Raw genomic sequence first — 57,671 nt, 5'->3', positions numbered from 1 at the left:
TGCGCCGGATCGAGGACGCTCCCGCGGACCGCGTCCGGCTGGATCTCGTCGGGTCGCTCCTATCCGTGCTCGGGCTCGGCACGGTCGTGTACGGCGTGCTGCGGTCGAGCGAATGGGGCTGGGTGCAGACAAAGCCCGGCGGCCCTGTCGTGCTCGGTCTGTCGCCTGTCATCTGGCTGGTGATCGGTGGCCTGCTGCTGCTGTATCTGTTCCTGCGGCGGCAGACATATTTGGTGGAGCGGGGCCGCGATGCGCTGGTCGATCCGGGCCTGCTGACGAACCGGCAGCTCGCCGGGGGTCTGAGCATGTTCTTCGCGCAGTTCGCGGTTCAGGCCGGGGTGTTCTTCTCCGTGCCGCTGTTTCTGTCGGTGGTGCTCGAACTCAGCGCGCTCGAGACCGGGGTGCGGATCCTTCCACTGTCCATCGCGCTGGTCCTGGCCGCGGCGGGCATCCCCCGTTTCCGGCCGCAGGCCGATCCGCGCCGCGTCGTTCGCCTTGGTCTGTGCTCGATGATCGCCGGCGTTCTGATTCTCACTGCGGGAATGGATCCGGGCGCCCACGCGGGCGTCGTGTCGATCCCGATGCTCCTGATGGGGCTGGGCCTGGGCGCCTTGGCTTCTCAACTGGGCGCCGTCACGGTATCCGCCGTGCCCGATTCGCAGAGCGCAGAGGTCGGGGGACTGCAGAACACCGCCACCACTCTCGGTGCGTCGCTGGGCACCGCACTGATCGGGTCGATCCTGATCGCTACGCTCACGTCGTCCGTGATCGCGGGCATCGAGGACAATCCGGCTATTCCGGTCTCCGTGCAGGAGCAGGCCCCCACGGAACTAGCTGTCGGAGTGCCGTTCCTGTCCAACAGTCAGTTGGCGGGCGCGCTCGACAACGCCGGCGTCGAGGAGAGCGCAGCCGACGCCATCCTCGAGGTCAACTCCGGCGCCCGTCTCGAGGCGCTGCAGGTGGCATTCGCCGTGACCGCTCTGGTCGCGATCGCCGCGCTGTTCGGCACCGGTCTGCTGCCTCGCCGACCGGTCGGCCCGCAGGACACGACTGCCCGGCGCACGCCGGGCCGGGATGAATAAGGGGGTGGCGGTCGAAGATCCGCAGCGTCATTCGCGGTCGCCGCTGCCCGGCCCCCGGAGGTAGCGACCGATGGTGGTCTCGTCCAAGGCGAGTGCCTTGACGACCGATGCCGCGCCCACGATCACCACTGACATGACGAAAAGCCAACTGACCGAGGTGAAGGCCAGCCCCAGCGGACCGAAATTCTCGTGGGCGTTCGCCGCGATCCGAGGCAGGATGACCCGGCCTGCCGCGTGCACCGCGGTCAAACCGACCGCGGTGAGCACGCCGGACACCCAGAGCAGACGTCCGGTCAGCGCTCCCTTCGTGAGCAGAAAAGGAGCGAGGATCCAGACCAGCGCCCAGATGGTCACCTCACTCAACAGGGCAAGCGGCCGGCCTGCGTATCGGATCTCGGCGAGTTCGCGTGTCTGCCCCACCAGCCCTGCCGCGAGGGCGACCGCGAGCAGCGTGGCCAGCCACCGCCAAGCGTCTCGCGGACCGATCACGGGCACCTGCCATACCGCCTCGTAGACGCGCGCGAGAGCCCGAGCGAACGAAGTGCCGCCGAGCAGAATCATCAGCAGGCCCACCACACCGAACGCGGCCATCGACGGATCGGTGGGCATAGGTCCACCATCGGCGGACAGCGATTCCGAATCGAAGCCGAACTGGTCGTTGATCGTGTTCGCCGCGGCCTGCCAGCCACTGAAAGCGGACGCGGCAATGATCACCGGCAACACCGACGTGAAGATCTGCGCGGCAAGCGCCAGTGACCGGTCCACGATCTGGATCTCCGCGAGACCCTCGATCAAGCGTCGCAGCGTGCGACCGTACGGCGTTCCCCGTAGCCAGCCGGTCGCGGCCTGGGTGCGCGCGAGCGACACTTCGCGGGCCAACGCCACAGACAACCTCACGGACCGCATCGCGCTTCACCTCCCTTCTGCCCTGCGGTCGAGAACGGCCCGATCCGTGCAATCCGTCTCGGTGCGAGACGAACCGACACGAGTCCGATCAGAACCAGATCGTCGAGCAGGTGGATCAGCACAACGCGCGGGGAACTCTGCGCGATCGCCACGATGTCATCCCGCCATCCGACCGCGCGGGGCGAACGGTACCGGTCTCCGGCCGATCCGCTCTGAGAACCATCCGCTGTCGGCATCGAAGGGTCCTATCCCGACGTCCGACCCGCCTGGAATCGGTCGTTCGACTGGATCACGAGTAGCACGTATCCTGCCGAATCGAGGCTACGCCGTCATCGAGGCACCCACGTCGGCATGGTCTCGAGCCGTTCGGTCGGCGGGCGGGCAAGTCCGGCATTGCCGGAACTTGCCATGCGGCGCGGTTTCGGGGATTCTGGATGGTCACGGGCGCTGGATAGCACACCCGGTCTCCGCTCGGGTCCCGTTCACCCAGCCGCTAAGTTCTGGGCGCTGTTTGTGCGATCCCGGTTCATCCTCGGTTACCTGGTGCCGCTACCGTTTGGGTACGCGGAAAAGGAGCCGGCGGCATGGACTTCCGACATCTGGTTTCATTCATCACAATCGCCGAAGAGCTGCATTTCGGCCGCGCAGCGCAGCGCTTGCACCTCACGCAGCCCAGTCTCAGTGCCCAGCTGCAGAAGCTGGAGAAATCGCTCGGCGTGCAACTGGTCGCACGCAACTCGCACGAGGTCAAGCTGACCCCGGCGGGCCGGGAGTTCGAGAGTCAGGCCCGGCTCATCGTGGCGCAGCTCGACCGCGCGGCCCAGGCCGCGAAGGCGACCGCCGAAGGGCGGGCGGGCACCCTCAATATCGGCTACAACCTTCCGGCCAGCAGGCATGTGCTGCCGGAGGCGCTCACCAGGATGACCGAACGACACCCCGACATCGTGGTGTCGCTGTGGGAGAAGCGCACCGGCCCGCAGCTGTCCGGGCTCTCCGACGGGTCATTGGATCTGGCTCTCGTATACGGACATCCGAGCACCACCGACTACCGGTATCGGCGGCTGTTGCACCGGGTGCCGCTGGTCGCCGTGGTCGGGCGCAGGCACCGGTGGGCCGATCGGCCCGGCGTCCCGTTCGCCGAACTGGAGGGCCAGGACTGCGTGCTGTTCGCCCGCGAGCAGTGCCCGGCCATGTACGACTCGATCTTCCGCGCCGCCGCGGAAACCAAGATCTCTCTCGCGATCACACACACCGCCGACGATCCCGGTGCCACCGCACACATGGTGTCGGTGCGCCCGCTGGTGGGGTTCGCCTCGCTGCCACGAGCGATTTCGATGGGCATGGGCGCACCGGGGAGCGCGTCGGTTGCGGTGAAACTGTTCGATCCGGTGCCGACGCTCGATTTGTACGCGGTGTGGCGTGCGGACGAGTCGAATCCGGCTGTCCCCTTTTTCCTGGAGTGCGTCGATTCCCCGGAACCGGCGCATATCGATATTGTCCGTGCGGTGTCGGCCTGACCACGTCGATAGGTGATGACATTCGCGCGGTAGGAACCGCGATATCGACAGACCTGTAATTCGATGTCGGCGACGAGAATTCGACATTGTGAATACAGTGTCTGTCACCGCGGTCTCGATCAGTGAGAATGGATTCGATCTTCCGGACACCGCGAGTTTGTACTCGGTGATTTCCGGCGCCGCCGCCGACCACCCGGATCGGCTTTCGCTGTGCGATGCCGATGGAACGCAACTCACCAGCGCCGAGGTCGATCGCCGAGCTCGGGCACTCGCCTCGGCGCTGGCCGCACGCGGCGTCGCGGCGGGCGACCGGGTCGCCGTGCTCGGCCGCACGAATCTGGCCTGGGTCCTGGTGGATTGCGCGCTGCTGGCGCTGGGCGCGGTGGTGGTGCCGGTGTACCCCACCTCCTCGCCCAGTCAGATCGAGCACATCCTGCGCGACAGCGGCAGCGCGTACTTCGCGGCCGAGAGCGCCGAAGACGCCGAACGGCTGCGCGCCGCGGGCGCAGCGGAGGTCTGGACCTTCGAGCAGATCGCGGAATGGGCTGCCGGAGCGGTCGATCCGGGCGTGGACGCTCGCATCGCCGCCGTTCGGGCGAACGACCTGGCGATGATCGTGTACACCAGCGGCACCACGGGTGTGTCCAAGGGGTGCCTGATCACCCACCGCAACATGTTCGTGTCCTCGGCCAACACGGTGCGCCAGACCGGCGATCTGTTCGACGGGACCACCGTGCTGGCGCTGCCGCTGTCGCACGTGTTCGGCCAGACCATCCTGTTCGCCTGCTTGTTCGGCGGCAGCCGCACCCACCTGCTGCCGGGCATACCTGACCTGGTGCCCGTCCTGCCGACGCTGAAGCCGACCTTCCTGGCGATGATTCCGTACGGGCTGGAGAAGATTCGCAAGTACTGCCGCACCCTGCTCACCGAGGCCGAGGAACAGGAAGCGGTCGAGCGTGGTCTCGATCTGATGCGCGCGCAGGAAACACCGAAACCCGTGGTGCATCCGGTGGCAGCCGCACTCGGCGGCGAGCTCAGGTACGTCATCTCCGGCGGCGCCTCGCTGGACGACTCGACCGTCGGTTTCTACGCGGCGTTCGGTGTGCTGCTGCTGAACTGCTACGGGCTGACCGAAGCCGCCACCGCCGTGACGGTCAGCGCCCCGGAGACCAACCGGCTCGGCACGGTCGGCAGGCCGATTCCGGGCACGTCGGTCGCCATCGCCGAGGAGGACGGCGAGGTGCTGGTCGGTGGCCCGCACGTGTCGCCGGGCTACTGGGGCGCGGCGTCCGACCAGTCGCCGGTGGACGCGGAGGGCTGGTTGCACACCGGCGACATCGGGGAGATCGACGACGACGGATTCCTGCGGATCACTGGACGCAAGAAGGAGATCCTGGTGACCTCCGGCGGCAAGAACGTCGCCCCGACGCCGCTGGAGGATCGAATCCGGCTGCATCCCTTGGTGTCCAACTGCATGGTGCTCGGCGACGGCCGCGATTTCGTCGCCGCCCTGGTGACCCTGGACCCGGTACAGCTGGAGCGCTGGCGTGCCGCCGAACCGGACGGCGATCTCACCGCAGCCATCCAATCCGCTGTCGACGACGCGAATTCTCTTGTCTCCCGCGCGGAATCGATTCGAAGTTTCCGGATCGTGGACGGTGATTTCACGGTCGAAGACGGATTGTCGACGTCGTCACGAAAACTGCGCCGCGCCGCGATCGCCGAGGCATATGCGGCGGATATCGAACTGCTGTATTCGGCGCCTCGACCCGCACGATAGCCGCGGCCGATCGGCCGATGAATCACGGCCCGCCGCGCTGGTTGTCCGCCCGCGGCGGCCACAGACTCGAAATCGGAATTCGACTACCGGAAAGTGATGCGAACTATGTACGACGTCATCGTTGTCGGAACCCGGGTGGCGGGCTCCCCACTGGCCATGCTGCTCGCGAGGAAGGGCTACCAGGTGCTGGCCGTGGACCGGGCGAGCTTCCCCAGCGACACCCCGTCGACCCACTACATCCACCAGGCCGGGCTCGGCTTCCTGAAGTCCTGGGGCCTGCTGGACGAGGTCGTCGCCACCGGGTGCCCGCCGATCCGGCACCTGAACTTCTCCTACACCGACATTGTCATCAACGGCATGGCCGACCCATCCTCCGAGGGCATCGACGCCGTGTACTGCCCGCGCCGCACGGTGCTGGACAAGATCCTGGTCGAGGCCGCGGGCAACTCCGGTGTCGAGGTCATCCAGGGATTCACCGTCTCCGAGCTGGTGTTCGACGGCGACAGCGTGGCCGGTATCCGCGGCCGGGTCGGCGACGGCGCCGAACAGGAGTTCCGCGCGAAGCTGGTGGTCGGGGCCGACGGCTCGAACTCGATGGTGGCCAAGGCGGTCGGCGCGCAGGAGTACGAGGGCTCGCCCGCGGCGTGCTTCGTCTACTACTCCTACTACGAGGGCGTGGACTGGGGCATGCACCACCGCACCGGTTTCGGGGAGCAGCAGTTCGCGTCCTGGCCGACCAACGACGGGCTCGCGCTGGTCGCGGTCATGCGCAAGCGGGATCGGTTCCGTGAGTTCCGCGCCGACCCGGACGCAGGCGTGCAGGAGATCGTCGAGCAGATCGACCCGGAAATCGGTGCGCGCCTGCGCGACACCGGCAAGCGGGTGGAGCAGTTCCGCCCGATGTTGTACCCGGACAACTACCGCCGCCAGTCCTACGGTCCGGGCTGGGCGCTGGTCGGCGACGCCGCCTACCACAAGGACCCGTTCACCGGCTGGGGTATCACCGACGCGTTCAAGTACGCCCAGTTGCTCGCCGACCTGGCGGACGAGGGTCTGTCCGGAGCCCGCCCGATGGAGGAGGCGCTGGCCGAGTACCAGCGCGAGCGCGACGCGCAGAGCGCGAGCACTTACGAACTGACCCAGAGCATTTCGGAGCTCTCGCTGACCCCGTACTACGACTCGGTGTTCCGCGCGACCTCGATGGACGCCGACTACATCAAGCACTTCTTCGGGCTGATCGCCGGAATCTACTCGCCGGACAAGTACTTCGGTGCGGAAGAGCTGGCGGCGTTGTACGAGAAGGTGAACTTTCCCACGGCGGCCCGGCACGTCAGCAAGGACGGAGTGACCGCATGATCAGCCCGGTCCTGACCGCGCTTGGCGACAGCTTCGTCGAAGGGCGCGGCGACGCCGCGCCCGGCGGCGGCTACCGCGGCTGGGTGCCGCGCCTCGGCGGCCAGCTCGGGCTGCGGCCCGCCGCCGTGCGCAACTTCGGTGAGCACGGCGCCACCACGACTGTGGTGCTGGAAGCTCAACTGCGCGCGGCTGTTTCGTCTCGGTCCAGCCTCTACGGCGTAGTGGTCGGGGTGAACGACCTGGTAAGCGATTTCGACGCGGATCGGTTCGCCCGGAACCTCGCAGAGCTTCTCGGCGCTCTCCGTGCGCGCGGGGCGACGGTGTTCACCGCCAGCTACCCGGACATCCCGGCCCGCCTGCCGGTGCCGGACGGTTTCCGCGCACTGCTGCGGGAACGGTTCGCTTTCGCCAACGCGGTACTCGCCGATGTCGTCGCCGACACCGGCACGCTGCTGCTGGATATCGCCGCCCAGCCCGAATGGGAACGGCCGGAGGTGTGGACCGCCGACGGTCTGCACCCGAGTTCTCTCGGCCACCGCCTGTTCGCGGCGGGTGCGGCCGAGCTGATCGCGTCGAGCACCGCGACCACCGTCGCCGCTTGATCTTCCACCCCGGTTCGAGAGGAAATTTCGTGACAGACGACAGACGCCTGGCGCGCAACCCGATCGCCATTGTCGGGATGTCCGGGCTGCTGCCCAACGCGCACAACCATCGAGAGTACTGGCAGAACATCGTCGACGGCGTGGACTGCACCACCGAGGTCCCCGCGTCGCGCTGGAGCCTCGACGACTATTTCGACCCGGACGCCGAGGCGCCGGATAAGACCTACTCGCGCCGGGGTGCGTTCCTGCCCGACATAGAGTTCGACCCGCTGGAATTCGGGCTGCCGCCCAACCAGCTCGAGGTCACCAGCACGATGCAGACGCTGAGTCTCGGCGTCGCACGTGACCTGCTGCGCGACGCGGGCGCGGTGGATTCGGCCTGGTACGACGCGAGCCGCACCGGCGTCGTGCTCGGCACCACCGGCCCGGTGCCGCTCATGCATCCCTTGGCGGCGCGGCTGTCCACGCCGGTGCTGAAAGAGGCGGCACGCTCGGTCGGCCTGTCCGACACCGACGCCGACGCCATCGCCGACCGGTTCGTCGCGGCGTTCGCGCCGTGGGAGGCGAACTCGTTCCCTGGGCTGCTGGCCAACATCACCGCGGGCCGGGTGGCCAACCGCCTCGGCCTCGGCGGCATCAACTGCACCGTCGACGCGGCCTGCGCGGCCTCGCTGGCCGCGCTGCGCACCGCCATCGCCGAACTCCAGGACGGCCGGGCGGACATGATGATCACCGGCGGCGTGGACACCGAGAACACGATCTTCATCTACATGTGCTTCAGCAAGGTCGGCGCGTTGTCGTCCAGCGGGCGGATCAGCCCGTTCTCCGCGGAGGCCAACGGCACGCTGCTCGGCGAGGGCATCACCATGCTCGCGCTGCGCAGGCTGGAGGACGCGCGCCGCGACGGCAACCGGATCTACGCCGTCATCCGCGGACTCGGTTCGTCCAGCGACGGTCGCGCCAAGAGCATCTACGCCCCGCGCGCGGGCGGCCAGCGCGTCGCGCTGGACCGGGCCTATGCCGACGCCGAGATCTCGCCCGCCGACGTCGCGCTCATCGAGGCGCACGCCACCGGCACGCCCGTCGGGGACAAGACCGAGCTCACCGCGCTGAAGGAACTGCTCACCGACGCGACTTCGGAGCCCGCGTTCGCCGCACTCGGCAGCGTGAAGTCGCAGATCGGGCACACCAAGGGCGCCGCGGGCACCGCGAGCATGATGAAGCTGGCGCTGGCGTTGCATCAGAAGGTGCTGCCCGGCACCATCAACGTGACCGCGCCCAACGCCGAGATCGCCGCGGCGGACGCCCCGTACTACGTGAACACGCGCACCAGGCCCTGGATCCGCGACCCGCAGCGCCCGGTGCGCCGGGCCGCGGCATCGGCATTCGGCTTCGGCGGCACCAACTTTCACGTCGTGCTGGAGGAGGCGGACACCGGTCGCGGCGCGCATCCGGTACTGCACCGGACGGCACGCGCACACCTGTGGCACGCCCCTGATGTCGCCGGTCTGATCGACGCGGTGCGCAGTGTGGCGTCCAGCGATGGCGGCGACATCCCGGAGCACCACGCGCGCATCGGATTCGTCTCGGTCGACGAGGAGAATGCCGCGCACCTGCGCTCGCTCGCCGTGGACGAGCTCGTCCGCAACCCCGACGCCGCGGCGTGGGATCACCCCGAGGGCGTGTACTTCCGCGCCGCCGCTCTGCCCGAACGCAAGGCCGGGGCGTTGTTCGCCGGGCAGGGCAGTCAGTACGTCGACATGGGCTCGGACGCGGCGCTGAACAATCCGGCTGTCGGCGCGGCATTCGACGCGGCCAACGACGCCTTCGCGGGCGCACCCGTGCGGCTGTCGTCGGTGGTCTTCCCGCCGCCCGCGTTCGACGACGCGGTGGCGGCGGAGCAGGAAGAGGCGCTGCGCCGCACCGAATTCGCCCAGCCCGCGATCGGCGCGCTGTCCGCGGGACAGTTCACCGCGTTGTCGGACTACGGGTTCCGCGCCGGCGGGTACCTCGGGCACAGCTTCGGTGAGTTGACCGCGCTGTGGGCCTCCGGTGCCCTGGCCACCGTCGACTTCTACGCACTCGCCCGGGCGCGTGGGGTGGCCATGACGCCCGAGCGGGGGGTCGAGGCCGGCACCATGGTGGCGCTCGGCGCGTCCAGGCAGACCGCCGAAGAACTGCTCGACGGCGTCGAGGACGTCTGGATCTGCAACCACAACGCGCCGGACCAGGTCGTCGTCGGCGGCGGGCCGGAGGGGATCGCCGCCGTCGTCGACCGCTGCGGCGAGCGCGGTGTGGCCACCCGCGCGCTGCCGGTCTCCGGAGCGTTCCACACGCCCTATGTCGCCCACGCCACCGCGGCGTTCGCGCCCGCGGTCGCCGAGATGCACATCGGCGCGCCGGACGCGCCGGTCTTCGCCAACACCCCCGGCGCGCGCTACAGCGGCGATGTCGCGGCCAACCGGGCCGTGCTGACCGAACAGCTCGGCAAGCCGGTCGAATTCGTCGCCGCGCTCACCGCGATGCGCGACGCGGGTTGCACCGTATTCGTGGAGTTCGGGCCGAAGCAGGTGCTGACCTCGCTGGTGCGCCGCACCCTCGGCGACGACGCCGTGGTCATCGCCACCGATTCCGGCCCGATCGGCAACAGCGATCTCGCCCTGACCCGTGCGGCGGTTCGCCTGGCCGTGCTCGGCTTCGGCCTGCACGACATCAACCGCCACGCCGCCCCCGCGCCGGAGGCCGAGTACTCCGGGGTCTCCGGCCGCGCGATGGCGGTGACGCTGTCCGCTCCCGAATACGTGCCCGAGTCCCGGCGCGCCGCCTACGCCGCCGCGCTCGACGACGACTACCGGCTCAGTGTCCTCGCGGCCCCCGAACGGGTCCTCGGCCCGGACGCCGCTCCGGTCGACAGCGCGGTCGATCACCAGCCCATCGCCGAAACCCCGGCTGTGCCCGCCGCTTTCACCGCAGCATCGGAGACCCTCACCGTGTATCCCACACCGCAGCCCGGCGACGCCGGCTCGGACGCGCTGGAGAGCGCGCTCGTACAGCATCTGCAGACCCACCGCCAATTCTTGGACGGCCAGCTGGACATGGCCCGCGGACTCGCCGGTGCGCTCGGCGACGGCAGGCTCGACGCCGCCACGGTCCGTGCCATCGAGGCGGTCAAGGAGCACGGCGTCGCGATCAGCCACAGCCATGCGCGTGCGAGCGCAGTGCTGGCCCAGCTGGTGGAGCTGGAAAGCGGATTCGCTCCCGTTTCGCGGCCTTCGACCCAGGTCACGCGCCCGGCCGCGCCCGCGCCACGTGCGGCGATCGAGCCCGCGCCCGTGCGGCGTCCCCTCGCCACGGCCACGGTCGTCGACGACCACCGTGCCGCGCCTGCCGCGGAAGCCGTTGCGGTGCCGGCCACTCCGGAGGTCGTGCCGAATGGGCGCGCGGCCGAGACCCCCACTGGGGACGATCGGGTGTCGAATGAGGCGTTGCGCCGTGTGTTGCGCGAGGTGGTCGCCGAGAAGACGGGTTATCCCGTGGAGATGGTGGATCCGTCGATGGATCTGGAGGCCGATCTCGGTGTGGATTCGATCAAGCGGGTCCAGGTGATCGGCGCGGTGCAGGAACGGTTCCCGCATCTGCCGAACCTCGGTCCCGAGCAGTTGGGCACGGTACGGACGCTGGATCAGGTCGCCGATCTGTTCGGCGGCGCGTCGGCCACTGGATCGGTCGAGACGCCCGCGGCTTCGAACGGATCCGCCGCCCCTGCGGCCGGCATCGCCGCGGCCGACGGCCAGGTGTCGAGTGACGTTCTGCGGCGTGCGTTGCGTGAGGTGGTCGCGGAGAAGACGGGTTACCCGGTGGAGATGGTGGATCCGTCGATGGATCTGGAGGCCGATCTCGGTGTGGATTCGATCAAGCGGGTCCAGGTGATCGGCGCGGTGCAGGAACGGTTCCCGACCCTACCGAGCCTCGGCCCGGAGCAGCTCGGTACCTTGCGCACGCTCGATCAGGTCGCCGACCTGCTCGGCGCGTCCGGCGGTGCGCCGACCAGCACCTCTGCCATGGCGACGAACGGCCACGGCGCGGATGACCAAGTGTCCGACGAGGCGTTGCGGCGTGCGTTGCTCGAGGTGGTCGCGGAGAAGACCGGTTACCCGGTGGAGATGGTGGATCCGTCGATGGATCTGGAGGCCGATCTCGGTGTGGATTCGATCAAGCGGGTCCAGGTGATCGGCGCGTTGCAGGAGCGATTTCCGGACCTACCCAGCCTTGGTCCGGAGCAGCTGGGCACGCTGCGCACACTGGATCAGATCGTGCTGGAACTCGCTGGGGTAGCGGGTGGTGGTGTCCACCCAAAAGCTGAGGCCGCGGCGGGAACGTCGCGGCATGCCGTCGAACTCGCCTCCCTGCCGTCGCCGGACCGGGCGGTCGCGCCCTACCGGGACGGGGCGCGGGCCGTGCTCGTCGACCTGACCGGCGAGCAAGACGCCGACTCGGCCGCGCTCGGCGCGGCGCTGGACGGGCTGGGTTGGACGGTCCGCTACGTGGATTCGGCCGACGCCATCGACACCGAACGCGAACCGATCGACCTGTGCCTCGTCCTGGTCGGTGGGTCCGCGGACTGGGAGTCGGCCCGCCGGTCTCTGACCGACTGCATCCTCCTGGCCGGCCGCGCGCTACCGCCGCTGCGGCGCGCGCCGGGCCGGGCGGCCTTCGTGACGGTGACGCGGCTCGACGGCGGGCTCGGCTTCCTCGGCGGCGCCGAGCCGGTGCACGCCCTGCTCGGCGGCGTCGGTGGCGTGGTGAAAACCCTTGCGGCCGAGCAACCCGAGCTGTTCTGCCGGGCGCTCGACATCGATCCTTTCTGCACGCCTGCGCGGTTGGTCGAATTCGTGACGGCCGAACTGTTCGACCCGGCTCGCGACACCCTCGAGGTCGGTATCGACGCGGCGGGCGAGCGCAGGACCCTGGTGCCGAGCGGGCATGCACCCGCACAATCGGTCACGGCCGTGCGTCCGGGCGTCGAGCAGGATCCCACGATGCTCACCGCCGACGACGTTCTGCTGGTCACCGGCGGCGCGCGCGGCGTCACCGCCACCTGCGTCCTGGCGCTCGCCGCGCGGAGCGAGGCGCGGTTCGTGCTCCTGGGCCGATCCGAACCCAGCGCCGAACCCGACTGGGCGACCGGTATTTCCGACGCGGAGCTCAAGCCCGCCGCGGTGCGCGCGCTGGCCGGCACCGGCGCGACACCACGCGACGTCGAGCGTGCCGTGTCCGGTGTCCGCGCCACGCGGGAGATCCAGGCGACGCTGGCGGCCCTCGGGTCGCGCGCCGACTACCTCGCTGTCGACGCCACCGACGAACAGGCGGTCGCCGCGGCCCTCGCGCCGTGGCGGGAGTCGATCACCGGCGTCGTGCACGGTGCCGGGGTACTGGCCGACTCCATGATCACGGACAAGACCGCCGAATCCATCGCCAGGGTGCTCGATCCCAAGATCGCCGGACTCGCCACCGTGCTGGGTTCCCTCGGTGAGCTACGGCATCTGGTGCTGTTCACCTCGGTGGCCGGACTGTTCGGCAACGCCGGTCAGGCCGACTACGCGGCCGCGAACGAAGCGCTCTCGCGATTCGCGGTGAGCTGGCGGCGCTGCCACCCGAATTGCCATGTCACCGCGATTGATTGGGGCGCATGGGACGGCGGCATGGTGACGCCCGCACTCCGGGAACACTTCCGCGCCCGCGGCGTCGAGTTACTCGACCCGCGGATCGGTGCGGCGGCGTTCACCGAGCAATTCACCGCAGCCCGCGCTGAGGACACGGTCGTGCTGATCGGCCCTGCGAAGTCGCTGTCGGAGGCGGCGGGCATCGGGGCGGCGACGGTACGGACCCGGCGGACGATCACCGGGATCACGGAGGATCCGATCATCGCGGCGCACCGGATCGGCGAGCACATCGTGCTGCCCGCCACCTTCGGTCTCGGCGCGATGGTCAACCTCGCCGAACGCGTCCTGCCGGGACGGACCGTGGTCGGCGTCCGAGACTTCCAGGTGCTCAAAGGGATCGTGTTCGACCGTCCGGTCGATGAGCTCGAGCTCGAACTGGCACCGGGGGCGAACCCTCAGGTCGGCGAACCCGAGCTGGGTGAGCCGACGACCACGGTGCACGCGACGGTACGCGGGGGCGACGCGATCCACTTCCGGGCGACGCTCCTGCTCGCCGATGCCGCGGATGGCGCGCCGCACCGGCCGATCCCCGGCGGCCCCGCCGACGACACGGACATCTACCGCGACGCCATCCAGTTCCACGCACCCGCCCTGCAAGGCCTGCGCCGGATTCGAGCGGTGACCGACGACGCGATCGTCTTCGACTGCGAACTGCCCGCCGCCACGGTGGCGCGCGGCGGGTACGCCGGGCGGCTGCACGACCCCGTCCTGGCGGACCTGATCCTGCAGGGACCGCCCGTACTCGGCTACCGGTTGCTCGGAAGCGCCTGCTTGCCGCTCGGTGTGGGGCGGATCGACTACTACCGGCCGCTGCCGGCGGGCGAGCCTTTCGTGCTCACCGTGGACAACCCGAGGCCCGGTCGTCTCGATGCCCGGATCGACGCCACTGTCACGGCAACGGACGGCACGGTCCTGCAACGATTCTCGGACGTCACCGTGGTGACGACACCCGATCTGACGGAGAAGTTCCAGACCTCGGTGAGGCGGTGGATGGCATGACAACGCTGGAGTTCGACGGTGTTCCGTTCGATCCGGTAACCGCGCCGGCCGCGCCGGCGGTGGTGCAAGGAAGCGGTCAGGTGCGGCCGCCACGCCGAGCGGATTCCGAGGGTGCGTTTCGGGGATCCGTTGACGACAATCGGTCGGACGCCGTAAGTGGCAATCCGACCACCGATCTCGCGCACAGTGAGACGAAGCGGGCGACCGTCGAAGGCCAGGCGCCGCGCCGAGCAGGTTCCGGCAGCGACGGTTCGCCACAGGGACACGTCGGCGACTACCGGGCGGATGCGCCCGGAATGCCCAGTGCGGCAATGCGTCTCGCATACAGCGAGGTCGAGAGCGCTTCGCTTGCGTCTCCGGCCACCGACCCGGTCGCGGTGGCCGATCGTCCGGCGGGTCCGCTCGCCGAGATCCGCTCCGGGGTCGTGGCGGCGCACCGGGCAGCACTGAGCGCGCAGCTGGCCATGCAACGGGCAGTGTGGCAGCGGGCCCTGCGCCGAACGACGACAGCCACCGAACCGAACGCGACCGACCCTGCACGCGGTGCCGGGCTCGATTCGTACGTCAGCGGTGCCGGTCACCAGGGCGTCCATGACGAACCAGCGCAGCACGATCGCGACCACGACGGCGCGTACCAGCGGCACGATGACCACTCACGGCGGGGCGCTGAAGATCCCCTCGCTTCGACGCCCGGCGAAGACTCGCGAACACCTGTCGGAGTGGCCGCCGCGGAGTCGGCGTTCAAGCCGCTGGCCCGCACCGATCGCACCCGTCTGGATCGAGCCGCGCTGACCCGCCTCGCCGAAGGCGACCTGACCGGTGTCTTCGGACTCGCGTACCGGCGTTCCGGCGTCGACGCGGTGGCCCGGCTCGCCGCGTCGGCGCCGCTCGCGCTCACCGAGGTCACCGAGATCGCGCTGTACGGCGGGGCGGGCAACGGCAGCGTCACGGCACGGTTCCAGGGTGATCCGCGCACGGCAACTGTGCAGGCCGCGGAGGTGTTCGCCCTGTATCTCGGCATGCCGCTGGTGCTGTCGGGCAGTTCGCTCGTCGCCGAGTGCACCGGTGCCGTCGTGGGGACGGGGTCCGGCACGATCACACTGACCGTGACCGCTCTCGACCTGGTGCCGCGACCGCACGTCGCGGGGACGGCGATCGTGGCGGGCGCGCAGGGCGAAATCGACGTCACGGTCTCGGTGGCCGAACGCCCTGGCAGCGGTGTCGGTCCCGGTCAGGTCTCGGAAGGCCTGCTGCTCAACGAGTTCCATATGACCCATCTCGCCCGCGGCGATCAGGCCATCGCTATGGGACCGGAATTCGCCCCCTACACCGGCGTGCGGGCAACCAGGCTGCCGACCGGGGGCCTGCTGCTGGTCGACCGGGTGCTCGACTTCGATGGCAGCCGCGGTCAGCTGGACGCGGCCTCCTACGCCACCGAATACGATTCGCCCGCCGACTCCTGGTACTACGCCGACACAGCCAACGAGTCCATGCCGCACTTCGTCTACATGGAGACCTCGCTCCAGGCGGCGCTGCTGATGGGCTACTACGCGGGACCCACGCTCACCCAGCCGGGCACCACGCTGAGCCTGCGCAACCTCGGCGGCACCGCCACCGTGCTGCGGCGGATCGATCTGCGGGACAAGACGATCCACCAGTCCTCCCGGCTGCTGTCGACCACCATCCTGCCCGGTTCGTCCCTGCAGACCTTCGACTACACGCTCAGCGCGGACGGCGAACCGTTCTACACGGGCGAGACGATGTTCGGCTACTTCAGCGACCAAGCCCTGGCCAACCAGACCGGCCTGGACGCAGGCCGCACCGTGCCGACCTGGCTGGCGGAGAATCCCGGCGCACGCCTGCGCACCATCGACGTCGCCGCCCGGCGCGCCGACCCGCATGCCAGGCTGTGCGCCCGGCGCACGCTGGCGCTGATCGACCAGGTGGACGTGGTCGACGACGGCGGAACATATGAAGCGGGATATCTGCATTCGCTGCGGGAGATCGACCCGTCGGACTGGTACTTCACTCGGCACTTCCACCTCGACCCGGTGATCCCGGGGTCGCTCGGAGTGGAATCGGTCATCCACGCGATCCAGGAGTGGATGATCGACGCCGGATTCGCCGACACGATCGGCGATCCGGTCTTCCGCATCCCTGCCGATATCCCGTTCCGCTGGCGCTACCGCGGGCAGTTCCTGCCCACCGACGGCACCGTCGAACTCGAAGCGCACATCAAGGAAGTTCGGCGCGGCCCGGAGGGCGTCACCGTGATCGCCGACGGCTCGTTGTGGAAGCCGGGACTGCGCATCTACGAATTGATCGACCTCGCGGTCGAACTCGGCGAACGGAGGCAGCGGCGATGACCATGTCCCGGAGCAGCGTGGTCGCTGAGACGGCCGACGACATCACCGCCGTGCTGCTGGACCTGACGCGCCCGTGCTGGATCGTGCGTCACGACGGCCGGGTCGGCGCGACATCCGACGACCGGATCGCGGCGCAGGCCGACGTCCTGGCCGCGGTCGCGCCGCTGCCGCCCGAGCAGTTGGGCGACCGGCGTTTCGCCGCGGCTCACGGTGTGCGGGCGGCATATGCCGCCGGTGCCATGGCCAACGGAATTGCCTCGCCCGCATTGGTTTCAGCGATGGCGCGGGCGGGATATCTCGCCTCTTACGGCGCTGCGGGCGTGCCGCCGACCGCGGTGGACGCGGCCTTGGCCGATCTGAGCCGCACGCTGGTGGGAAAGCCGTTCGCGTGCAACCTGATCCACAGTCCGTCCGAGCCCGCGTTGGAGCGCGCGATTGTGGACGCGTGCCTGCGTCATCAGGTTCGGTGCGTGGAAGCCTCGGCGTTCATGGGTCTCACCGGTGAGGTCGTGCGCTACCGGGCGGCGGGACTCGCTGTCGATCGACAGGGTCGCGTCGAAATACGGAACCGCGTGATCGCCAAGGTTTCCCGGGTCGAGGTGGCCGAGCCGTTCCTGCGTCCGGCCCCGGAGCGGCTGCTGCGCGAACTGGTCGAATCCGGTGATCTGACGCCGGAGCAGGCCCGTCTCGCCGAACAGGTTCCGATGGCCGACGACATCACCGCCGAAGCCGACTCCGGCGGACACACCGATCGCAGGCCGCTGCTGGTGCTGCTGCCGGAACTGATCGCGACGCGGGACCGTCTCGCCCACACCGTGCCCGCCGCGGCGGCGGTCCGCGTCGGCGCCGCGGGCGGCATCGGCACCCCCGCCGCCGCGGCCGCGGCCTTCGCGATGGGCGCCGCCTACGTGGTGACCGGTTCGGTCAACCAGGCCACCCGGGAAGCGGCTCAGTGCGACACCACCAAACAGCTGCTCTCCCAAGCGGATTTCGCGGATTGCGCGATGTCGCCGTCGTCGGACATGTTCGAGCTCGGCGTCCAAGTGCAGGTGCTGCGCAGAGGAACCATGTTCGCCACTCGCGCTCAGCGGCTCTATGACACCTATCGCGCTTATGACGGCATCGACGACATCCCGGCCGACCTGCGCCGCGATCTCGAGGCCACGCTGTTCCGGCGACCGCTCGATGCGGTGTGGGCGGACTGCGTCACATACTTCACCGAACGCGATCCGGCCCAGCTGGTCGGCGCGGAGGGAGACCCGAAACGCAAGATGGCGCTGGTGTTCCGGTGGTATCTGGGGCTGTCGTCGGGGTGGAGCATCCGCGGCGAGTCCGATCGCGTCGCCGACTATCAGATCTGGTGCGGGCCCGCGATGGGCGGATTCAACAGCTGGGTGTCCGGAACCTATCTGGCGGCCCTGCGCAACCGGCACGTCGCCGATATCGCCGACCAGATGATGCTGGGCGCGGCCTACCTGACCCGGGTCGGCCAACTGCGCACCGCGGGCGTGCGGCTGCCCGCCGCCAGCGCCCGGTTCGTGCCCCGACCGAGGGAGGAACGATGACCACACTCGAGACCGGCTCGGACACCCGGGCCGACTGGATGGTGTGCCCGTCCTGCGCCACCATGATCTACGCCAAACGCTACGAGCGCGTTGGCCGGGTCTGCCCGGACTGCGACGGGCACGGCATGCTGACGGCCGATCAGCGTGTCGAGGCGCTGCTCGACCCGGGCTCCGCGCGGCACATCGAACCGGCGGCCACGGTGGCCGACCCGCTCGGTTTCAGCGATTCGCGCCCCTACCCTGAGCGGCACGCCGAAGCGCGGCGCCGCACCGGGCTTGCCGACGCCATCCGGTGCGTGCGCGGCACGATCGGCGGCGCGCCGGTGGTGCTGGCGGTCATGGACTTCCGGTTCCTCGGCGGCAGTCTGGGCAGCGCGGTCGGCGAGGCGGTCACCGCCGCGGCCGAGACGGCGTTGGCGGCGCGGGTGCCGTTGGTGCTGGTCACCGCCTCCGGTGGCGCCCGCATGCAGGAGGGCATCCTCGCGCTGATGCAGATGGCCAAGACCAGCCAGGCGCTGCGCGAACTGGACGACGCGGGCGTGCTGACCATCTCGGTGGTCACCGATCCCACCTACGGTGGCGTCGCGGCCTCCTACGCCACCTCCACCGACATCATCATCGCCGAACCCGGGGCGCGGCTCGGCTTCGCCGGTCCCCGGGTGATCCAGCAGACCATCGGCGAGACGCTGCCTGCCCGATTCCAGACCGCGGAGTTCCTGCTCGAACACGGTGTGGTGGACATGATCTGCCACCGCTCGGCGCTGCGGGACCGGTTGGCGCGGTTGCTCGCGCTCGCCGCCGATACGCCGAGGCGCCTCGAACTCGGGGAGCTCGTCGACCCGGTCCACACCGATGCCGCGGATCTGCCACCGCGCGAGGCGTGGCACAGCGTCCGGGCCGCACGGGAATTGGGCCGCCCGACCACGCTGGACTATCTGGCCGCGTCCTTCGACGAGTTCGTCGAGTTGCACGGTGACCGGCTGTCCGCCGACTGCCCGGCGATGATCACCGCGCTGGCCCGTCTCGACGGCGCGCCGGTCGCGGTGATCGGCACGCAAAAAGGGCATACCGCCACCGAATTGGCGCAACGCAATTACGGCATGCCGACGCCCGCCGGATACCGGAAGTCGGCGCGCGTGCTGCGGCTGGCGGCCAAGCTGGGCTTGCCGGTGATCACCTTGGTCGACACCGCGGGCGCCTACCCGGGTGTAACCGCCGAGGAGCACGGACAGGCGGTCGCCATCGCCGAGTCACTGAAACTGCTCGCCGGACTGCCCGTTCCGATTGTCACCGTAATCACCGGCGAGGGCGGCAGCGGGGGAGCGCTGGCACTCGCGGTGGCCGATCGCGTGATCGTGTGCGAGAACGCGGTCTATTCCGTGATCAGCCCGGAGGGGTGCGCCTCGATTCTGTGGAAGGACGCGGCCGCCGCGCCGCGCGCCGCCGCGGCACTGCGGGTGGACTCGACCTCCCTGCTCGAACTCGGCGTCGCCGACGCCGTGCTGCCCGAGCCACCGGGCGGCGCGCATCGCGATCCCGCCGCTGCCGCCGCCGCGCTGCGGCATGCGCTGCGCTACGCGGTCGCCGACCTGGGCGCGCTGGCCCTCTCGGAACTACTCGACCGCCGCCACCACCGTTTCCGCGTTTTCGGACTGTCCACGAACAACCAGGTCTCTCGATGATCGTGTCACCCCCAGCGCTGATCGAGGCCGGTGTCTCGATAGTGCTGGCGCGGTTGGCCCGTCAGCGATCAGCCACCCCGCAGGGCGCCCAACCCGAACAACCAGATGGAGAAGTGATGACCGAGTCCGTGACCACCGAGCCGGTCGGCCGCGCGCTGAACCCGGTCGACGCCGACCACGCGCTGGCCGTGCTGTCGCGTCACGCGCTGGCCGTGCGAGCCGAGACCGCACCGACCTCCGTGACCGTCGCCAATGGTCCGCTGGTGTTGCGGATCAGCTGGGACGGCCAGGCCGGAACGAGCGCGCCCACCTCCGTTGCGCCCGTATCCGGTGCGCCTGCTGCGACCACCCCTGCCGAGCAGTTCGTCGAAAATCAGTCGAGCGCCGAGACTTTCACGGTGAACGCGGAGACCGTCGGTGTCTTCTATCGCGCGCCCGAGCCGGGTGCCGCGCCATTTGTCACCGAGGGTGACCCGGTGCGGGCCGGTCAGCAGGTCGGCATCGTCGAGGCGATGAAGCTGATGATCCCGGTGACCGCGACCAGAGAGGGACGGGTGGCGGAATTTCTCGTGGAGAACGGCGAGGCGGTCGAGCACGGCGCACCGCTGATGGTGCTCGAGGTGGTGCGGTGACCGTGCGCCCGATCCGCACGGTACTGGTCGCCAATCGTGGCGAGATCGCCGTGCGGGTCATCCGCACCTGCGCCGAACTCGGGATCGCCACCATCGCGGTGTATTCCGCGGCCGATGCCGACTCGGCCGCCGTCCGGCTCGCCGATCGATCGTTCCGGATCGGCCCCGGTCCCGCGAAGCGCAGCTACTCCTACATTCCCGCCGTCATCGAGGCCGCGCGGGCCACCGGAGCCGACGCGATCCACCCCGGATACGGATTCCTCTCCGAGAACCCGGATTTCGCCGAGGTCTGCGAGGCAGAGGGTTTCGTGTTCATCGGCACGCCCGCCGCGATCATGGCCGATCTGGGCGACAAGTCCACGGCGCGGTCGCTGATGGCCGCGGCGGGGCTGCCGTTGCTGCCGGGCAGCCGTGATCCGCTCGACACGGTGGACGAGGCGCACGCCCTCGCCGACGACATCGGCTATCCGGTGATCATCAAAGCGGTGGCGGGCGGCGGCGGTCGCGGCATGCGCGTCGTGCGTGACTCCGCCGAATTCGCCTCCGCCTGGCAGGAGACCCGTGCCAACGCCACCGCGGTGTTCGGCGACGGCAGGCTCTACGTCGAGCGCTACCTCGACTCGGCCCGGCACATCGAGGTGCAGATCCTGGCCGATCGGCACGGGACGGTGCGGCATCTCGGCGCACGGGACTGCTCCTTGCAGCGGCGGCACCAGAAACTCGTCGAGGAGTCGCCCGCACCCGGTCTGTCCGAGGAACTCGTCGCCCGGATCGGCGCCGCCGCCGTGTGTGGTGCGGAAGCCGTCGGCTACGTCGGGGCCGGAACCTTCGAATTCCTCTTGGACCAGCAGGGACGCTTTTACTTCATGGAGGTCAACTGCCGCCTGCAAGTGGAGCATCCGGTCACCGAGATGGTCACCGGCATCGATCTGGTCGCCGAGCAGCTGCGCATCGCCTCCGGCCTTCCGCTGTCGCTGCCCGCCGACGCCGCCGCTCCGCGCGGCGTGTCCATCGAGTGCCGGATCAACGCCGAGGATCCCGAACGCGAATTCGTCCCCGCGCCCGGCACGCTCACCGAATGCACGTTGCCGGGCGGCCCCTTCGTCCGGATCGACACCCATGTCTGCCCCGGCTATGCCATTCCACCGCACTACGATTCACTGCTCGCCAAAATCATCGTCTGGGCGCCGGACCGTCCCACCGCCATCGCGCGGATGCGACGTGCCTTGGCCGAGACCAGGATCCGCGGCAGGGGAGTGGCCACCACCACCGACTTCCTGCACGACATTCTCGACCACCCGCGCTTCCGCGCCGCGGACCACGACACCGCCCTCATCGGCACCCTCACCATGGTGTCCCGCGTCGCCTCATGAAGCCGCCGCCATCGGACGCGGTGACGGCCCGCGTCCGATGGCGGCGCAACCCAGGCCTGTTCAGGCCGGCACGCTGGACCGGAAGTCGGTGGCGTGGTCGAGCACCCACTGGTGGTAGGTGCGTGGATGTTCCCCGGTGAGCGGCACCGAGATCGGGGTGGGCTCGATCGGATGCTCTGCTGCGCGTTCGTAGTAGCGCAGCAGCGAGTCGGCGATCTGCGGTGGCACCTGCCGGGCAATCATGTTCTCGCGCGCGGCCTCGGGGGTGATCTCCTCGAATCGGACGGTTTTTCCGAGGGAGTCGCCGATCAGCGTCGCTTGTTCAGTCTGGGTCATCAACTCCGGCCCGGTGAGCACAGGGGCGGCCCCGATGAGATCGTCGGACAACATGGCCGCCGCGGCGGCGGCCGCGAGATCGCGTTCGTGGATGGGTGCGATCAAGGCGGAAGCGTGGGCGCCGCGGACTACGCCGTCGGCGTGGATCTGCGGCGACCACTGCAAGGTGTTGGCCGCGAACACACCCGATCGGAGAAAGGTCCATTCCAGCCCGGTGCGTTCGATGCGTCGTTCCAGGTCGCGGTGCGCGACGCCGGTGTGATTGGCGGGATGGTCGTCGAGCACCGACGACGAGGACAGCAGCACGACGCGCCGGACCCGGCACGAGACGGCTTGCGCCAGCAGCGCGTCGGCTGTTTCGTGCACCGCCGCGGGGTTGAGGAAGATGGTCGTGACGCCATCCAGGGGAAACGCTCCTTGCCGCATCGATACGATCTCGGCTCCGGGCGGCAGACCGGCAGCCGCAGGATTCCTGCTGAGGGCTCTGACCTCGACGCCCGCGTCGAGCAAGCGCTCGACGAGATGCGTGCCGACGTTTCCGCTCGCGGCGGTGACCAGAAACATGGGTGTTCTCCTGTCGATGGAAGCGATTCGGTAGTCAGTGCGCTGCGGCCAGGTCACGGCCGGCGATCCAGCCCCAGGTGAGGGCGCAGGCGATGGTCAGGCCGCCGGCGATGGTGCCGGGGCCGAAGACTGCGGCGGCGGCGTTGCCCGCTGCGTAGAGCCCGGGGATGGGGCGGCCGGTCCAGGCGAGGGCGCGGGCGCGCCGGTCGGTGCGCGGGCCGCCTTTGGTGCCGACTGCGCCCGGGTACACGGGAACAGCGAAGAACGGTGGTTCGCACACCGGTCCGAGATTGGGATGGGCGGCGGTGGGGTCGCCGAAGGCGTGCTCGTACCGGGTCTGCCCGCGGTGGAAGTCGTCGTCGCGCCCGGCCTCGGCCATGGTGTTGAAGCGGGTAACGGTCTGTTCCAGCGCCGCCGGGTCGATGTCGATGAGTTCGGCGAGTTCGGCGAGGCTGTCGGCGCGGACCAGCCAGTCCGGTGCGGGCGCGCCCGCGGCGATGCCCGCGACCGGGTATTTGGCGCGGAATCGGGCGTCGCCGATCGCCCAGGCGGGCAGATTGCGCGGCCGGTGGGTATTGGCGTCGAGTTCGGCGAAGGCGGTCGCACAGTTGTGGCTCGATTCGTTGACGAATCGGCGCCCGGAGGCGTTCACCCACAACACATGTGGCAACGACCGTTCCGGCAGCGCGAGCTGCGGCTGCGGCGTGGCAGCAGCATCGGGCCAGGTCCGGCCGGGGACCTGGCACGCGGGCCAGGACCAGTACTCGCCGGGGTAGGCCAGTGCCGCACCGACCTGCCCGGCCAGGCGCAGACCGTCACCGTGCTGAATCGGCGGCGTCACCGGGTGAGTGAGCGGCCCGGACAGCAGCTGCGCCCGCAGGGTCGGGTCGTGCTCGAATCCGCCACAGGCGAGCACGACACCGCGCCGCGCGCGAACGGTGCGGTGCGATCCACCGTGGTCGACTCGAACTCCGGCGACCCGCCCGTGCTCGTCGCGAGTCAGTTCGATCACCCGGGCGTTTCGGGTCAGGTGGACACCGGCTTTCCGGCAACCGTGCAGCAGCCCGACGATGAGCCCGGCCCCGAGCGTCACCGTGCCGTCGGACCTGCGCTGGGCGATCAGATCCAGCGGCGGCGGACCACCGGAGAACAAGCGGTGCTCGAGCACCTCCTGGTTGGTGAGCACCGGCGCGAACAGCGGCGCCGGCCACAGCAGCTCGTCCAGGTCGCCGAGCTCGCCGACCTCCTGTGGATTCACCTCGACGTGGCGGGCGGTCTTGCCGCCGGGCAGCTCGACGAATGTGTCCGGATAGGCCGTGACCGGGAAGAAACGGATCGGCGAGTGCTCCTCGAGGAACCGCACCAACGCCGGGACGGCTCGCACGAACGTCTCGACGAGTTCGTCGTCGCGCCCGGGGGCCGCAGCACGGCAGTAGGTCAGCGCCTCCTCGGCGGAATCGGCACAACCTGCCTCGATCATTCGATGGTTGGCGGGGGCCCACACCTGCCCGCCGGACACCGCGGTCGATCCGCCCCAGCGCGACGACGCCTCCAGAACCATTACCTCCGCACCGCTGGACGCAGCGGACAGCGCAGCCGCCAACCCGGCTGCGCCCGAACCGATCACCACCACATCGGTCTCGACCATGAGTTCCTCCTCACTAATTTGTATACAAGTACACAAATTAGTGAGCGGTCTGTCAAGAGCGTGCGATCAGCCCGTCGAGCACCGACTCGAGTCCGTATTCGTAGTTTTCCCAGGGATGCGGCCACTCGGCCGCGAACGAGGCGATGGTCGGGGTCTGCTCGGGATCGGCCGAAGCGATCATCAATGCCTGGAAACGAGGGTGTTCCGGTTCGGACCCGGCGCGCGTCATCGCTATCCGTATGGTCAGCACGCCCACGGTGTATTGCCACACCGTCCGGTAGGCGGCGGCGGCCTGCCCGCGGGTGAGGCCGCAGGCAAGAAATGCTTGCAGGATCTCCTCGACCGCCCACAGAATCGATCGGCTCGCCAGGTCGCCGCTCACCAACACGCTCACCACCCACGGATGTGCCGCCAGCGTGTCATGGATCATCCGCCACAGCACCACCAGCCGCTGTCGGGGATTCTCGGGCAGCTCGGGCCGGTCGAGCGCGGCCGCGATGCGGTCCAGCAACAGCAACAGCAGTTCGTCCTTGTCACGAACATGCCGGTAGATCGCCATCGGTGAGCTCGAGAGCCGCGTGGCGACTCCCCGCATGGTCAGCCCGGCGATCCCCTCCGACTCCACGATTTCCTCCGCGACCGTGAGGATCGTCTCCCGAGACAGCCTGGCCGGGCGCCCACGGCGCCGCACCGAGTCGTTCATCGCCACAGTCTGGCAGCTCACCCACGCTCAGCCCGGTCCAGCAGGGACGCTCCTCCCCGCACGCCGAGCAGCTGCGCAGCGCCTCCGGCCTGCCGCTTTCGCTGCCCGCCGACGCCGCCATCCCGTGCGGCGTGTCCATCGAGTGCCGCGCACGAGCCCCACTGGCCTGAGCTGCCCGACGGTGACACACGGGCGCAAGTGGGAATCCTGGCGCACCGGCCGCGGTCGGTGCAGTGCAATCGTCACTCGGATGTGTCGTCCATAGGTGTGTCGGTTAACCTGGCGGTGGTCTCATCGCGACATTCTGGTGGCGAGGCAGACGAGCTTCCATGCGCTGACTTCCGATAGCCCGCTGTGCTGGGCGCGGCGTGGAGGACGACAATTCGAGCCCGGAGACCGACAACAACAACAGGATGCGTAGGCAACCCGTGGTAATCGAAAGTAGTACCGGCCGGGTGGTGCCGAAATCCGCCGCCACGACGAGCGCGCTCGTAGCGTTGGAACACATCGATCCAGGCGCACCGGGAACGGGGCGAGTTCTCTCGTCGTCGAACGCCCAGACCGGGGAACACGGACCGCCGCGTGGCAGCGAGTACGCGGTCTTGATGCGTCGGGTGCGGCAGGCGGGGCTGCTGGATCGGCGGTTGCGGTATTACCTCTGGAAGAGCGCGGTCACCGCGATGGCGTTCGTTGCCGGGTGGGCGGCGTTCTTCTTCGTCGGCGACTCGTGGTGGCAACTGGGCGTCGCCGCGTTCTTGGCGGTTGTGTTCGCCCAGTTCGCCTTCCTCGGTCACGATGCCGGGCACAGACAGATCTTCGGCAGTCGACGGGCCAACTACCTGTTCGGTGTGATCGCGGGCAATCTCGGTATCGGGCTGAGCATCGGCTGGTGGGTCAGCAACCACAACCGGCACCACGCTCACCCCAACACCGAGGGCGCGGACCCCGACGTGATGGGAGTGCTGGCCCATTCCGGCGATCGAGCACGGGCGGGCAAAGGTTTCCGGCGGCTGATCTTCCGCTACCAAGCCTGGCTGTTCTTTCCCATGCTGTTCCTCGAGGCAGGCAGTCTGCACTACGCGAGTGTTCGGGCGGTGCTGCGCTGGGCGATACCGAACCGTATCTGGGAGGGCGTCCTGCTGGCCGCGCACGCTGCCGGGTACCTCGCCGCGGTATTCCTGGTCCTGTCGCCGGGCAAGGCGGTGGCCTTCATCATCGTGCAGCAGGGCCTGTTCGGGTTCTACATGGGCTGCACCTTCGCCCCCAACCACAAGGGGATGGAAGTACTGGCCGAAGGCGAATCGACAGACTTCTTGCGCCGTCAAGTGCTCACGTCTCGCAATGTCCGCGGCGGTTGGCTCGTCGACGCGGCCCTGGGCGGTCTGAATTACCAGATCGAGCACCACTTGTTCCCGTCCATGCCGCGGGCCAACCTGCGCCGAGCCCAGCCGATGGTCGAACAGTTCTGCCTCGAGCTCGAGGTGCCCTACTGCCAGACCAGCCTCTTCGACTCCTACCGCCAAGCACTGAGCCACCTCCACACCGTCGGCAAACTCGCCCGCCCACTACCGCCTGCGGTCGCCGCCAGTCGAGCCGACTGAGTTCCATCCGTCCGCCCACGCATGCCGGGTGCGTCTTGCCGTCCCGGCCGGAGGGATGTGGACGCAGGATTACCGCTGATCGGCCATCTGGGCCGGTGTGCGGTTGGCGCTGCTCGCCAGGACCGCGAGCACGAACATCGCCGCCAGGGCGATCCAGCCTGTTGTCACCACGCCCACGGCGGACAGCAGGTAACCGGCGCCGAGTGCGCCGATCGCGACCGCGCCGTCGCAGACGAATCCCATTGTCGCGAGGGCACGGCCGAGCGTGTGGTCGGGAACGACGGCGACCCGGTAGGAGGTCAGCGCGACGTTGCTGGCGATTCCGACGCCACCGATCCCACACCAGCACGCGGCCAGCACGAATGGGTTGGTGCTGAGCGCGATCGGAACGAGCAGCGCGGTCCATGCCCACAGCGCACCTCGATAGACGAGCCGGGGACCGCTGCGGGCGACGAGTCGTGCGGCCGCGGCGGCGCCGAACAACCCGCCGACTCCGGCCGAGGCCAGCACGACGCCGACCGTCCACGTGGGATATCCGCCGGTCGTCAGTGCCACCACGATCAGCAGCAGCACGACCTGGATGACGATATTCGATGCCCCGATCGCCGCCGTCGAAGCACGCAGGAACGGGTCGCCCAACACGATGCGCGGCCCGTCTCGGAGGCCGTGGCCTACGGAGCGGTCGGCGGGCTCGGCGGGTGGAGGGGAGGCGGGTCTGCGGAAGCGGATGAGTGAAAGTGCCGTGAGGCAGTACAGATACGACGCGGCGTTGACGACGAACGGTAGCCAGCGGGCCGCGCCGTAGATGGTGGCGCCCGCGGCTCGACCGGCGAGCGCGGCGATCGGCTGTTCGGCCTCGAGCAACGAGAACGCCGCCGGTCGTTGTGCGGGCGGCACCATGTCGCGTATCACGCCGACCTCGGTGACACCGACGAAGACACAGACGCTGCCTTCGATGAACGCCGTCACGACAAGTACCGGGACCAAGCCCGGCGTGTGCGTCGCGATCGCCACGGCGGCCAGAACGGTCGCCGTCATCCCGACGAACTGGCAGACCATCAGGATGCGCATTCTATCGATGCGGTCCGCGATCACCCCTGCGGGGATCTGGAGAAGCAGACTCGGCAAGCTGAGCGCGAATCCGGCCCACCCGGCCGCGGCGGGGGAGCCGGTCACCGCGAGCACCACCAGGGGATAGGCGATACGCACGCCGTGGAATCCCACCAGCGATCCGGCCTGTCCGGTCCACAGCAGCAGGAAGTCCCGGTTGCCGAGGATCCCTCGACTACCCATGGGCGGCGGGGTCGTTCGACAACCAGCGCAGCACTTCGGCGACCCCGTCGGCATCCGAGGACACCGCGCGCCACAGGTGGGCGGCCACCTCGGCCCGTTCGTTCAGGATGCCGAAGTCGCCATCCGGATAGAGCTTTTCATGACAGTACCTCCTTCTCCGTCCTCCACTGCGAATCGGCGAATTACCGATCGACGAGGTGAGGAATCGATCGGAATTCACCGCATGATCGGCGCAGGAGGGTGACTTCGTGTGGTCGGCGGCTTACCGACCGAGGTCAAGGTACGTCATTGCGCCGCACGGAATTACAGATCGCACTCCCAATCGCGGGAAGTCGAGAATGTGAGAAGTGGTTTTCCGGAACGGTTTACAAGCAGCACGGCATCGCGCATCGTTCAATACGCGACCTATCGGATTCAGCTGGTAATTCGTTGAACTGATGAGATGACAATGGCGCCCTGATCGAATCAATCGGGGCGGCACCCATCCGCACGGCCTACTTCAGCCCCGACCGCACGAACGCGTTGACGATGTGGCGTTGCAGCAGCAGGTACATCAGCAGGACCGGGAGGCAGGCGAGACTTGCTACCGCCATCATGGGTCCCCACTGGTCGCCCTCGGTGCCCATGAAGCTGCGCAGGCCGAGTTGGAGCACGCTGTTGGATTGACGCAGCACCACGGCGGGCCAGAAGTATTCGTTCCATGCGTTGATGAACAGCAGGATCGCCAGTGCCGCCAGTGCGGGTCGCAGGTTCGGCACGACCACGGTCCACAGGATCGACCATGAGGAGCGGCCGTCGATCTTCGCCGCCGCCACGAGTTCCTTCGGGAAGCTCGCCATGTGCTGGCGCAGCAGCAGGACCGCGAGTGCCGAGCACAGCGTCGGAAGCACCACGCCGATGAGCGAATTGAGCAGGCCGAGCTGTGTCAGCAGCACGTAGTTGGGCAGCATGGTCACCTGGAACGGCACCAGCCAGGTGCCGACGAACGCCAGGTACAGCACCCGCTGGAACGGGAATGTGTACATCGCGAAGGCGTAGGAGGCCAGCAGCGCGATCAGCAGCTGCCCCGCCGCCGACAGCGCCGCGACGAAGAAAGTGTTGCCGATGAGGCCCAGCACGTCGACCTTGTCGGCCGCGTCGCCGTAGTTGGCGAACGACATCGGCCAGGGGATCGGTGACAGCGAGGTCACGTCCTCGGGCCGCCGCAGCGAGGTGGCGAACAGCCAGTAGATCGGAAACGCGCACAACACCGCGGTCGCCGCGAGCAGAACGTGGCTGCCGGCGGTGCGCAGTCGGTCAATCATCATGGAAGGCAACCTTTTCCGAGATCCACACCAGTATTCCGGCGATCACCCCGAATCCGGCGAACAGCAGCACACCTGCCGCGGCGCTGAGTCCGGCGTCGAAGCTGTGGAACGCGTAGTCCCACAGCAGGTAGTAGATATTGGTGGTCGCCTGTGCCGGGCCGCCCTGCGTCATCGAGTCGATCAGCGGGAAAGTCAATGTCGGACTGAGCAATACCGTCGTGAGCACCAGGAACAACAGGGTGGGCGACAGCAGCGGTAGGGTGATCCATCGGCGGATCTGACTTGGGCTCGCGCCGTCCACCCTGGCGGCGTCGTCGTACTCGCCGCTGATGCCCGCCAGCCCCGCCCAGACCACGAGCACCGCGAATCCCAGCAGCTGCCACCCGGTGATCACGATGATCACCTCGTGCGCGGTGCTCGCGTCGTAGACCCAGTTGCGGTCCGAACCGAGGACCTGGTCGACGAAGCCGCTGCCAGGATGCAGCAGCCAGCGCCACACGGCCGCCGCGGCGACGGGCGCGACGAGGAACGGCGCGAACACGAACGCGTGGTAGACGGTGCGCGCCCGGCCGTGCACCCGCCTGCTGGCCAGCGCGATGAGCAGCGGAAGCACCACGGTGAACGGCAGCATGCCCGCGATCAGCACCCCGGTGCGGCCGATCGAGTCCCAGAAGGCCGGAAGATCCAGCAGCCGTTGGTAATTGCCGAGTCCGACCGGTTTCATCGGCGCGGTCGGCAGCAGATTCCACGAGTACGTGGACAGCTCGACGGCTTGGACCAGCGGCCGATAGATCCACACGACGAGCAGCACCAGTGCGGGCGTCAGATACAGGTACGGCACGGCGAACCGCCCCGCCCGGCGAAACCGGGCGGGGCGGTTCGACGACGCGACCGAATCGGACGCCCCCGTGATCACGGTGTCCACCGCACGGCCCCCGTCCACCGCACGGCCCCCGGCGGATTCGACGACGAACATCGAGTTACCCGGCCTCCGCGGCGAGCGCGGCGAGCTGGTCGAGCACGTCCTGCTCGGGCCGTTCGTAGAGGGTCTCGGCGGGTGTCGCCTCGATCGCGGTGGCCACCAGGGCCGAGCCGAGCAGATCGATGCGGCTGTAGCCGAATCCGAGCAATCCCCGATGCCGTCCCACGGGCGCGATCGGATCGAGCCGGTACGCGAGCGCGGGCCCGATCCAGACCGGTATCCCGGCCAGCGCCGCCGCAGCGGTGAGATGGTTGTGCCCGCAGATGATCAGCCGCACATCGGAATCCGCCAGGACTTCGGCGAGCAGCTCCGGCCGTTCCAGCCGCAGGTACTCGGTGGCCGCGACCGGCGAGGGGATCGGCGGGTGGTGCAGCACCAGCAGTGTGCCGTGCGGGGCCCGCTCGCACAGCTGGTCGGCGAGCCAGTCCAGCTGCCGCTCCTCCAGCCGTCCGTCGTGCCGCCGCGGCGTCGTGCTGTCCAGCGCGATCACCCGCAGTCCCGCCACCTCGACGACCTGATCGAGCGGGGCGTCGGGATCGACTGTGGCGGAATCCCTGCCGAGCAGTTCGGTGGCGAAGGAGGTGCGCTCGTCATGGTTGCCCATGACGTAGAGCGTCTTCGCGCCGAGCTCCTCGGCCACCGGCTCGACCGCTGAGCGCAGCCGCCGATAGGCCTCGGGCGACCCGGTGTCGGTCAGGTCACCCGAGAGCACCAGCGCGTCGATACGCTGCCGCGACGCCCGCAACTGCTGCAGCACATGCGTGAGGTTGGCGTAGGTGTCCACCATCCCGTGCACCCGTTCCCCGGCAGGGCGGATATGGGTGTCGGTGAGCTGGACGATCGTCGCCGCGCTCATGACGTCGGAAGGAGTTTGGCGCCCTGGTCCCTGGCGGCGGTGAGGGTGGACTGCGGATCCTTCCCCTGGAACACGATCGCCTCGACCGCCTCCATCATGCCGTCGCGGACCTGCAGGTAGTTGGTGCCGGGCATGGAGATCCACGGCTCCATGTTCGCCAGCTGGGCGACGTTCGGCGCCAGCAGCGGGTTCTGTTTCGACCACGCCTGCAAGCCGTCCGGATCGTCCATCAGGCCGGTGCGCAGCGGCAGATAGCCGATGCCCTGCGAGATCTTGGTGTAGGCCGGTTCGCTGGTGAGGAACTTGATCAGCTCCCACGCCGCGCGCTGCTTGTTCGGGTCGTTGGACAGGATGTGCAGCGAGGCACCGGAATTCGTCGGCACGGTGGGCTTGCCCGCGAAGCTCGGCATCGGCGCCGAGCGCAGATCCCACTTGTCCTTGGCGCCGGTGACGAAGGTGCCCTGGATCGCGCTGGTCTCCAGGATCATGCCGATCTCACCACGGCCGAACGCCTCGTAGCCCTGCTTCTGGTTGAGCTTGGGCATGCCGCCGGAGTTGACCAGCTGCTGGCCCATCGCCGTGACCTCGACCGCGGGCGCGTCGGCGAAGGCGAGTTCCGTGCGGTCCTCGGAGATCACCCGGCCGCCGTTGGAACGCACCAGCGACTGGAAGCACCAGTCCTTGGCGGTCTTGGTCAGGCAATCGATGTAGACGCCGCCCTTGCCGGTCTTCCCGGTGATCGCCGTGGCGGCTTCGGCGACCTGCTGCCAGGTGGCCGGGGGCTTCGCGGGGTCGAGACCCGCTTCGGTGAACAGCGAAGCATTGTAATACAGCACGGGAGTGGAGAACACGAACGGAACTCCGTAGGTGTGGCCGTCCCAGTCGGCCAGCGTGCGGGCCTTCGGCGCGAACGGATGCTCGGCGCCGTCGAAGTTGCGCTGCACCTCCTGCTTGCTGACCAAGGTGTCCAGCGGCTTGGCGCCGAGCTGGTGAATGGTGAAGTCCAGATCGCTGAAGCCGAGCTGGGCGACGTCCGGCGGATTGCCCGCGACCATCTGGTTCTGGATGCTGGAGATGGTGTCGGTGGCCGGGTTGGGGCTGTTGCCCTGCGGCTTCTGCGCGGTCACCGTGATGTTCGGGAACTTCGTGCGGAAGTCGGCGATCAGGGAGTTGAAGGTATCGGTCCAGGCGCCGGCGAGTCCGTAGTTGTAGGACTCGAACACGATCGACACCTGCTGATCCGGCTTCAGCTCCGGGATCAGCGCGGCGCCGGTGTTCGAGTCGGTGGTGGTGCTCCCGAGTCCGCCGCACGCGCTGAGCGCGACGGTGGTTGCGAACACCAGGCCCAGAATGGGCGCGGTGCGTTTCACGGTGTGTCTCCTCATCGAGTCGGGGTGTTGCGGGTTCAGGCGACGGCTACGGGTTCGCCCGCGCTGTCGATTCGGGTGTCCTGCCGCGCTTCCTGCCAGGTCAGGCGTAGCCCGGAGGCGGCATGGAACAGATGGATGTGCGCCGGGTCGACCCGCAGCGCGATGCTGTCGTCGACCGCGACGCCCGCGGGACGGGGCGCGCGGGCGCAGAGCGCGCGATCGCCGGTGGTGAAGTGGATCAGCTCCTCGCTGCCCAGGTTCTCCACCATCGTGACCCGGCCGCGAATATCGGCGCCGGTCGGATCCAGCCGCAGCTGTTCCGGGCGGATACCGGCGACCACTTGCAGGTCGTCACCGAAATCGGCGGTGCTGATGGCCAATTCGGTATCGATGCCGTCCGCCGCCACGCGCAGCATGCCGTCGCGCTCGGTGATGACGGCCGGGAACAGGTTCATCGGCGGCGCGCCGAGGAATCCGGCGACGAACGTCGAACGGGGACGGTCGTAGAGCTCGGTCGGCGTGCCCACCTGCTCCACCCGGCCCTCGTTGAGCAGCGCGATCCGGTCGGCCATGGTCATCGCCTCGACCTGGTCGTGGGTCACATACAGGAAGGTCGCCCCCAGGCGCTGGTGCAGCGCGATCAGTTCGGCGCGCGTCGCGCTGCGCAGCTTGGCATCGAGGTTGGACAGCGGCTCGTCCATCAGAAACGCGCCGGGATCGCGAACCATGGCGCGCGCCAACGCGACTCGCTGCCGCTGCCCGCCCGACAGCGCGGCGGGCCTGCGGCGCAGCAGCTCGGTGAGACCGAGTACCCCCGCCACCTCCGACACCCGCTCGGCGATCTTCGCTCGGGGTATGCGCCGGGCGCGGAGCGGGAATCCGATGTTCTTCGCGACGGTCAGGTGCGGGTAGAGGGCATAGCTCTGGAACACCATGGCCAAGTCGCGCCGCTGCGGAGCCTGGTGGGTGATGTCGTCGTCGTCCAGCAGGATCCGGCCGCCGGTCGGATCTTCCAGACCGGCGATCATACGCAGCAGCGTGGATTTGCCGCACCCGCTCGGGCCGAGCAGCACCAGGAACTCGCCGTCGGCGATGTCGAGGTTCACCTCGCGTACCGCGTAGGTGGCGCCGAAGTGCTTCGACACCGCTTCGATTCGCAGTCGTGCCACCAATACTCCTCAGCCCGGCAGCTCACCCGCGACGATCCAGGTCGCCACCCTGGCCGCGATCGCGGGCGAGTCCTTCACCCAGAGGAAGTGGTCGCGGTGCTCGACCGGCGAGTTCTCGTCGATGTGCCACTGGGTCACCCGCGCGTTGGGCATCCGGGAGACCAGGAAGTCGACGTTGGACTTCGGGCCGAGCACGTCGTCGGACAGCGAGAGGGCCAGCACCGGCGCGGACATGGCCCGCAGCAGCGTGTTGTACTGCCGCTTGCTGCCCTTCGGGCGGTAGTAGCTGGTCAGCGAGTGCATCGACCAGTCGCGCATGACGCCGCCCGGCATCGGGGCCGGGATGAGCACGCCGCCGGGCCAGTGGCCCTTCCAGCGGGCGACCAGGCCGATCCACTGGATCTGGCTCAGCGCCTCCCACCAGCGGCGGGCACCGAACGCCCACCAGAACACGGTGCCGGTGCCGATGACGGTCACGCCCGCGATCCGCTCGGGTTCGGCCGCGGTGAACAGCAGCGCCAGCTGACCGCCGAGGCTGTGCCCGAACAGGTGGATCGGCGCCTCGGGGAACCGTTCCCGCACCGCGGCGACCAGCGCGGGCAGGTCGGTTTCCAGCATCTCGCGGTAGCCGAAATCGCGGTGCAGCCCCAGTTCCGGCTGGGCCTCACCGTGCGCGCGCAGGTCGGTCATCGCGACCGAAAGCCCTTGGGCGTGCAGCTCTTTCGCGAGCGGCAGATAGTTCTTCGCCTTCATCGCCATGGCGGGCAGGATCAGTACGACCGGCGCGCCCGCCTTCTTCGCGGGCAGGAACCGGACGGTGAAGGTGACCCCGTCGGCGGTGCCGACCTTGGTCGACTCCAGCGTGGTGAACTCCGAGCGATTGTGTGGTGCCGCGGTGGTCATCGGTCGCCCTCCGGGATGGTGACGTCGCAGACGTAGTCGAAAGTGAACTTGGCGACGGCCACGTCACTGTCGTCGAGCAGCGTCGCCTTGCCGGACAGCTCGAACCGGTTCGACGCGGTCGCGGCGAGCACGTCGGCGAGTTCGCGCTGGTCCACGGTGGCCACCGCGCGGATGCGGCCGATCGCGGGCTTGCGATAGGACGCGCTTCCCCCGCGCAGCACCAACCGGTCGACGATGCGCAGACGAGCGGCCGCGGCGCCGACGAACGCGGCGGCACCGCCGATGTCGGCGGCGGTGAACAGCGCACCAGCGTGCACGGTGCCCATGTGGTTGCGCACGGCACCGACGGCGGGGATCTCGACGACGCCCCGTTCGGGGCCGATCTCGGTGATCACCGTGCCGACGTGGCGGCCGAACGGAACCATCTCCTGCGACACCGCGCGCAGGTATTCGTAGTCGACGGCGGCGCAATCCAGTTCGGGATAGGCCGCCGCGAAACCGGTGATCTCACGCGTGGTCATGGTGTGCTCCTTCAGCGTTTCGTGCGCAGGGCGCGGCGGGCGATGGACCAGCGCAGGACCTCCGACGGTCCCTCGTAGATGCGGAAAGCCCTGGCCTCCACCAGGAATCGGGCAACGAGGTGGTCTTCGCAGACGCCCAGTCCGCCGTGCAGCTGCACTGCCCGGTCGAGCACCCGCCAGACCGCCTCGGAGACGAACGTCTTGGCGATCGACGCGTCGTGCCGCGCCTGCGAGGAGGTCGGCCCCTGCGCGTCGATGGTGTCCGCGGCGGTGCGGATCACGCCGCGTGCCGCGGCGATGTCGATCTCGTTGTCGGCGATCAGCCCCTGCGCTATCCCGTGCTGGGCGATGGGCACGCCGAACGACGTGCGCGTGCCGATGTGCTCGATGGTCAGCCGGTGCGCGCGCACGGCCAGGCCGAGCCAATTCATGCAGAACACCAGGCGCGAGGGCGCGAGCCGGACCTGGGCGAGCGCCAGACCCTGGCCGACTTCGCCCAGCACGGCGGAATCGGGCACCGCGCAGTCGGCGAAGGTCACCTCGCAGTGGCCGCCCGGCGCGCTGGTGTGGTCGAGCGTCGGCATCCTGCGGCCCACCCGCAACCCGGGATTGTCCTGGTCGACCAGGAACATCGTCGGCCCGTCACCGGTGCGCGCCACGCAGATGGTGAAGGCCGCGCCCTGTGCGCCGGTGGTGAAATGCTTGGCGCCGTTGATGACCCAGCCGGACTCGGTCTCCTCGGCGACCGTTTGCAGCATGCCCGGATCGGATCCGGCGCCGGGTGCCGGTTCGGTCATCGCGATCGCGGACCGGACGTCGCCCGCCGCCAGTGGCGCGAGATAGCGCTCTTTCTGCTCGTCGTTCGCCACGTGCGCGAGCAGGTGGATGTTGCCGTCGTCGGGCGCCCACGCGTTGACCGCGATGGGGCCGAGCAGGCTGGCGCCCGCGGCCTCGAGCACCTGCGCCTGGGCGCGGGTGTCCAGGCCGAGTCCGCCGTACCGCGGATCCGACAGCGGGCCGAAGACCCCTGCCTCCTTCGCCTTCTTCTGCAGCTCGAGCCGCAGCGCGTCGTCCATCGCTCGCCCGTCGACGACGACCTCGCGTTCCACCGGAACGACCTGGTCCCGGATGAACTGGGTGGTCTTGTCCACCAATTCCGCCACAGTGGTCATGGCGTCAGTCTCCGGGCGCCGCGCGGGCGCGGGTGGGGGCGATAGTCAACGTCGATTGCGCGAATCGACTGCCTGTTCGTCTGCTGCGGGCGCGGCGCATCTCGGCGACGGTGATGGCGGAGACGTTGCCGGGCTAGGGGACGGAAATGACTGAGATAGCGGTACGAGTCTGGCGCCGCCGCGACGAGGCCGCGGGTGTGTTCTCGCTCGACCTGGCGGCCATCGACGGTGGCGAACTGGCGTCGTGGACAGCGGGTGCGCACATCGACGTCGCGGTCGGCGCGGCCGGGGTGCGGCAGTACTCGCTGTGCGGCGAGCCCGCCGACCGATCGCGCTGGCGCATCGCGGTGCTGCACGAGCCGGACGGTCGCGGTGGCTCGGCCTATCTGCACCGGGCCGCGCAGCCCGGCTCGGTGCTGCGAGTCTCGCGGCCGCGCAACAACTTCGAGCTCGTCGACCGACCGGGCTATGTATTCCTGGCCGGTGGGATCGGGATCACGCCGATCCTGCCCATGCTGGCCGCCGCGGAAGCCGCGGGTGCGCGCTGGTCGCTCTTCTACGGCGGCCGCACCCGGCGGCACATGGCCTTCGCCGACGCCATCGCCGAGCGCTACCCGCGAGCGAACCTGCTGCCGCAGGACGAGCACGGCCTGCTGCCGCTGTCGCGAATTCTCGACGGCCTCGGCGACACCGCCGTGTACTGCTGCGGGCCCGAGCCGCTGCTGGCCGCCGTCGAGGCCGAAGGGGAGCGGCGCGGTCTGCCGGTGCATCTGGAGCGCTTCGTGCCGCGGCGGGTGCAGTTCGCGCCGAACGAGACGTTCGAGGTGCGGTTGGCGGCCAGTGGGCGGACGTTCCAGGTCGGGGCGAACCAATCCATCGCCGACGTGCTGGAGTCGGCCGGGATCGGCGTCGTCACCTCATGCCGCGAAGGCACCTGCGGCAGTTGCGAAACCGCTGTTCTCGCAGGCGATATCGAGCACCGCGACACGGTGCTCACCGCCGACGAGCGGGCGCGCGGAGACACGATGATGCTGTGCGTCTCCCGGGCCAGGTCGGGTGCGCTCGTGCTCGACCTCTGACCTGCCCGCCGTGCATCGCGGCAGGCGTGCGGCGCGTCCGACGTGGCCGCTTCCCCTGAGAAAACCCGAGAGGAAAGAAGCAAGGATGAGGAAAATCGTTGCGGTGGCCGCAGGTCTGGTCGCCGCAGTCGGGATCGCGTCCGGCTCGGCCGGTGCGCAGCCCGAGACCGAGGAAGCGGTCGACTTCACCGCCTACGCCACCGACACGCAGTCCATCGTCACCACCGACGCCGGCTCGATGGTCGTCGAGAACGGTGTCTTCAAGATCAAGGCCGCAGGCGGCACCGTGCTCACCGGGATGCCGCTGAAGTTCCGGGTCGACGACTTCGAATTCCCGATCGCGGCCGACATCGCCGGTCGCACGGCGACGCTCACGCCGCAGTTCGACATGGCGCACGCGACCTACAAGCCGGTCGCGCTGCCGTTCGAGGACAAGGCGCCCTGGAAGACCGAATACGACCGTGAACAGGCTGCCTGGTCCCGGATGACCAGCACCATCTCGATGGGCGCCACCATCGGCACCCTGGTCGGCGGCATCGGCGGCGCGGCGGTCGGTTGCGTGCTCGGCGGCATCGCCGGCGCCACCGTCGCCTCGGCGGCGATCGTCGGCCTGTTCGGCGCGTTCATCCCGGCCGCCGCCATCGGCTGCCTCGGCGGCATCATCGCCGTCGGCGCCCTCGGCACCGTCGTCGGCCAGCTGCTGGTCACCGGCCCGGTCGCCATCGGCGCGGCCATCCAGTACTTCTCCACTATCAACCAGCCTCCGCCCGCCCCGGCGAAGTAGGTAGTGGGGAAGAACCCGACGTCTCGTTCGTTGGGGGACACCCGACCCCGTCCGGCCTCGGCCGGGCGGGGTCTTCGCCGTTGTCGGCGGGGTCCGCTGGTTGTGCAGGTCATCTGTGGCACCACTTACCGAGCAATCAGCCGCGCAAAGCCTGCAACGACCTGTCTGCCCCCAGGAGACGTTCGTCAACTCATGTTGACACCGCTCGGTTCGTCAATCTAAATTGACACACGAGGGGGATGGCGTGGACGAGGAGAGTGTTCGTGAAACGACGAGGTGTCAACTACGACGTCGGTATCGAGTTCGGGGAGCGCTATCACTCACGCCCCGTATTCGACCCGGAGATCGCCCGTCGGGAACTCGAAATCATCGGGAAAGATCTGCACTGCAATGCGGTCCGGATTTCCGGGACGGATCCGGACCGATTGGCGGTGGCGGCCGAGCATGCACTTGACCTCGGGCTCGAGGTCTGGCTGTCGCCCCACCTGCATGACAGATCTCCCCGGGAGACGCTGGACTACATCCTGCGGTGCGCGGCAGTTGCCGAGCGAGCGCGGCAGCACCGGCCCTCGGTGGTGTTCGTGCTGGGATGCGAGCTGACGTTGTTCATGAAAGGGATCCTGGACGGCCACAACTCGATCGAGCGGTTCAGCAAGCCGACCAGGTTGCTGACCACTGTGTGGAAACTGAAGGTGCTCAAAACGCACAACAAACCACTGAATGCGTTTCTGGCCGAGGCCGCCCCGGCGGTTCGGGAAGTCTTCAAGGGCCCGATCACCTATGCGGCACTGCCGATCGAGGCCGTCGACTGGACCCTGTTCGACATCATTGGCGTCGACCACTACCGCGCGAAGCGTAATCGCGCCACCTACAGTCGATCGCTGCAAAAACTGTCCGACTGCGGCAAACCGGTCGTGGTCACCGAAGTCGGTGTTTGCCCCTACCAGGGCGCCGAAGACAAGGGGCCACGCGGATTCATGATCGCGGACTTCGCCGCGGACCCGCCGCAGCTGAATGGCGACTACGTCCGCGACGAGGCGATGCAGGCCAGGGAGTTGACCGACATGCTGGGCCAGCTCGACACAGCCGGTGTCGACGGCGTATTCGTTTTCACCTTCGTCACCCCCGCCCTTCCCCACCGCCCGCAATCTCGACTGGACCTCGACCTGGCCGGCTACGGCCTAGTGAAAAGCTACGACGACCACAACGGCAACACATATCCCGATCTGCCGTGGGAGCCAAAACAGTCGTTCCAGGCCGTCGCGGACTTCTACGCCCGTCACACGCGGTAACAGTTCCCCGCGCCACCCAGAGGCGTATGTGCTGACGAGCAACTTCCATACTGGTTGGCACGAGCGGACACGAGGGGCCTGGCACTGCACTGGCCGCGTAGTGCAGTTGGTAGCCGCGAATCCGCACGATCAGGTGCACGTCCGGTTCGTCGGGTAGGGGTGAACTCATCACATGCCCCGGTCCCGGACGCACCGGTGGTCGTCACGGGAGACGATTTCTGACGAGCAGTGGTGCGGTTCGGCTGTGTCGGGATGCATGAGGGACCTTCCGTGAAGGGGCTCGCCCGTAGTGTGAATGATGCTGTTGTGCAACGAATTTCGGAGAGCGGGGAAGGCTGGCGGCTGGGTTCGGTTGGGCACACCGACATGGAGACCCGTCCGCGCAGCCTTCCCCCTTCCGGGTGCCCCGGCAGGTGCGTAATTCCCCTGTGGTGCAAGGGAGAACAGGGGACGCAACCGTGCAGGGCTGGTCTGGGTGGTTCAGGTGTTGTTGATGTGCTGGCCGATGATCGCGGGTATCAACAGGTCCAGGAAGGTGATGTCGTCGGCGTCGGGGATGTTGTCGATGATCGGGTCGAGCACCGGTGCGGCATAGAGGCGGCCACTGTGCGGTGCGGCGGCGGTGCGGGCACTGGTGATCAGTTCATAGACCACCATCGCGATCACACGAGCACGGGTGGTGGCGGTCATCCCGTCCCGCACAGCGTCCGCGGTGGCGGTCACCAAAGTGCCGATCACGTCGGTGAGGACGTCGAGCTCTGCGCAGGCGCGCTCGGCGTCCTGGTCACCGGTCACCGACCGGCCTGCGGCAGCATGGCGTGAGTTGGATAGGTCGTGCAGTTCGTGCCGCTGGAGGAAGTTCCGCAATGGCTGCGATTCGTGACATATTCGGAGATCGCCGACCACGAGGCCCGCGGCTACGCTGACATGGGTGACCTGTGTCGATCTGTCGAGTTGTACGCGACTGCCGTGGACCGACCCGCAGGAGTGCGTACCGCCACGATCGTCCGCGCATGGTCGGCCGCAACCAAGGCTCGCCTCGGCGATATCAGTGGCGCACTCGAGCAGGGGTTCCCAGCGTTGGTGGATCTGTCCGCCATGGCGTCGACACGTACTGCGTCGCCTCGAGCCGGTTCGGACAGCGGTCGATCAACTGCCCGCCGGTGCGGATTTCCGCGACCTGTACGACTCTCTGGCTCAGAAAGCTATAACCGCATGACCGGCTTGCCGGATGGCCTGGAATTCGAGCACTGCACCGCTGCCGAAGCACGTTCTCGACGCCAAATTGTCGAGGATATCTACCACCGTTCATATGTCGATGCCATCGCCTCCGGAGACCCGTTCGACTCGCCCTCGGCATTCATGCGCCGATTCGATTCCTACACCGAGCCCCGTAACAGCGGATTCGCGTATGTGCTTGCGCGAGTGGACGGTAAGCCCGCAGGCCAGATCTGGGGCTGGCCGCTACCCCCGAACGCGCGATGGTGGACAGGATTGCATCTCGACAGCGGCGACCTCGAGGAGTTCACTACCGAAGACGGCACACGCACGTTCGGGCTCAGCGAGATCATGGTGTCCGCCGAGTATGCCAGCCAGGGCATCGCACACGCTCTGCATGACGAATTGCTCAGCTCCAGAACCGAGCAGCGTGCGACACTCCTCGTCGAAACGGACAACGACCGCGCCTACGAGCGTTATCGGCGATGGGGCTGGAATAAGGTCGGATGGCGCCGCCCATCCTGGCCGGACGCCCCACATTTCGATGTGCTGATCCGCGAGTTGCGCTGACCAGCCGAGTCATTCGAGCGGGGTGAGGTAGTGGCGAAAAACCGACGTCTCGTTCGTTGGGGGACACCCGACCCCGTCCGGCAGCCGGGCGGGGTCTTCGCCGTTGTCGGCGGGGTGCTGTCGCCCGAGGGACGCCTAGGACGAGCTTGCGCGAGGGCTGGCACTGCTGCCGCGCAATCCGGCGTGCGACCCGAACCCGTCCCCAACCGAGGGGCCGAAGCTGATCGAGCGCGGACGGTTATCGGTCGCGGGATACTCCGCGCGTGCGGTCGTGTCCTTGTCCGGTGCCGCCACGCTCAACGCTCGGCGCGTGTCCAGGCGGCTGTCTCACTGCCGCTTGCGGGTGGGTTGCTTGTCCCAGCCACAGAAGCCTTTCCACCTCGGACAGGCGGCCTTTTTCGTCCAGTTCCTTGAACGCCGCGTTCCGTGCCTGGTCTTGGGCCTTGGCGGCAGCCGCACGTTCCTTCTCGGCTGCCCCGCGCGCCTCGGCTGCTGCACGCTCCACGCTGGCAGCCTCGGCCGCGTCTCGGGCGGCCTGCTCCCCAGTGTCGGCGGCTTCCCGTTCCTGGAACTGATTGGGCACCGGGAATTCCCGCGCGACGCGTTCGGCAGCCTCACGTTCAACCGTGCACGCTCAGCACTTTCCGGCGTTTGCCGTGCTTGCCTGGCCCGCACGGCTTCTGCGCGGGCCTGCCGGGCGCGTTCGGCTCGCTGCGGGGCATCCGCCCGGCCACGCGCAGCGGCTTCCCGGAACTGCTGCATCCTCCGGAATTTATCGGCACGCTCACGCGCTCGCGCCAGCTCCGCGATTTTCTCCCGGCGCTTTTGTAGCTCCTGGGCCTTTTCCTGACGCGCCTTTTCGCGGACACCAGGCAATTCGATCTGTTGACCCGCTTCTCTTTGCAGGCCTATGGCCCAGATCTCGCGGGCAGTCTCTCGTGAAATGATCTGATGCGTGAACTTATCCCCAAGGTCCTGCACCATGCCATCGATAAGTCTCTGTGCTTCTTTTGATACGAATTCGCCCTCAACAGATCGCAATAAGTGATGCTCGATGACACCTTTCTCGATGAGCGCCCGTACTGCTTTCAACTGTTTCTCATCTTTTGGACCATCAATCCTACCGGATTTGTCCTCGATGGATCGGATCTGCCCCTGAACGTCTTTGCTTACCTTGTCGAATCGAATCTTCACGCCATTGGCGCGAAATTTGTCCGACTGCTGCACATATCCGTTTTCGCGGTCGCGATAGTATCGATATGTTCCGTTCTCGAATACCCTGCCGCGCTTGTTCGGGTCGCATTCTTCGCGGTCTCTGTCGTATCCATCCGGCATAGCTGGCCACACCCCCCGGTGTGCGGAAAGTCTTGATAAAAGGTGTCGTGCGGCGAACTGTCACGTGCCGGGTGAGGATTCCTCACGGTGCTTAGCATCGTGGTCGGACGCATATTCGCGTAGCGCTGCTGCTGCGTACGAGAACATGCCGTCATACCCATCGGGAGAATAATTGATCATGTCATCCATCAATGACCAAGCGGAAAGCTCGTCTTCGTCATAGGTGTCACATTCCAGCGCCGGATTAACACTCTCGTAGAACGCGTATTCGTCGTCGTCGGACCAATCCCATTCGATCCATCGTGCACCCGCAAACTTGATATAACATTCCCCGATGAAACAAATGAAAGCGTCGGCCATGTCGGTGCTCTCGGGAGCCATCGCGGTAGCCATGTCCGGGAACAATTCCGCGACAATGGGGTCCAGCCGTTTCGCCTCCGCTGAGCCTTCCGGCCACGGTTCCGAAGGGAAGCGGCGTATGCCTGCATGGTCCATGAACTTCTGGACTTGCGCCTTGCGGCGGTCGGGGTCGACCCATTTCCCCCATTCGGTCTGCTCGACGGGTACGCCGAGATCCATGATCAACTGCTCGTCATGCCCCACGTCTACCTCCTTCTCGTCGTACTCCGAACAGGACAGTGTCACGCCTGCACCTGTCACCAGGCAAGCGACGGAAAGAGGCGCAAGCGTCACATCGCCGGATGTCCGAAACGGAACCATCATCGCTCCACATACAGCCGCTCACACGGCAACCGACGTAGCCCGGTGGTGTCGCCAGGGATGACGTGCACCGCGTCGAGGTGATGGTGGGCGCGAAAGTCTTGGACGAATAGCAGCGCGGCGGTTAGGCAGGCAGTGAAATCGAGCCGCAGACCGTACAGGAACACCGAGAGATGCACGTCTGGTTCCTCAGGACGCGGGGAAGTCATCGTCGCCCTGCCTGAAAGGTCTCGCGGCCATCCACAACACGGGCTCTGATCCCGGCATCCATCTCGCCCGGTCGCCCCTGGGTGCTGAACAGGTCCCGATCACACAAGCCCTCGCGTGGGAGCATCTGCTGGCCGATTGCCCAGTGTGTTCGTTCATGACGTCGTCGGCAATCGGGGTCACACCAATGCAGTGCGGGTACCCGGCCATGACGGGTGTGCCGCTGCCGTTCAAAACGGTGCCTACACAGGCCGACAACCAAATCGGCGGTCGGGAGATGGAATCAGACATGCGCCTACGCCTTCCGCGGTGCCGACGGTCCGGTGCAGGCGCGAATGGATTCGACCACTGCCAGTCCGGACGGGCGGAAGGAGTCGCGCGGTGCTTGAACCCAGGTTCGGAAACTGATCGGCCCACAGACGGGCGACGGCAATGCGATCTGCGCGCCGAAGGGCGACATGCAGACGTTGAGCCGGAACAGCTCCGCGAACAGTCGCATGTCGTCGGGCACGTCCGGCCTTATCAGAAACGACCAGCGCTTCGACCGGGGGTGTGAGACGATCGGGCCGAGTCGCATAGTCCGCGTCAGCATGTGGTTTTTCACGCTCGCGCCGAGTTGCGCAGGCATGGTGATCGCGCCGACGCTGCCTGTCGGCACGATGATTCGTCCGCCGTGTTCTGGCTGCACCACCACCGCAAGCCCGCAGACCTGCCGGTAGAACCGGCAGCGTGTCGCAGTCGTATCGGCCTGCGCGAGCGGCAGCACCTGAGTGTCGTCCGGCCCCATCTGCATGTCTCCCCTGTACGTAGTGTGATGAGCACCCGGCGCCGAGGAGCTTGCGCCACCGGTCGACCTGCCGTCGGTGATCGGTGTGCCGTTGCGGCGCAACGGCATCGACCCGGCGCCGGGTGCAAGTTCAGTCTGTGACCTACCGCACGGAGGTCGGTATATGTTTGATGCGGACAGAGAACTGTCCGCATCCGAGGCTGCACCGGACTTGGTCGCATACGACCAGGTCACAGAGGATGAAGTGATGGCCCAACAACCGCGTGAGCTGGCCGCAATGGAGTCGGCACGGCAGTTCTTCGGTGCCGAGCTGCGGCATTGGCGACTGTTGCGGGGAATGTCGCATAACCAACTCGGCGCGATAAGTCATGACAGTGGTTCACTCATCGGCAAGGTAGAGAAGGCACAAAGGCGTCCGGGTAGGGACTTCGCGCAGCGAATGGACGAAGCGCTGGAGACTGGTGGCGTTCTCGAACGCATGTGGGTCGATATCAATTCCTCCGCAGTGCAGGAGGATTCGATTCGACCCCTGGTCCCGGACGAGCCCAATACGCCATGGGTCGGCTGCGAGGTGTTCGATCCGGTGCGGGAATGGTTGGAGGAGACTGTTCCGGTCTTTGCGACCGGTTCGAGCCATCGGCGGGTTGGAACTGCCGATATCGCGGTCATGTGGTCGATGTGCGACGTATTCGCCAACGCCGACCATCACCTCGGCGGCGGCTATGCGCGAGCGACACTGGCTCGGTTCCTGGATGACGTCGTAGGTCCAGCCCTGCACAGTTCATACGACAGTCGCACCGCATCCGAGCTGTATGCGGTCGCGGCGCGTCTGTGCGATCTCAGCGGCTTCATGTGCTTCGACTCTGCTCAGCAAGGACGCGGGCAGAGGTACTTTCGGCAAGCTCTTCGGCTTGCGAAAGCAAGCGGTAACGCAGCGTTAGCAGCACATATCCTCACGGACATGTCGATGCAGGCCCACTACCTGAGTCGCCCGAAAGAGGCGCTGTGGTTCGGCGCCGCTGCCGTTCGCGCCGCTGACCAGTCGGGTTCACCGAGCACCGCGGCCCGTTGCGAAGCGTTGCTGGCACGTGCCTACGCGCTGCGTGGCGACGCGAGCGCGAGCGCAGAAGCGATGGTCGAGGCCGAGCGCCGGCTGCACCGCGCGCGTCCAGGTGATGAGCCGGATTGGATACGGTTCTTCACCGAACGACAGTTGTCGGCTGAGTTCATGTACGTCGCGCACGATGGGCAGCGCCCTCGGGATGTCCAGCGGCACGCACCGATGGTGCTGGCAGATGCGGTAGGGATGGAGCGACGTCACGTACTGGCAGCTGCGACGCTGGCAGCGTCCTATGTGCCTGATCCCGCCGCCGCTGCACCCGATCGAACCATAGAAGTCGAGCAAGCCTGTCAGGTGCTCCGTGACGCGATGAAGGCTGCACGGGGATTGACCAGCGCACGCGGAATCGAGGCGATCAACATCGTTCGTCGGCGGCTGGCACCGTACGCTGACATGGCTGTGGTGCAGCAGGTCGAGAACGAATTTCAGTCAACGGTCGCATTGGTGGGATAGGGCTGGCATGTCATCGGAAGAGTTTGCGGCGCTCTACCAGGCGTGCGCAGCCTGCGGGCTTGACCCCACCGGCGCGGAACTCATCCACCATTCCAGCAATGCCGTCTACGTCCTGCCTCATCACGGCATCGTTGGACGGGTGAGCACGAACGACACCGACCCGGACCGGCCGAGACGGACCTACCAGGTCACCGAGTGGCTGATCGAGCGGCACGACTTCGGCGCGACAGCTCCACTGCCTGCCATCCCACCCGTTCGAATCAACGGGCACACGGTCGGATTCTGGCAGTACTACCCACAAACCAGCCGCATGTCCGAGCCGACATCGAAAGACCTGGGACAACTGCTGCGTTCGCTGCACGACCTACCCACGCCCAATATCGAACTACGGCAATGGACGCCGCTGGAATCGCTGCACCAGGCACTGCTGGAGCACGGCTCCGGAAGCGCTATCAATGCGGAAGAACGCGCGTGGCTGCTGAGACGCGTCGATGAGATCCGCAAAGAACTGAGCGAACTCGATTGGCCGCTGGGAATCGGACTCATCCACGGTGACGCATGGGCAGGAAACCTACTGTGGGACAACACAACCGAACCACCGCGAGTAATACTCGGCGACTGGGACCGGGTCAGCATCGGGCCGCGCGAAGTGGACCTCATACCGACATGGCACGCCGCCGTGCGTTACGGGCGGGACGTGCTATGGGTGCGTAACTTCATCGAAGAGTACGGGTACGACCTGTCGGACTGGCCCGGATACCCTGTTCTGCTGGAGATGCGCGATCTCGTTCAGGTCGCCGGGCCACTTCGTCGTGCGGCAGCATCACCAGAGCACGCAGTCCGATTGCGCGAACGAATCAGTGACATTCGGGCCGGCAACCGAACGAAATCATGGAGCCAGTACGTCCCGCATGGGAGGTAAGTCTCGTGACTTCTCAGCTTATTGAACCTCCGCTGGAGTTGTGATGTCACCCGAAAAAGAGGCGGTCGCCCGATGAGTAGCTCGAGCATGTTCTGGTGCTTCCTTGCCGTAGCCGAGGGGTACGACCCTGCCGAAAAGCGGTGTCACATCTCGATACCGCTTATCCACCGTCTCGAACTTCTGAGTCCAGTGCCGTCTCGTCTGCGGCTCGTCTGTGTTACGTTCGGCAGGCCGGAGGGATAATGGAGGGTCGAGGGGTGGCTGCTGCGCTCATTCGCCTGAAAGTCGAGCTGCGCCAGAAACACTTGCAGACACACAGCGGCTTTTGCCGCGAGTACGACAGAGTTGCCCAGACGATCGACCCGGCCCTCGTGGGCACCTCGCCGGGACGCGCGCAGTTCCACCGTTGGTTATCGGGTGCATTGAAAGGGCTTCCCTACCCACACCATTGCCGGGTCCTGGAGAAGATGTTCCCCGGCTACACTGCGGCGCAGTTGTTCGAGCCGTGCGCCGCCGACGAGCCGACCACGCTTCTCGACACCGGCACTACGGAAGTCGACAGCCCCAGAGGACTACTCGGCGTCATCGAGAACCGTCTCACCCGACCAACTTTCGGCGTCGTCGACTGGGCGTCAGAACAGCCAGGGGACGCTTCGGGCTCGGATGCCGGCCCGGCGACAGACGATGTTCGAGGCATCAGCAAAGCAACCAAGCAACTCGCACAACGATTACTGCAGCTCGAGAGGGCCCAGCGTGTCAACAGTCGCGAGGTCAGCCAATTCGCTCATCTGGCCGGTCATATCATCGATCTCGACACCCGCATTGAGATCCAGATCAGCGGCGACGGATCGGCTCGCTTGACCTACCGCTACGAAACACTGAATATGACGGACCGGCCGCTGACTCGTATGTCTCGAGAGCTGTGGTTCAAATACACCGACGGCAAGCTGCACATCAGGCCGCTGCGTGAGAGCACACGCCGCCTCGCGATCCAGCGGATCCACGACACACCAAGCCTATCGAAATTTGCCTGTCGACTTTCACCGGCGATCCAGCCGGGCGATTCTGCTGTAGTCGGCTACACCTGCGATGGAGGCAAATTCGTCGACGAGCTGTACTGGCGGCAATCGATTCACAGATACACCCGGCGCTTCAGCATCCACCTCCGACACGGCGATGCCGGGGACTTGATCAGCTGCTCCGCGGTCGAGGAACATCAAGACGGCGCGGAGAACTCCGCGACCGAAGACCTGATCTGGGACTACGACGGAGACGATGTCATCGTCACGCTCACCCGGGAGTATCTACGCCCGAACCAATCCGTCACACTACGCTGGGAGGTTTCTCATGAGGACTCGTGACGCCGTCGAGCATGCTATCCGGGCATGGAATCAGCACGAGATCAACCGGGGCGCGCCCGCCGTGATCGACTTCGATTTCTTCCCTCCTGCGGGTGAGCCGCCAGCCCCCGTTGACCGACTCGGCACATTCCGACGGTTGAACGACCTGCTCCACGAGATCGACGAATCCGCGGTTGTGCAACGAATCAATGCTGATCTCGCTTACTTGCGCGCGCTCATTGGCGAGCGGCCGAACCTCGACGAGTATGTCCGTGCCACTCAGGGATGTCCGGCAGCCGGATGGTCCGTCGACTATGCCACCGCCAAGGGCGACATCGCCCGTGGATGCCTCGATGCTCTCGGCGTCGGGTGGGGTGAAACTACCGCGGTTGACCTTGCCGCGATGGAAGGCCCACTCGATGCCTCCGACGCACCCGACGCAATCCGCCAAGCCGCAGCCGACTACGAGCCGGTCGTCCGCCGCGTGACCGGTACCGAGGCCGCATACGAACTCACGATCGAGGAAGCGGACGTGGACGCCTATTGGGCGTATTGGCTCGAGGGTGCCGGGCAGCGGGTCCGGCTGCGGCTGAACACGCGCGATGCGAGCTATACAAAGACCCAGGCCCGGCAGTTCGCACTGCATGAGGTCCTGGGCCATGGATTGCAGAGCGCCAGCATCGCCGCCCGCTGCGCTATCGAGGATGTCCCTTGGGTCCGCCTGTCATCTGTCCACGGTCCCCAGCAAGTCTTGTTGGAAGGCTGGGCACAAGCGATGCCGCTGTTCATCGCGCCCGACGATGAGGCATTGGTGGCGCGAGTGCGGATCGACCACTACACACAACTCGTCCGCGCCGAGTTACACCTTGCCGTGAATGCCGGAACGCCAATCGAAGAATGCGCACGTCACGCGCGAGCTCGCGTCCCATGGTGGAAAGACGGCCACATCGCCGACATCCTGGCAGACCGGAGCACAAGCCCACTGCTCAGGACCTACATGTGGGCATACGTCGCAGGCATCGACTGGTTCGTCAACCTTGCCGACGCGAACACCACGATAAGCCGGAACGTACTTCATGCCGCCTACCAGGCCCCACTCACCCCGGCCGACCTTGAAAAACTCTGGCCCGAGGGTCCCGCTGTCGGAGGCGCCGAAGATCGGATTCGCCGACAGAACTCTGCAGCTTCCTGACACTCCTACCTCCTACATGGCGAAGGCATCTCGGATACGGGAGTCGCGCCGCCCTATTGATCGAGTCGCGGAAAATTGCGCCCTTGCCGCAATGCCTTCTTCTCACGCATCGCCAGCTGAGGCGTCGTTGTCGCCCCAGTCGACATAGCACGCCAGTTCCTACCAGGATTGATCCGCCACCAGTAGGGGCCGTGATCGTCACACCACTGCCGGTCGAGCACATCAGCGAAGTCCTTCCAAATCATTGGGCTCGGGGAGCCCTTGTCCTCGCACGCACCCCGTCTGACTACTGGCGGTATGCCAAGCTCTTCTCCTCGACCTTGTCCGGGCCCGTTTGCGCGGTGAAGTGAAACGTTGCCGGGGAAGATCTCCTCCTCCCACGACCGGGACGTCCGCGTTGGCAAATTTAGGCATAGCTAACCTATGCTCTCCGCTCGTGACCTTGACCGACACGACCCGCGCGGCTCCGGTTCGGCGCCGGATCCCGGTGCTTTTCATCGGGGTTGCCGCACTGCTGCTGTGTGTCGTGCTGAGCCTGGCCCTCGGCGCTCGTTCCGTGCCGCTGGCGACCGTGGTGGACGCCCTGCTCGGCGGGGGCGCGGGGCGGGACGCGATGGTGATCACCGGGATGCGGCTGCCTCGCACGATCGTCGGGCTCGCGGTGGGCGCGGCGCTGGGGCTGGCGGGGGCGGTCGTCCAGGGCATTACCCGCAATCCGCTCGCCGCGCCGACCACGCTCGGGATCAATGCGGGGGCCGCGCTCGCGGTCGTCGTCGCCATCTTCGCGCTGGGACTGAATCAGCCCGTGCAGTATGTGTGGTTCGCGTTCGCCGGTGCGGCAGGTGCGGCCGCGTTCACGCTGACGCTGGGGCGTCGAGCCGGCGATCTGGATCCGGTCCGGTTGGTGCTCGGCGGCACGGTGTTGCAGCTCGTGCTGGTCTCGTGGACGTCGGCGGTGCTGGTGTTCAGTGAGCGCACCCTCGACGAGGCGCGGTTCTGGCTGGCGGGTTCGATCGCCCAGCGCGATGTCGATGTGCTCGTCCCGATGCTGCCCTCGCTCGTGATCGGCGCGCTGGTCGGTCTGGTGATCGCGCCCGCGTTGAACACGCTCGCGCTCGGCGACGAGGCCGCGCAGGCGCTGGGGATGCCGGTGGCGCGGATCCGCCTGGCGGGGATGGTGGCGGTCGTGCTGCTCGCCGGTTCCGCGGTCGCGGTGGCCGGGCCCATCGCGTTCATCGGCCTGGCCGCGCCGCACCTGGTTCGACTCGTGGTCGGCAACGACCATCGGGTGCTGGTTCCCGGCTGCCTCATCGCGGGCCCGCTGCTGCTGTTGGCTGCCGATATCCTCGGCCGCGTCATCGCTCGGCCGTCGGAGGTGGAGGTCGGCATTCTCACCGCCTTCCTGGGGGCGCCGCTGCTCGCGGTGCTGGCTCGCCACCGGGTGGAGCGATGACGGATGCGCGCCGTGCCCTGCTGATCAGTGCGGTCTGCGTGGTCACCCTGGCGGTGCTGGCGCTCGTCGCCGTCAGCACCGGCGAGGTACAGATGTCGGCTCCCACCGCGTTGCGCGCGGCCTTCGGCTTCGGCGACTCGGGCGAGGTGTACATCGTGCAGGAGTTCCGGGCTCCGCGGCTGGTCGCCGGGTTGATCGCGGGGGCGGGGCTGGCCACGGCGGGTGCCGTCCTGCAGCGCCTGTTCCGCAATCCACTGGCCTCGCCCGACGTCATGGGTGTCACGGGCGGTGCGTCCCTCGGCGCGGTGCTCGTGCTCGCGCTCGGCGCCGCACAGACACTGATTCCGTTCGGCGCGCTCGCCGGTGGATTGTTCGCCGCGGTGCTGCTGGCCGCGATCGGCTGGCGGGCCGGATTGCCGGTCACCCGGCTCGTGCTGGTCGGCCTGGCTGTGCAGGCCGGGCTGGCAGCCGCGGTCAACCTGGTGGTGGTGCGCTTCCCGAAGGAACTCGCGGGATCGGCGATGCAGTGGACCGCGGGCTCGCTCTACGGCCGCACCTGGCCGGAAGTGCAGGGCGCCGCGATCGCCTCGATCCTGGTGCTGGCGGCGCTGTTCCTGCAATACCGCACGTTGGCCGTGCTGGATCTGGGTGACGAGTCGGCGGGCACGCTCGGCGTCGGGGTCTCCGCGGCCCGGTTGCGGCTGCTGATCACCATGGTGACGCTGGCCTCGCTGGCAGCCGCGCTCACCGGCCCGGTGTCGTTCGTGGCGCTGGCGGTGCCGCACCTGGTGCGCAGACTCGCTGGACGGCCCACGGCCGCGACACTTGCCGCGACGGGTCTGATGGGCGCGACCCTGCTGGTCGGCTGTGATCTGGTGGCACAGCACCTGCTGCCCGTCAACGGACTGCCGGTCGGCGTGATCACCGCCACGGTCGGGGCGCCTTGGCTGCTCATCCTGATGCTGCGCGAGAGCAGCCCTGCCCATCGGAGGACCGCGTGAACGAACTCGCCGCACACGATCTTCGTCTGCACTACGGCGATCGCGCCGTGATCGACGGGCTGAACCTGACGCTGCCCGGCAGTGCCGTCACCGCCATCGTCGGCCCCAACGCCTGCGGTAAATCCACCCTCCTGCGCGGTCTCACCCGGCTGCTGCGCCCTGCCGGTGGCATCGTCACCCTGGACGGTGCCGATATCCACCGCATGCCCGCCCGCGCACTGGCACTGAAACTGGGTCTGCTTCCCCAGCAACCGATCACGCCGGAGGCGATCACCGTCGAGGCGCTGGTCCGGCTCGGCCGCTACCCCCATCAGCGGATGCTGCGGCCGTGGTCGGCCCAGGACCAGGAGGCGGTGGAGAATGCGTTGCGCCGCACCGGAACCACCGAATTGCGCGGCCAGCAGGTCGACCGGCTCTCCGGCGGCCAGCGTCAGCGCGCCTGGATCGCCCTGGCTCTCGCCCAGGACACCGACCTGCTGCTGCTGGACGAGCCGACCACCTTCCTGGATCTGCGCCACCAACTCGACGTGCTCGACCTGGTCTCCGATCTGCACACCGAGGCGGGCCGCACCGTCGTCATGGTGCTCCACGATCTCGGGCAGGCCGCCCGCTACGCCGATCACCTGGTCGTGCTGCACGAGGGGCGGCTCGCGGCCGCGGGCGCCCCAGCCGAGGTGCTGGACGCCGAATTGGTGCGCACTGTGTTCGAGGTCGACTGCCAGGTGATACCGGATCCCGAAACCGGCACGCCCCTGGTCGTTCCGAGACGCCGTAGCGACCGAGCCGAGGGCAGAGCGGAAGCCACCGCCGGGATTCGCGCGTGATGGTCCGACGGTCAGCACGTCACCCGGAAGGGGTGGCGTCCCTTCACGAAAGAAGAGGATCAGTCATGCCCACAGGACGATTGCGCCTGCGCGGATTCGGCCGGATCGGTGCCGTGCTCCTCGCGTCAGGCCTCGCAGTAACGGGACTCACTGCGTGCGGGAATAGTTCCACCGCAATGGATTCCGCGGTATCGGCCGCGGATCCGGCCAGCTTCCCGCGCACGCTCGACACCCCGATGGGCCGAGTGACGATCCCGCACGTGCCGCGGCGGGTGGTGGTGCTCGACACCGCCGAACTCGACTCGGTCACCCTGCTCGGCATCAAGCCGGTCGGCGCCGTGATCCCGCACACCAAGACCCGCGGCGGATTCCCGGACTACCTGACGGGCAAAGTGGACGGCGTCATCGACGTCGGCCCGTCGCCCGAGCCGAATCTGGAACGCATCGCCTCCTTGAAACCCGATCTGATCCTGTCCTCGAAGCTGCGCCACGAGAAGATCTACGACAAGCTGAGCGGTATCGCGCCGACAGTGTTCACCGAAACCACCGGTGGCCCGTGGAAAGCCAATCTGGCGGTGCACGGTAAGGCGCTCGGACTCGACCAGCAGGCCGCCGACGCGCTGAACGCCTACGAGGACCGCGCCCGCACGCTCAGCGCGGCGATCAAGGCGAAGAACAACGGCGGTCTGCCCACCGTCTCGGTGGTGCGTTTCCTCGCCGGGCCGACCCGTCTGTATCAGAGCAACTCCTTCAGCGGTGTGGTGCTCGCCGACATCGGGCTCCCGCGCCCGGCCTCGCAGATCTCCACCGATCCGAAGAAGATCATGAAGGAGATCAGCCCGGAGCGGATCGACCAGGCCGACGCCGAACTCATCTTCGTCGCCGTCATCGAGGATCCGGGCAAGACGGAGAAGAACGTGGTGACCACGAGCCCGGTATGGCAGGACCTACCGGCGGTCAAGGGCGGCAAGGTGTTCGAGGTTCCGGACGAGACCTGGATGTCCGGCATCGGCGTGCAGGCGGCCGATCGGATGCTCGCCGATGTGGCGAAGGCGACGGGCGTGCCGCAGCCGGCGAAGTGACGACGCCGAGCATTCGCGGCGGCTGCTGCCGAGCTGATCGCACTGCTCAAAAGCTCCGAAGCCGTGGAGTCGATCGATCGGATGTCGCTGGCGGCCGCCTCGACGTACTGCCGCCCGGCCGGGCCGATCGGGCGCAATAGCCGTCCCCGGTCGGCCACACGGCCGAGCGGGGTCGTTGCGGTCAGCGGTTCTGCCGCTGGTGCGCCGACGGCGGCAACGACATACCTGACGCGCGCCGCAGCTGGCTGTCTGCTAGAGCGGGTGGGGTGTCGGCGGGGATGACAAGGAGGGTCATCTGGGCGCCGTTCGTGCCGATCAGATGCATGACGCCGGCTGGCTGACCGGTATCGGGCCCGTGCAACGCGATGCCGTCGTAGTTGTCGATGCGGCGTTGGGTGAGACTGACTGCGTTCCAGTCGAAGCTGATGCGTGCGGTGGGTCCGAGGCGCGGGGTGAGGACGCTGATCAGGTCGTGCAGTTCGGCGGTGAGGTTGCTGGTCCATGGCCACCAGCCGCCGTCCACGTGGTCGGGGTGGGTGCCGGGTCGACTCAGTAGAAGGCGTGGGGTGCGGGTAGGCGTTCGGAAGGGCTGCTGTTCGGATCGAGGAGGACCGGGATCACGGCCCATGTCGTAGTGGTTGGTGATCGGGCGTCGTCGAATGATTCGGGGCATGGTCTGTTCTCTGCTCATCGGGGTGTGCGGGTTGCTGATTCGGGTGTGACGGCGGCCATGAGCGCCGTGTGCGCGGTGTGGTCGTCGGTGGACGATGGGATCACCTGGAGCACGATCAGCTCGCTCTCACGGCCGCAGACATACATCGTGTTCCACAGTTCGAAGGGGTAGGGGTCGAGCCGGACGGTGTGCCCATCGTCGAGGGTCGTCTGCCGGGGCGTGTCCGTCCAGCCTGCGGGGTCGTAGACGACTCGCCAGATGGGGCCGAGCCGCACCGACAGGACGGCGAGGAGATCCGGCAGTTCGGTGGTGAGTTCGCCGGATCGGGGCCACCACGCGCCGTCGATGTATCCGCCGCGTTCGGCTTTGGGCGTCAACCTCAATCGGGGTGTGTAATCGGGCCGAACGGGATGCCGGGCGTACTGCCGCTGCATCTGTTCGTGCGCTGTGCCGGCGCTTCTGTTTCGGCTGTGGAATCGCATTTCGGGTCCTGTCGCGGGGTGCCGCGTTGTTCGCCAGAGGTTGCTCCATGGCGTGGTGGCCGCAGGGCCGTGGATACGACCGTGCGGCGGCGTCGCGGTCACTAGTGGCGTCGCAGCGAACCAGGTGTGTACATCCAGTAGACTCCGTTTCCCTCCTGATGTCAACATTGTAGGTCTACACTCATAACTTCCAGCGGAGATTCTGATGACGAGGGAGGCATCCGAGATGGCCGAAGTTCCGACCGGCCGCAGGCGCTCTCGATCTGGAGACCGGTCCGGCCGCGCTGCCATCGGTCGAGGCGACGGGCCGGTCACCAGGGCTGCGGTGCTGGCCGCGGCGCTCGAGATCATCGATCGCGATGGGGTCGACGGGTTGTCGATGCGGCGGCTGGCCGAGGCTGTGGGGCGGGATCCGATGGTGATCTACCGACATGTCGCGAACAAGGCGGCTGTGCTCGATGGTGTGGCCGAGATCGTGTTCGCGCAGTTGTCGGTCGATGCCGCCGCCCCGGATTGGGCAGCCCAATTGCGGGTCGTCGCGCGTGATTTCCGGCGACTGGCTCTGGAGCATCCGCGGGTGGTGCCGCTACTGGTGACTCGGCCGTTGGTCACTCCATTGGGGCTGCGTCCTTATGCGGTGGTCCGTCCGCTGGAAGACATCCTCCAATTGCTCACCGGTGCCGGGTTTTCCGGTGCCGACGCGCTGCACATCTACCGTGTGGTCTTCGGCTTCCTCTATGGGCACGTTCTGAACGAGTTGCAGGAGCTCGTGGAGCGTCCCGAGGAGACCGACGACGTGCTGCGGCTCGGGCTGCACCGCCTACCGATCGGGGAGTTCCCGTTGTTGCGTGAACTCGCACCGATCCTGGCCGCCTACGACGGCGCAGCCGAACTCGAACGCGGTCTCGACATCCTGCTCACCGGTCTCACCGCCACGCTGCCCTCCCGGCGATGATGTGTCGCTCAGTCCGCGTCGACGGCGGCCGCCACACACCGCCGGTGCCTGCTGTGTCGAACTGGAACCGCAGTCGATGGACGGACGGTATCCCCCGCCTCGGGGCGGTTTTAGCCTCTAAGCTGGGTGCAACCGGTTCAGGCATCGTCTGGTTGGCCGATGCGAAGGAGTTCGTGGCCGAACTGCGCAACCGGGAGATTGGAATATTCCGATGACGATCAAGAACAAGATCGCGCGCTGGGTCCGGGCGGAGCGGGTGAGGTTGCAGGCGCTGCTCGCCGGACCCGACGAAGACAGCCGCCGGAGGACGGACATCGGCGGCAGGCGACCCGGCGGCTCCATCGAACGAGCCGGGCACATGCTGAGGCAGGCCTTCAGACGCTGATCCCGACCTCGACCGCCCGTGGGGTAGTCGATCCTGTCCGCGACAAGCACTCAGGAGATTGGGGCGGCCGCTGCCTACCGAGGACGAGCTGCGCGATCTGGTGGACGATCCAGCGAGTCGGTCGAGCTCGCGCAGCCGATGCGTTCGGCGAGTTGCCCGTCCGCCTACAGATGGTCAGCGTTGTTCGGCCAGGAATTGTTTCAAGGCCACCCGGTCCGGGATACCGGCGTTCCCGAACGTCGCGCATTTCCGAGCAGCCGCCCAGGACGCGATGTCCAGTGCCGCGTCCACCGGAGCGCCCGCGGCGATCGCCCAGGCAAGCGCGCCGTGGAATGTGTCGCCCGCACCGCAGGTGTCCTCCACCGCGACCTCGAATGCGCGATAGCGATGCTCGCCGGTCGCGTCGAGGTAGCTCCCGCCCCGCTTCCCTTGCGTCGCTACCAGGACTTTCGGCCCGAAGTCGGCGAAGACCCGCGACATGCTGCGATCGAGTGGCTCGCCCGGGTGCCTGCTGATGAAGAACTTCTCCGGAGCGACGATGTAGTCGACGCCGCGCAGGAATTCCTCGCTCGACTCTTTGTACCCACCGGTGTCGATCACGATCGGAACTCGCAGTGTTCGGCACGACTCGATGGCGGCTTTGCTCAGTTCGGGGTCGGTGCAGTCGAGCAGTGCGGCGTCCACGCCGGTGAACGCCTCGTCCAAGGCGTCGAGCAGCGCCGGATCGGCGCCCGGTTGGGGCGTCCAGATCGTGGTTCGGGTGCCGTGATCAGCCGCGATGACCACCGCGGAGTGCTGGCTCTCCGCGGCGCGCTCGAAGAGGACCACCTCGAGGGGTTCGCTCGTCAACTCGCGGCGCAGCACTTCCGCGTGAATGCCGCTGCCGCACATCGCGTACAGGCCGACGCCGCCTCCGCCCAGCCGTGCCGCGGTGATCGACCCCCGACCGGCCGGTCCGCCCACCACGACCGTGTGCCTGCGGACCGGGTTCTCGCTGTCCTCGGCCGGATGACTGTCCAGGACGTAGAGGTAGTCGATCGTGGCCATGCCGACGACCGCGACCTTCGGCGTCTCCTTCAGGCGAACCTGCTGACTATCCATGCGCTGCCTGCCTCCGCTGACTCCGGAAAGTGGGTGTTGTCGAGTTCCGCCGCTTCGGCGATGGCGCGAGTCGTGACGATGACCGCCCGGGGATTGCGGCGCAACAGGGTGGCCGGGACACCGGCCGTCTCGGGAAAGTGCGTCATCTGGTGGATGATCCGAGCCTTGGTCTTGTCGAAGGCCAGCACCATGAGGCCGGAACACTCCAGGGCCGAGGCCAACCCGATGGTCAGCACCGAGCGGGACGGCTGATTCGGATCGATGTACCGGCGGCCGTGCTCACTCAGTTCCACGATTCGGCAGCCGTCGCTGACGATCTCGTCCGGGTCGGTGTACGCACCGACCTCGTAGCCCAGCACCTCACCCGCCGGTGATATCGAAATCCCATGCACCGCAGGAGGATACAGGCGAAGAATGCGCTGTGTCCGCAGTAGTGGGTCTTCGCGCTCGGAGATCTGGCCGGACAGCAGATGCAACTGACCTGGGGCCGGGCCGAGTCCGCGTTCGGTCAACGGTTCGACCAACGTCTCGACGACATGCCTGGTCCGCGAGGTGTGGTGCTGGGCGTGGACGCCGAAAGTCTCTGTGTCCGAAAGGATATGCGACTCACCGAACGGCGTGGGCGCGTAGCGGTGTGCGATCCGTAGCATCGCGCGGAAAACCTGAGTCGCCGCCCGGCCCGTGGGAA

49 protein-coding genes (2 of these 49 only partly in view) are annotated in these 57,671 nt (G+C 67.7%); 26 read left to right on the top strand and 23 right to left on the bottom strand.

Going from position 1 to position 57,671, the window contains the following annotated elements:
- Positions 1-1,082, top strand: partial view of an MFS transporter gene (locus tag OHA40_RS03410; protein WP_330231615.1) — the 3' portion only. It extends 553 nt beyond the left edge of the window; 1,082 of the gene's 1,635 nt are visible here — the last part of the coding sequence; the start codon falls outside the window, past its left edge; it ends in the stop codon at positions 1,080-1,082.
- A gap of 27 nt (positions 1,083-1,109) precedes the next feature.
- On the opposite strand, the gene OHA40_RS03405 is transcribed toward OHA40_RS03410, so the two are convergent.
- On the bottom strand, positions 1,110-1,988 hold the full coding sequence (locus tag OHA40_RS03405; protein WP_330231614.1) for a hypothetical protein: 879 nt from the start codon (positions 1,986-1,988) through the stop codon (positions 1,110-1,112).
- Positions 1,989-2,572: 584 nt separating this feature from the next.
- On the opposite strand from OHA40_RS03405, the gene OHA40_RS03400 reads away from it, so the two are divergent.
- From OHA40_RS03400 to OHA40_RS03355, 10 genes are all read left to right on the top strand, one after another.
- Entirely contained in the window at positions 2,573-3,505 is a 933-nt protein-coding gene (locus tag OHA40_RS03400; protein ID WP_330231613.1) for a LysR family transcriptional regulator, read from the top strand.
- 88 nt (positions 3,506-3,593) lie between these two features.
- Positions 3,594-5,285: an AMP-dependent synthetase/ligase gene (locus OHA40_RS03395; RefSeq protein WP_330231612.1), complete on the top strand. Its 1,692-nt coding sequence runs from the start codon at positions 3,594-3,596 to the stop codon at positions 5,283-5,285.
- 105 nt (positions 5,286-5,390) lie between these two features.
- On the top strand, positions 5,391-6,641 hold the full coding sequence (locus OHA40_RS03390; RefSeq protein ID WP_330231611.1) for an NAD(P)/FAD-dependent oxidoreductase: 1,251 nt from the start codon (positions 5,391-5,393) through the stop codon (positions 6,639-6,641).
- Positions 6,638-7,243, top strand: coding sequence for an SGNH/GDSL hydrolase family protein (locus OHA40_RS03385; RefSeq protein ID WP_330231610.1), 606 nt, complete (start codon positions 6,638-6,640; stop codon positions 7,241-7,243). The genes OHA40_RS03390 and OHA40_RS03385 overlap by 4 nt, the downstream gene beginning before the upstream one ends.
- Positions 7,244-7,272: 29 nt before the next feature.
- The gene (locus OHA40_RS03380; RefSeq protein ID WP_330231609.1) at positions 7,273-13,965 is read left to right on the top strand and encodes a beta-ketoacyl synthase N-terminal-like domain-containing protein; all 6,693 of its coding nucleotides are present in this window, start codon (positions 7,273-7,275) and stop codon (positions 13,963-13,965) included.
- Entirely contained in the window at positions 13,962-16,331 is a 2,370-nt protein-coding gene (locus OHA40_RS03375; RefSeq protein ID WP_330231608.1) for a beta-hydroxydecanoyl-ACP dehydratase, read from the top strand. Before OHA40_RS03380 ends, OHA40_RS03375 begins: the two co-directional genes overlap by 4 nt.
- Complete coding sequence (locus OHA40_RS03370) at positions 16,328-17,896, top strand: PfaD family polyunsaturated fatty acid/polyketide biosynthesis protein (RefSeq protein ID WP_330231607.1); 1,569 nt, start codon at positions 16,328-16,330, stop codon at positions 17,894-17,896. The genes OHA40_RS03375 and OHA40_RS03370 overlap by 4 nt, the downstream gene beginning before the upstream one ends.
- The gene (gene accD / locus OHA40_RS03365; protein WP_330231606.1) at positions 17,893-19,578 is read left to right on the top strand and encodes an acetyl-CoA carboxylase, carboxyltransferase subunit beta; all 1,686 of its coding nucleotides are present in this window, start codon (positions 17,893-17,895) and stop codon (positions 19,576-19,578) included. The genes OHA40_RS03370 and accD overlap by 4 nt, the downstream gene beginning before the upstream one ends.
- Positions 19,575-20,210, top strand: coding sequence for an acetyl-CoA carboxylase biotin carboxyl carrier protein (locus OHA40_RS03360; protein ID WP_330231605.1), 636 nt, complete (start codon positions 19,575-19,577; stop codon positions 20,208-20,210). The genes accD and OHA40_RS03360 overlap by 4 nt, the downstream gene beginning before the upstream one ends.
- Positions 20,207-21,583, top strand: a complete 1,377-nt coding sequence (locus OHA40_RS03355) for an acetyl-CoA carboxylase biotin carboxylase subunit (RefSeq protein WP_330231604.1) — start codon at positions 20,207-20,209, stop codon at positions 21,581-21,583. The genes OHA40_RS03360 and OHA40_RS03355 overlap by 4 nt, the downstream gene beginning before the upstream one ends.
- Positions 21,584-21,643: 60 nt before the next feature.
- Here OHA40_RS03355 and OHA40_RS03350 read toward each other — a convergent pair whose 3' ends face one another.
- From OHA40_RS03350 to OHA40_RS03340, 3 genes are read right to left on the bottom strand one after another with little or no spacing between them, the layout of a single operon-like run.
- The gene (locus OHA40_RS03350; protein ID WP_330231603.1) at positions 21,644-22,483 is read right to left on the bottom strand and encodes an NAD(P)H-binding protein; all 840 of its coding nucleotides are present in this window, start codon (positions 22,481-22,483) and stop codon (positions 21,644-21,646) included.
- Between the two features lie 34 nt (positions 22,484-22,517).
- Complete coding sequence (locus OHA40_RS03345; protein ID WP_330231602.1) at positions 22,518-24,131, bottom strand: FAD-dependent oxidoreductase; 1,614 nt, start codon at positions 24,129-24,131, stop codon at positions 22,518-22,520.
- A 52-nt stretch (positions 24,132-24,183) separates the two neighbouring features.
- On the bottom strand, positions 24,184-24,834 hold the full coding sequence (locus OHA40_RS03340) for a TetR/AcrR family transcriptional regulator (RefSeq protein ID WP_330231601.1): 651 nt from the start codon (positions 24,832-24,834) through the stop codon (positions 24,184-24,186).
- A gap of 428 nt (positions 24,835-25,262) precedes the next feature.
- Here OHA40_RS03340 and OHA40_RS03335 point away from each other — a divergent pair, with 428 nt between their 5' ends.
- The gene (locus tag OHA40_RS03335; protein ID WP_330231600.1) at positions 25,263-26,435 is read left to right on the top strand and encodes a fatty acid desaturase family protein; all 1,173 of its coding nucleotides are present in this window, start codon (positions 25,263-25,265) and stop codon (positions 26,433-26,435) included.
- Between the two features lie 69 nt (positions 26,436-26,504).
- Here the strand turns inward: OHA40_RS03335 and OHA40_RS03330 are convergent, their stop codons facing one another.
- From OHA40_RS03330 to OHA40_RS03285, 10 genes are all read right to left on the bottom strand, one after another.
- The gene (locus tag OHA40_RS03330) at positions 26,505-27,728 is read right to left on the bottom strand and encodes an MFS transporter (RefSeq protein ID WP_330231599.1); all 1,224 of its coding nucleotides are present in this window, start codon (positions 27,726-27,728) and stop codon (positions 26,505-26,507) included.
- Positions 27,721-27,948, bottom strand: a complete 228-nt coding sequence (locus OHA40_RS03325) for a hypothetical protein (RefSeq protein WP_330231598.1) — start codon at positions 27,946-27,948, stop codon at positions 27,721-27,723. The genes OHA40_RS03330 and OHA40_RS03325 overlap by 8 nt, the downstream gene beginning before the upstream one ends.
- Before the next feature lie 274 nt (positions 27,949-28,222).
- Positions 28,223-29,035, bottom strand: coding sequence for a carbohydrate ABC transporter permease (locus tag OHA40_RS03320; RefSeq protein WP_330231597.1), 813 nt, complete (start codon positions 29,033-29,035; stop codon positions 28,223-28,225).
- A complete protein-coding gene (locus tag OHA40_RS03315; protein WP_330231596.1) occupies positions 29,025-30,011 on the bottom strand; it encodes a carbohydrate ABC transporter permease in 987 nt (328 codons plus the stop codon). The genes OHA40_RS03320 and OHA40_RS03315 overlap by 11 nt, the downstream gene beginning before the upstream one ends.
- A gap of 4 nt (positions 30,012-30,015) precedes the next feature.
- Complete coding sequence (locus OHA40_RS03310; RefSeq protein ID WP_330231595.1) at positions 30,016-30,873, bottom strand: metallophosphoesterase; 858 nt, start codon at positions 30,871-30,873, stop codon at positions 30,016-30,018.
- The gene (locus OHA40_RS03305) at positions 30,870-32,243 is read right to left on the bottom strand and encodes an ABC transporter substrate-binding protein (RefSeq protein WP_330231594.1); all 1,374 of its coding nucleotides are present in this window, start codon (positions 32,241-32,243) and stop codon (positions 30,870-30,872) included. The genes OHA40_RS03310 and OHA40_RS03305 overlap by 4 nt, the downstream gene beginning before the upstream one ends.
- Positions 32,244-32,278: 35 nt before the next feature.
- Positions 32,279-33,412, bottom strand: a complete 1,134-nt coding sequence (locus OHA40_RS03300) for an ABC transporter ATP-binding protein (RefSeq protein WP_330231593.1) — start codon at positions 33,410-33,412, stop codon at positions 32,279-32,281.
- 9 nt (positions 33,413-33,421) lie between these two features.
- The gene (locus OHA40_RS03295; RefSeq protein WP_330231592.1) at positions 33,422-34,315 is read right to left on the bottom strand and encodes an alpha/beta hydrolase family protein; all 894 of its coding nucleotides are present in this window, start codon (positions 34,313-34,315) and stop codon (positions 33,422-33,424) included.
- Positions 34,312-34,836 (bottom strand): YiiD C-terminal domain-containing protein, encoded by a 525-nt coding sequence (locus tag OHA40_RS03290; protein ID WP_330231591.1) that lies wholly within the window; start codon positions 34,834-34,836, stop codon positions 34,312-34,314. The genes OHA40_RS03295 and OHA40_RS03290 overlap by 4 nt, the downstream gene beginning before the upstream one ends.
- Before the next feature lie 11 nt (positions 34,837-34,847).
- Positions 34,848-36,008, bottom strand: coding sequence for an acyl-CoA dehydrogenase family protein (locus tag OHA40_RS03285; protein ID WP_330231590.1), 1,161 nt, complete (start codon positions 36,006-36,008; stop codon positions 34,848-34,850).
- Between the two features lie 146 nt (positions 36,009-36,154).
- Here OHA40_RS03285 and OHA40_RS03280 point away from each other — a divergent pair, with 146 nt between their 5' ends.
- The 3 genes from OHA40_RS03280 (at position 36,155) to OHA40_RS03270 (ending at position 39,163) form a co-directional block, all read left to right on the top strand.
- A complete protein-coding gene (locus OHA40_RS03280) occupies positions 36,155-37,087 on the top strand; it encodes a PDR/VanB family oxidoreductase (RefSeq protein ID WP_330231589.1) in 933 nt (310 codons plus the stop codon).
- Between the two features lie 85 nt (positions 37,088-37,172).
- A complete protein-coding gene (locus OHA40_RS03275; RefSeq protein ID WP_330231588.1) occupies positions 37,173-37,871 on the top strand; it encodes a hypothetical protein in 699 nt (232 codons plus the stop codon).
- A gap of 425 nt (positions 37,872-38,296) precedes the next feature.
- The gene (locus tag OHA40_RS03270; RefSeq protein ID WP_330231587.1) at positions 38,297-39,163 is read left to right on the top strand and encodes a hypothetical protein; all 867 of its coding nucleotides are present in this window, start codon (positions 38,297-38,299) and stop codon (positions 39,161-39,163) included.
- 480 nt (positions 39,164-39,643) lie between these two features.
- Here the strand turns inward: OHA40_RS03270 and OHA40_RS03265 are convergent, their stop codons facing one another.
- A complete protein-coding gene (locus OHA40_RS03265; protein WP_330231586.1) occupies positions 39,644-39,958 on the bottom strand; it encodes a hypothetical protein in 315 nt (104 codons plus the stop codon).
- A gap of 420 nt (positions 39,959-40,378) precedes the next feature.
- Here OHA40_RS03265 and OHA40_RS03260 point away from each other — a divergent pair, with 420 nt between their 5' ends.
- A complete protein-coding gene (locus tag OHA40_RS03260) occupies positions 40,379-40,951 on the top strand; it encodes a GNAT family N-acetyltransferase (protein ID WP_330231585.1) in 573 nt (190 codons plus the stop codon).
- Between the two features lie 327 nt (positions 40,952-41,278).
- On the opposite strand, the gene OHA40_RS03255 is transcribed toward OHA40_RS03260, so the two are convergent.
- The 4 genes from OHA40_RS03255 to OHA40_RS03240 all read right to left on the bottom strand — a co-directional run bounded on the left by OHA40_RS03255 (position 41,279) and on the right by OHA40_RS03240 (position 44,006).
- Positions 41,279-42,286, bottom strand: a complete 1,008-nt coding sequence (locus OHA40_RS03255; RefSeq protein ID WP_330231584.1) for a hypothetical protein — start codon at positions 42,284-42,286, stop codon at positions 41,279-41,281.
- A 60-nt stretch (positions 42,287-42,346) separates the two neighbouring features.
- The gene (locus tag OHA40_RS03250) at positions 42,347-43,009 is read right to left on the bottom strand and encodes a hypothetical protein (RefSeq protein ID WP_330231583.1); all 663 of its coding nucleotides are present in this window, start codon (positions 43,007-43,009) and stop codon (positions 42,347-42,349) included.
- A complete protein-coding gene (locus OHA40_RS03245; RefSeq protein WP_330231582.1) occupies positions 43,006-43,185 on the bottom strand; it encodes a hypothetical protein in 180 nt (59 codons plus the stop codon). The genes OHA40_RS03250 and OHA40_RS03245 overlap by 4 nt, the downstream gene beginning before the upstream one ends.
- A 323-nt stretch (positions 43,186-43,508) precedes the next feature.
- Positions 43,509-44,006, bottom strand: coding sequence for a DNA-directed RNA polymerase subunit beta (locus OHA40_RS03240; RefSeq protein WP_330231581.1), 498 nt, complete (start codon positions 44,004-44,006; stop codon positions 43,509-43,511).
- Between the two features lie 157 nt (positions 44,007-44,163).
- Between OHA40_RS03240 and OHA40_RS03235 the strand changes: the two genes are divergently transcribed.
- From OHA40_RS03235 to OHA40_RS03200, 8 genes are all read left to right on the top strand, one after another.
- Entirely contained in the window at positions 44,164-45,573 is a 1,410-nt protein-coding gene (locus OHA40_RS03235) for a helix-turn-helix domain-containing protein (RefSeq protein WP_330231580.1), read from the top strand.
- Between the two features lie 139 nt (positions 45,574-45,712).
- Positions 45,713-46,495, top strand: a complete 783-nt coding sequence (locus tag OHA40_RS03230) for an aminoglycoside phosphotransferase family protein (protein WP_330231579.1) — start codon at positions 45,713-45,715, stop codon at positions 46,493-46,495.
- A gap of 257 nt (positions 46,496-46,752) precedes the next feature.
- On the top strand, positions 46,753-47,856 hold the full coding sequence (locus OHA40_RS03225; protein ID WP_330231578.1) for a hypothetical protein: 1,104 nt from the start codon (positions 46,753-46,755) through the stop codon (positions 47,854-47,856).
- Positions 47,843-49,027: a hypothetical protein gene (locus OHA40_RS03220; RefSeq protein ID WP_330231577.1), complete on the top strand. Its 1,185-nt coding sequence runs from the start codon at positions 47,843-47,845 to the stop codon at positions 49,025-49,027. Before OHA40_RS03225 ends, OHA40_RS03220 begins: the two co-directional genes overlap by 14 nt.
- Positions 49,028-49,463: 436 nt before the next feature.
- Complete coding sequence (locus OHA40_RS03215) at positions 49,464-50,480, top strand: FecCD family ABC transporter permease (RefSeq protein WP_330231576.1); 1,017 nt, start codon at positions 49,464-49,466, stop codon at positions 50,478-50,480.
- Positions 50,477-51,481, top strand: a complete 1,005-nt coding sequence (locus OHA40_RS03210) for a FecCD family ABC transporter permease (protein ID WP_330231575.1) — start codon at positions 50,477-50,479, stop codon at positions 51,479-51,481. The genes OHA40_RS03215 and OHA40_RS03210 overlap by 4 nt, the downstream gene beginning before the upstream one ends.
- Positions 51,478-52,305, top strand: a complete 828-nt coding sequence (locus tag OHA40_RS03205) for an ABC transporter ATP-binding protein (RefSeq protein ID WP_330231574.1) — start codon at positions 51,478-51,480, stop codon at positions 52,303-52,305. The genes OHA40_RS03210 and OHA40_RS03205 overlap by 4 nt, the downstream gene beginning before the upstream one ends.
- Before the next feature lie 176 nt (positions 52,306-52,481).
- Positions 52,482-53,387: an ABC transporter substrate-binding protein gene (locus OHA40_RS03200; protein WP_330231573.1), complete on the top strand. Its 906-nt coding sequence runs from the start codon at positions 52,482-52,484 to the stop codon at positions 53,385-53,387.
- 181 nt (positions 53,388-53,568) lie between these two features.
- Here the strand turns inward: OHA40_RS03200 and OHA40_RS03195 are convergent, their stop codons facing one another.
- Together OHA40_RS03195 and OHA40_RS03190 are read right to left on the bottom strand one after the other, a co-directional pair.
- On the bottom strand, positions 53,569-54,060 hold the full coding sequence (locus OHA40_RS03195) for a DUF5994 family protein (RefSeq protein WP_330231572.1): 492 nt from the start codon (positions 54,058-54,060) through the stop codon (positions 53,569-53,571).
- 14 nt (positions 54,061-54,074) lie between these two features.
- Positions 54,075-54,443: a DUF5994 family protein gene (locus OHA40_RS03190; protein ID WP_330231571.1), complete on the bottom strand. Its 369-nt coding sequence runs from the start codon at positions 54,441-54,443 to the stop codon at positions 54,075-54,077.
- 325 nt (positions 54,444-54,768) lie between these two features.
- Here OHA40_RS03190 and OHA40_RS03185 point away from each other — a divergent pair, with 325 nt between their 5' ends.
- Complete coding sequence (locus OHA40_RS03185) at positions 54,769-55,497, top strand: TetR/AcrR family transcriptional regulator C-terminal domain-containing protein (protein WP_330234023.1); 729 nt, start codon at positions 54,769-54,771, stop codon at positions 55,495-55,497.
- Positions 55,498-55,708: 211 nt separating this feature from the next.
- The gene (locus OHA40_RS03180) at positions 55,709-55,882 is read left to right on the top strand and encodes a hypothetical protein (protein WP_330231570.1); all 174 of its coding nucleotides are present in this window, start codon (positions 55,709-55,711) and stop codon (positions 55,880-55,882) included.
- A 174-nt stretch (positions 55,883-56,056) separates the two neighbouring features.
- Here OHA40_RS03180 and OHA40_RS03175 read toward each other — a convergent pair whose 3' ends face one another.
- Together OHA40_RS03175 and OHA40_RS03170 are read right to left on the bottom strand one after the other, a co-directional pair.
- A complete protein-coding gene (locus tag OHA40_RS03175) occupies positions 56,057-56,983 on the bottom strand; it encodes a PfkB family carbohydrate kinase (protein ID WP_330231569.1) in 927 nt (308 codons plus the stop codon).
- On the bottom strand, positions 56,959-57,671 hold the 3' portion of the coding sequence (locus tag OHA40_RS03170; protein ID WP_330231568.1) for a TIR domain-containing protein. 556 nt of this gene lie beyond the right edge of the window; only the last 713 of its 1,269 coding nucleotides appear in the window; its start codon lies beyond the right edge, outside the window — the gene reads right to left on this strand; its stop codon occupies positions 56,959-56,961. Before OHA40_RS03170 ends, OHA40_RS03175 begins: the two co-directional genes overlap by 25 nt.

It is taken from the genome of Nocardia sp. NBC_00508 (assembly GCF_036346875.1).
Taxonomy (GTDB): Bacteria; Actinomycetota; Actinomycetes; order Mycobacteriales; family Mycobacteriaceae; genus Nocardia.
This window is presented reverse-complemented; position numbering and strand designations above follow the sequence as displayed.

Excerpts from the sequence above, each read along its gene's own strand:
- OHA40_RS03405 (WP_330231614.1), bottom strand. The coding sequence starts at position 1,988 with ATGCGGTCCGTGAGGTTGTCTGTGGCGTTGGCCCGCGAAGTGTCGCTC.
- OHA40_RS03400 (WP_330231613.1), top strand. The coding sequence starts at position 2,573 with ATGGACTTCCGACATCTGGTTTCATTCATCACAATCGCCGAAGAGCTG.
- OHA40_RS03390 (WP_330231611.1), top strand. The coding sequence starts at position 5,391 with ATGTACGACGTCATCGTTGTCGGAACCCGGGTGGCGGGCTCCCCACTG.
- OHA40_RS03385 (WP_330231610.1), top strand. The coding sequence starts at position 6,638 with ATGATCAGCCCGGTCCTGACCGCGCTTGGCGACAGCTTCGTCGAAGGG.
- OHA40_RS03375 (WP_330231608.1), top strand. The coding sequence starts at position 13,962 with ATGACAACGCTGGAGTTCGACGGTGTTCCGTTCGATCCGGTAACCGCG.
- OHA40_RS03370 (WP_330231607.1), top strand. The coding sequence starts at position 16,328 with ATGACCATGTCCCGGAGCAGCGTGGTCGCTGAGACGGCCGACGACATC.
- accD (WP_330231606.1), top strand. The coding sequence starts at position 17,893 with ATGACCACACTCGAGACCGGCTCGGACACCCGGGCCGACTGGATGGTG.
- OHA40_RS03360 (WP_330231605.1), top strand. The coding sequence starts at position 19,575 with ATGATCGTGTCACCCCCAGCGCTGATCGAGGCCGGTGTCTCGATAGTG.
- OHA40_RS03350 (WP_330231603.1), bottom strand. The coding sequence starts at position 22,483 with ATGTTTCTGGTCACCGCCGCGAGCGGAAACGTCGGCACGCATCTCGTC.
- OHA40_RS03345 (WP_330231602.1), bottom strand. The coding sequence starts at position 24,131 with ATGGTCGAGACCGATGTGGTGGTGATCGGTTCGGGCGCAGCCGGGTTG.
- OHA40_RS03340 (WP_330231601.1), bottom strand. The coding sequence starts at position 24,834 with ATGAACGACTCGGTGCGGCGCCGTGGGCGCCCGGCCAGGCTGTCTCGG.
- OHA40_RS03330 (WP_330231599.1), bottom strand. The coding sequence starts at position 27,728 with ATGGGTAGTCGAGGGATCCTCGGCAACCGGGACTTCCTGCTGCTGTGG.
- OHA40_RS03320 (WP_330231597.1), bottom strand. The coding sequence starts at position 29,035 with ATGATGATTGACCGACTGCGCACCGCCGGCAGCCACGTTCTGCTCGCG.
- OHA40_RS03315 (WP_330231596.1), bottom strand. The coding sequence starts at position 30,011 with ATGTTCGTCGTCGAATCCGCCGGGGGCCGTGCGGTGGACGGGGGCCGT.
- OHA40_RS03310 (WP_330231595.1), bottom strand. The coding sequence starts at position 30,873 with ATGAGCGCGGCGACGATCGTCCAGCTCACCGACACCCATATCCGCCCT.
- OHA40_RS03295 (WP_330231592.1), bottom strand. The coding sequence starts at position 34,315 with ATGACCACCGCGGCACCACACAATCGCTCGGAGTTCACCACGCTGGAG.
- OHA40_RS03290 (WP_330231591.1), bottom strand. The coding sequence starts at position 34,836 with ATGACCACGCGTGAGATCACCGGTTTCGCGGCGGCCTATCCCGAACTG.
- OHA40_RS03285 (WP_330231590.1), bottom strand. The coding sequence starts at position 36,008 with ATGACCACTGTGGCGGAATTGGTGGACAAGACCACCCAGTTCATCCGG.
- OHA40_RS03280 (WP_330231589.1), top strand. The coding sequence starts at position 36,155 with ATGACTGAGATAGCGGTACGAGTCTGGCGCCGCCGCGACGAGGCCGCG.
- OHA40_RS03275 (WP_330231588.1), top strand. The coding sequence starts at position 37,173 with ATGAGGAAAATCGTTGCGGTGGCCGCAGGTCTGGTCGCCGCAGTCGGG.
- OHA40_RS03260 (WP_330231585.1), top strand. The coding sequence starts at position 40,379 with ATGACCGGCTTGCCGGATGGCCTGGAATTCGAGCACTGCACCGCTGCC.
- OHA40_RS03255 (WP_330231584.1), bottom strand. The coding sequence starts at position 42,286 with ATGCCGGATGGATACGACAGAGACCGCGAAGAATGCGACCCGAACAAG.
- OHA40_RS03250 (WP_330231583.1), bottom strand. The coding sequence starts at position 43,009 with ATGATGGTTCCGTTTCGGACATCCGGCGATGTGACGCTTGCGCCTCTT.
- OHA40_RS03240 (WP_330231581.1), bottom strand. The coding sequence starts at position 44,006 with ATGCAGATGGGGCCGGACGACACTCAGGTGCTGCCGCTCGCGCAGGCC.
- OHA40_RS03235 (WP_330231580.1), top strand. The coding sequence starts at position 44,164 with ATGTTTGATGCGGACAGAGAACTGTCCGCATCCGAGGCTGCACCGGAC.
- OHA40_RS03220 (WP_330231577.1), top strand. The coding sequence starts at position 47,843 with ATGAGGACTCGTGACGCCGTCGAGCATGCTATCCGGGCATGGAATCAG.
- OHA40_RS03210 (WP_330231575.1), top strand. The coding sequence starts at position 50,477 with ATGACGGATGCGCGCCGTGCCCTGCTGATCAGTGCGGTCTGCGTGGTC.
- OHA40_RS03200 (WP_330231573.1), top strand. The coding sequence starts at position 52,482 with ATGGATTCCGCGGTATCGGCCGCGGATCCGGCCAGCTTCCCGCGCACG.
- OHA40_RS03195 (WP_330231572.1), bottom strand. The coding sequence starts at position 54,060 with ATGCCCCGAATCATTCGACGACGCCCGATCACCAACCACTACGACATG.
- OHA40_RS03185 (WP_330234023.1), top strand. The coding sequence starts at position 54,769 with ATGGCCGAAGTTCCGACCGGCCGCAGGCGCTCTCGATCTGGAGACCGG.
- OHA40_RS03180 (WP_330231570.1), top strand. The coding sequence starts at position 55,709 with ATGACGATCAAGAACAAGATCGCGCGCTGGGTCCGGGCGGAGCGGGTG.
- OHA40_RS03175 (WP_330231569.1), bottom strand. The coding sequence starts at position 56,983 with ATGGATAGTCAGCAGGTTCGCCTGAAGGAGACGCCGAAGGTCGCGGTC.